The sequence below is a fragment of the Actinobacillus vicugnae genome (assembly GCF_901687125.1).
Lineage (GTDB): Bacteria > Pseudomonadota > Gammaproteobacteria > Enterobacterales > Pasteurellaceae > Actinobacillus > Actinobacillus vicugnae.
In genome coordinates this window covers 1-57,671 of the sequence record NZ_CABFJY010000033.1, presented here as the reverse complement: position 1 = coordinate 57,671, position 57,671 = coordinate 1, and the positions used below count along the sequence as shown (strand labels likewise).

56 protein-coding genes (1 of these 56 running past the window's edge) are annotated in these 57,671 nt (G+C 38.4%); 43 read left to right on the top strand and 13 right to left on the bottom strand.

Going from position 1 to position 57,671, the window contains the following annotated elements:
• Window positions 1-134 carry the final stretch of an HTH-type transcriptional activator IlvY gene (ilvY, locus tag F8M47_RS07570; RefSeq protein WP_150539515.1) on the top strand. It extends 751 nt beyond the left edge of the window, so only the last 134 of its 885 coding nucleotides appear in the window; its start codon lies off the left edge, out of view; its stop codon occupies window positions 132-134.
• 64 nt (window positions 135-198) lie between these two features.
• On the opposite strand, the gene xthA is transcribed toward ilvY, so the two are convergent.
• Both xthA and F8M47_RS07560 read right to left on the bottom strand, forming a co-directional pair.
• Complete coding sequence (gene xthA / locus F8M47_RS07565) at window positions 199-1,002, bottom strand: exodeoxyribonuclease III (protein ID WP_150539514.1); 804 nt, start codon at window positions 1,000-1,002, stop codon at window positions 199-201.
• An 87-nt stretch (window positions 1,003-1,089) separates the two neighbouring features.
• A complete protein-coding gene (locus F8M47_RS07560) occupies window positions 1,090-2,466 on the bottom strand; it encodes a Na+/H+ antiporter family protein (protein WP_150539513.1) in 1,377 nt (458 codons plus the stop codon).
• Between the two features lie 235 nt (window positions 2,467-2,701).
• Between F8M47_RS07560 and F8M47_RS07555 the strand changes: the two genes are divergently transcribed.
• Both F8M47_RS07555 and F8M47_RS07550 read left to right on the top strand, forming a co-directional pair.
• Window positions 2,702-4,771 carry an alpha-amylase gene (locus F8M47_RS07555; protein ID WP_150539512.1) on the top strand — a complete coding sequence of 690 codons (2,070 nt, stop codon included), beginning with the start codon at window positions 2,702-2,704 and terminating at the stop codon, window positions 4,769-4,771.
• Window positions 4,772-4,868: 97 nt separating this feature from the next.
• Window positions 4,869-5,177: a CBU_0592 family membrane protein gene (locus F8M47_RS07550; RefSeq protein WP_150539511.1), complete on the top strand. Its 309-nt coding sequence runs from the start codon at window positions 4,869-4,871 to the stop codon at window positions 5,175-5,177.
• A 70-nt stretch (window positions 5,178-5,247) separates the two neighbouring features.
• On the opposite strand, the gene ttcA is transcribed toward F8M47_RS07550, so the two are convergent.
• Both ttcA and yfbV read right to left on the bottom strand, forming a co-directional pair.
• On the bottom strand, window positions 5,248-6,204 hold the full coding sequence (ttcA, locus tag F8M47_RS07545; protein WP_150539510.1) for a tRNA 2-thiocytidine(32) synthetase TtcA: 957 nt from the start codon (window positions 6,202-6,204) through the stop codon (window positions 5,248-5,250).
• Window positions 6,205-6,452: 248 nt separating this feature from the next.
• Entirely contained in the window at window positions 6,453-6,887 is a 435-nt protein-coding gene (gene yfbV, locus F8M47_RS07540) for a terminus macrodomain insulation protein YfbV (protein WP_150539509.1), read from the bottom strand.
• 141 nt (window positions 6,888-7,028) lie between these two features.
• Here yfbV and F8M47_RS07535 point away from each other — a divergent pair, with 141 nt between their 5' ends.
• The 8 genes from F8M47_RS07535 to F8M47_RS07500 all read left to right on the top strand — a co-directional run bounded on the left by F8M47_RS07535 (window position 7,029) and on the right by F8M47_RS07500 (window position 14,200).
• Window positions 7,029-7,739, top strand: a complete 711-nt coding sequence (locus F8M47_RS07535; RefSeq protein ID WP_150539508.1) for a hypothetical protein — start codon at window positions 7,029-7,031, stop codon at window positions 7,737-7,739.
• 11 nt (window positions 7,740-7,750) lie between these two features.
• Entirely contained in the window at window positions 7,751-8,302 is a 552-nt protein-coding gene (locus F8M47_RS07530; protein ID WP_150539507.1) for a septation protein A, read from the top strand.
• Window positions 8,289-8,756, top strand: coding sequence for an acyl-CoA thioester hydrolase YciA (gene yciA / locus F8M47_RS07525; RefSeq protein ID WP_150539506.1), 468 nt, complete (start codon window positions 8,289-8,291; stop codon window positions 8,754-8,756). Before F8M47_RS07530 ends, yciA begins: the two co-directional genes overlap by 14 nt.
• Window positions 8,757-8,779: 23 nt before the next feature.
• Window positions 8,780-9,061, top strand: a complete 282-nt coding sequence (locus F8M47_RS07520; RefSeq protein ID WP_150539505.1) for a YciI family protein — start codon at window positions 8,780-8,782, stop codon at window positions 9,059-9,061.
• A 119-nt stretch (window positions 9,062-9,180) separates the two neighbouring features.
• The gene (locus F8M47_RS07515; RefSeq protein WP_150539504.1) at window positions 9,181-9,708 is read left to right on the top strand and encodes a PAAR domain-containing protein; all 528 of its coding nucleotides are present in this window, start codon (window positions 9,181-9,183) and stop codon (window positions 9,706-9,708) included.
• Window positions 9,709-9,713: 5 nt separating this feature from the next.
• Window positions 9,714-10,214: a hypothetical protein gene (locus tag F8M47_RS07510; protein ID WP_244298091.1), complete on the top strand. Its 501-nt coding sequence runs from the start codon at window positions 9,714-9,716 to the stop codon at window positions 10,212-10,214.
• 651 nt (window positions 10,215-10,865) lie between these two features.
• Window positions 10,866-13,727, top strand: a complete 2,862-nt coding sequence (gene glnE, locus F8M47_RS07505; protein ID WP_150539503.1) for a bifunctional [glutamate--ammonia ligase]-adenylyl-L-tyrosine phosphorylase/[glutamate--ammonia-ligase] adenylyltransferase — start codon at window positions 10,866-10,868, stop codon at window positions 13,725-13,727.
• Window positions 13,728-13,822: 95 nt separating this feature from the next.
• The gene (locus F8M47_RS07500) at window positions 13,823-14,200 is read left to right on the top strand and encodes a YacL family protein (protein WP_150539502.1); all 378 of its coding nucleotides are present in this window, start codon (window positions 13,823-13,825) and stop codon (window positions 14,198-14,200) included.
• Between the two features lie 40 nt (window positions 14,201-14,240).
• Here F8M47_RS07500 and gltS read toward each other — a convergent pair whose 3' ends face one another.
• The gene (gene gltS, locus F8M47_RS07495) at window positions 14,241-15,458 is read right to left on the bottom strand and encodes a sodium/glutamate symporter (RefSeq protein WP_150539501.1); all 1,218 of its coding nucleotides are present in this window, start codon (window positions 15,456-15,458) and stop codon (window positions 14,241-14,243) included.
• A gap of 259 nt (window positions 15,459-15,717) precedes the next feature.
• On the opposite strand from gltS, the gene F8M47_RS07490 reads away from it, so the two are divergent.
• From F8M47_RS07490 to lptD, 5 genes are all read left to right on the top strand, one after another.
• On the top strand, window positions 15,718-17,376 hold the full coding sequence (locus tag F8M47_RS07490) for a putative transporter (RefSeq protein WP_150539500.1): 1,659 nt from the start codon (window positions 15,718-15,720) through the stop codon (window positions 17,374-17,376).
• A gap of 150 nt (window positions 17,377-17,526) precedes the next feature.
• Window positions 17,527-18,105: a Der GTPase-activating protein YihI gene (gene yihI / locus F8M47_RS07485; RefSeq protein WP_150539499.1), complete on the top strand. Its 579-nt coding sequence runs from the start codon at window positions 17,527-17,529 to the stop codon at window positions 18,103-18,105.
• Between the two features lie 14 nt (window positions 18,106-18,119).
• Window positions 18,120-18,575, top strand: coding sequence for a DUF2489 domain-containing protein (locus tag F8M47_RS07480; protein ID WP_150539498.1), 456 nt, complete (start codon window positions 18,120-18,122; stop codon window positions 18,573-18,575).
• 45 nt (window positions 18,576-18,620) lie between these two features.
• Complete coding sequence (gene hemN / locus F8M47_RS07475; RefSeq protein ID WP_150539497.1) at window positions 18,621-19,988, top strand: oxygen-independent coproporphyrinogen III oxidase; 1,368 nt, start codon at window positions 18,621-18,623, stop codon at window positions 19,986-19,988.
• A 62-nt stretch (window positions 19,989-20,050) separates the two neighbouring features.
• A complete protein-coding gene (gene lptD, locus F8M47_RS07470; protein ID WP_150539496.1) occupies window positions 20,051-22,387 on the top strand; it encodes an LPS assembly protein LptD in 2,337 nt (778 codons plus the stop codon).
• A 158-nt stretch (window positions 22,388-22,545) separates the two neighbouring features.
• On the opposite strand, the gene purH is transcribed toward lptD, so the two are convergent.
• On the bottom strand, window positions 22,546-24,132 hold the full coding sequence (gene purH, locus F8M47_RS07465; RefSeq protein WP_150539495.1) for a bifunctional phosphoribosylaminoimidazolecarboxamide formyltransferase/IMP cyclohydrolase: 1,587 nt from the start codon (window positions 24,130-24,132) through the stop codon (window positions 22,546-22,548).
• 166 nt (window positions 24,133-24,298) lie between these two features.
• Here purH and F8M47_RS07460 point away from each other — a divergent pair, with 166 nt between their 5' ends.
• Window positions 24,299-24,568, top strand: a complete 270-nt coding sequence (locus F8M47_RS07460) for a GNAT family N-acetyltransferase (RefSeq protein ID WP_150539494.1) — start codon at window positions 24,299-24,301, stop codon at window positions 24,566-24,568.
• 38 nt (window positions 24,569-24,606) lie between these two features.
• Here F8M47_RS07460 and dacB read toward each other — a convergent pair whose 3' ends face one another.
• Complete coding sequence (dacB, locus tag F8M47_RS07455) at window positions 24,607-26,022, bottom strand: serine-type D-Ala-D-Ala carboxypeptidase (protein ID WP_425292574.1); 1,416 nt, start codon at window positions 26,020-26,022, stop codon at window positions 24,607-24,609.
• Between the two features lie 121 nt (window positions 26,023-26,143).
• On the opposite strand from dacB, the gene greA reads away from it, so the two are divergent.
• A complete protein-coding gene (gene greA, locus F8M47_RS07450) occupies window positions 26,144-26,620 on the top strand; it encodes a transcription elongation factor GreA (RefSeq protein WP_150539492.1) in 477 nt (158 codons plus the stop codon).
• An 84-nt stretch (window positions 26,621-26,704) separates the two neighbouring features.
• Here greA and prmB read toward each other — a convergent pair whose 3' ends face one another.
• Window positions 26,705-27,649 (bottom strand): 50S ribosomal protein L3 N(5)-glutamine methyltransferase, encoded by a 945-nt coding sequence (prmB, locus tag F8M47_RS07445; RefSeq protein ID WP_150539491.1) that lies wholly within the window; start codon window positions 27,647-27,649, stop codon window positions 26,705-26,707.
• A 92-nt stretch (window positions 27,650-27,741) separates the two neighbouring features.
• Between prmB and bioA the strand changes: the two genes are divergently transcribed.
• The 9 genes from bioA to F8M47_RS07400 all read left to right on the top strand — a co-directional run bounded on the left by bioA (window position 27,742) and on the right by F8M47_RS07400 (window position 37,476).
• Window positions 27,742-29,040, top strand: coding sequence for an adenosylmethionine--8-amino-7-oxononanoate transaminase (gene bioA / locus F8M47_RS07440; protein ID WP_150539490.1), 1,299 nt, complete (start codon window positions 27,742-27,744; stop codon window positions 29,038-29,040).
• A 20-nt stretch (window positions 29,041-29,060) separates the two neighbouring features.
• Window positions 29,061-30,224, top strand: coding sequence for an 8-amino-7-oxononanoate synthase (locus tag F8M47_RS07435; RefSeq protein WP_150539489.1), 1,164 nt, complete (start codon window positions 29,061-29,063; stop codon window positions 30,222-30,224).
• Window positions 30,225-30,233: 9 nt separating this feature from the next.
• Window positions 30,234-30,905 (top strand): DUF452 family protein, encoded by a 672-nt coding sequence (locus tag F8M47_RS07430; RefSeq protein WP_150539488.1) that lies wholly within the window; start codon window positions 30,234-30,236, stop codon window positions 30,903-30,905.
• Window positions 30,893-31,663 (top strand): malonyl-ACP O-methyltransferase BioC, encoded by a 771-nt coding sequence (bioC, locus tag F8M47_RS07425; protein WP_150539487.1) that lies wholly within the window; start codon window positions 30,893-30,895, stop codon window positions 31,661-31,663. The genes F8M47_RS07430 and bioC overlap by 13 nt, the downstream gene beginning before the upstream one ends.
• On the top strand, window positions 31,663-32,307 hold the full coding sequence (gene bioD, locus F8M47_RS07420) for a dethiobiotin synthase (protein WP_150539486.1): 645 nt from the start codon (window positions 31,663-31,665) through the stop codon (window positions 32,305-32,307). The genes bioC and bioD overlap by 1 nt, the downstream gene beginning before the upstream one ends.
• Window positions 32,301-32,843, top strand: coding sequence for an endonuclease SmrB (gene smrB / locus F8M47_RS07415; protein WP_150539485.1), 543 nt, complete (start codon window positions 32,301-32,303; stop codon window positions 32,841-32,843). Before bioD ends, smrB begins: the two co-directional genes overlap by 7 nt.
• 125 nt (window positions 32,844-32,968) lie before the next feature.
• Window positions 32,969-33,832: an EamA/RhaT family transporter gene (locus tag F8M47_RS07410; protein ID WP_150539484.1), complete on the top strand. Its 864-nt coding sequence runs from the start codon at window positions 32,969-32,971 to the stop codon at window positions 33,830-33,832.
• A 130-nt stretch (window positions 33,833-33,962) separates the two neighbouring features.
• Window positions 33,963-35,555, top strand: coding sequence for a subtype B tannase (locus F8M47_RS07405; protein WP_150539612.1), 1,593 nt, complete (start codon window positions 33,963-33,965; stop codon window positions 35,553-35,555).
• 70 nt (window positions 35,556-35,625) lie between these two features.
• Complete coding sequence (locus F8M47_RS07400) at window positions 35,626-37,476, top strand: ATP-binding protein (protein WP_150539483.1); 1,851 nt, start codon at window positions 35,626-35,628, stop codon at window positions 37,474-37,476.
• 82 nt (window positions 37,477-37,558) lie between these two features.
• Here F8M47_RS07400 and F8M47_RS07395 read toward each other — a convergent pair whose 3' ends face one another.
• Complete coding sequence (locus F8M47_RS07395) at window positions 37,559-38,116, bottom strand: methylated-DNA--[protein]-cysteine S-methyltransferase (protein ID WP_150539482.1); 558 nt, start codon at window positions 38,114-38,116, stop codon at window positions 37,559-37,561.
• An 82-nt stretch (window positions 38,117-38,198) separates the two neighbouring features.
• Window positions 38,199-39,572: an outer membrane protein transport protein gene (locus tag F8M47_RS07390; protein ID WP_150539481.1), complete on the bottom strand. Its 1,374-nt coding sequence runs from the start codon at window positions 39,570-39,572 to the stop codon at window positions 38,199-38,201.
• A gap of 456 nt (window positions 39,573-40,028) precedes the next feature.
• On the opposite strand from F8M47_RS07390, the gene F8M47_RS07385 reads away from it, so the two are divergent.
• The 9 genes from F8M47_RS07385 to iscX all read left to right on the top strand — a co-directional run bounded on the left by F8M47_RS07385 (window position 40,029) and on the right by iscX (window position 46,602).
• A complete protein-coding gene (locus F8M47_RS07385; RefSeq protein ID WP_150539480.1) occupies window positions 40,029-40,481 on the top strand; it encodes an Rrf2 family transcriptional regulator in 453 nt (150 codons plus the stop codon).
• Window positions 40,482-40,535: 54 nt separating this feature from the next.
• Complete coding sequence (locus tag F8M47_RS07380) at window positions 40,536-41,762, top strand: IscS subfamily cysteine desulfurase (RefSeq protein ID WP_150539479.1); 1,227 nt, start codon at window positions 40,536-40,538, stop codon at window positions 41,760-41,762.
• A gap of 133 nt (window positions 41,763-41,895) precedes the next feature.
• Window positions 41,896-42,279, top strand: a complete 384-nt coding sequence (gene iscU, locus F8M47_RS07375) for a Fe-S cluster assembly scaffold IscU (protein ID WP_150539478.1) — start codon at window positions 41,896-41,898, stop codon at window positions 42,277-42,279.
• 141 nt (window positions 42,280-42,420) lie between these two features.
• Entirely contained in the window at window positions 42,421-42,744 is a 324-nt protein-coding gene (gene iscA / locus F8M47_RS07370; RefSeq protein WP_005623319.1) for an iron-sulfur cluster assembly protein IscA, read from the top strand.
• A gap of 9 nt (window positions 42,745-42,753) precedes the next feature.
• On the top strand, window positions 42,754-43,275 hold the full coding sequence (hscB, locus tag F8M47_RS07365) for a Fe-S protein assembly co-chaperone HscB (protein ID WP_150539477.1): 522 nt from the start codon (window positions 42,754-42,756) through the stop codon (window positions 43,273-43,275).
• Window positions 43,276-43,326: 51 nt separating this feature from the next.
• A complete protein-coding gene (locus F8M47_RS07360) occupies window positions 43,327-43,959 on the top strand; it encodes a DUF2625 family protein (RefSeq protein ID WP_150539476.1) in 633 nt (210 codons plus the stop codon).
• A 111-nt stretch (window positions 43,960-44,070) separates the two neighbouring features.
• On the top strand, window positions 44,071-45,924 hold the full coding sequence (gene hscA, locus F8M47_RS07355; RefSeq protein ID WP_150539475.1) for a Fe-S protein assembly chaperone HscA: 1,854 nt from the start codon (window positions 44,071-44,073) through the stop codon (window positions 45,922-45,924).
• 142 nt (window positions 45,925-46,066) lie between these two features.
• Window positions 46,067-46,408, top strand: a complete 342-nt coding sequence (gene fdx, locus F8M47_RS07350; RefSeq protein ID WP_150539474.1) for an ISC system 2Fe-2S type ferredoxin — start codon at window positions 46,067-46,069, stop codon at window positions 46,406-46,408.
• Window positions 46,408-46,602, top strand: a complete 195-nt coding sequence (gene iscX, locus F8M47_RS07345) for a Fe-S cluster assembly protein IscX (protein WP_018651770.1) — start codon at window positions 46,408-46,410, stop codon at window positions 46,600-46,602. Before fdx ends, iscX begins: the two co-directional genes overlap by 1 nt.
• 62 nt (window positions 46,603-46,664) lie before the next feature.
• On the opposite strand, the gene F8M47_RS07340 is transcribed toward iscX, so the two are convergent.
• The 3 genes from F8M47_RS07340 to F8M47_RS07330 form a co-directional block, all read right to left on the bottom strand.
• Complete coding sequence (locus F8M47_RS07340; protein ID WP_150539473.1) at window positions 46,665-49,364, bottom strand: TonB-dependent receptor; 2,700 nt, start codon at window positions 49,362-49,364, stop codon at window positions 46,665-46,667.
• Between the two features lie 111 nt (window positions 49,365-49,475).
• Window positions 49,476-50,720, bottom strand: a complete 1,245-nt coding sequence (locus tag F8M47_RS07335) for a multifunctional CCA addition/repair protein (protein WP_150539472.1) — start codon at window positions 50,718-50,720, stop codon at window positions 49,476-49,478.
• A 99-nt stretch (window positions 50,721-50,819) separates the two neighbouring features.
• On the bottom strand, window positions 50,820-51,329 hold the full coding sequence (locus tag F8M47_RS07330; protein WP_150539471.1) for a peptidylprolyl isomerase: 510 nt from the start codon (window positions 51,327-51,329) through the stop codon (window positions 50,820-50,822).
• Window positions 51,330-51,473: 144 nt separating this feature from the next.
• On the opposite strand from F8M47_RS07330, the gene cysS reads away from it, so the two are divergent.
• The 7 genes from cysS to tssI all read left to right on the top strand — a co-directional run.
• On the top strand, window positions 51,474-52,853 hold the full coding sequence (cysS, locus tag F8M47_RS07325) for a cysteine--tRNA ligase (RefSeq protein ID WP_150539470.1): 1,380 nt from the start codon (window positions 51,474-51,476) through the stop codon (window positions 52,851-52,853).
• A 197-nt stretch (window positions 52,854-53,050) separates the two neighbouring features.
• Entirely contained in the window at window positions 53,051-54,085 is a 1,035-nt protein-coding gene (gene metN, locus F8M47_RS07320; RefSeq protein WP_150539469.1) for a methionine ABC transporter ATP-binding protein MetN, read from the top strand.
• A complete protein-coding gene (locus tag F8M47_RS07315) occupies window positions 54,075-54,752 on the top strand; it encodes a methionine ABC transporter permease (RefSeq protein WP_150539468.1) in 678 nt (225 codons plus the stop codon). Before metN ends, F8M47_RS07315 begins: the two co-directional genes overlap by 11 nt.
• A 26-nt stretch (window positions 54,753-54,778) precedes the next feature.
• A complete protein-coding gene (locus F8M47_RS07310; protein WP_150539467.1) occupies window positions 54,779-55,603 on the top strand; it encodes a MetQ/NlpA family lipoprotein in 825 nt (274 codons plus the stop codon).
• A gap of 113 nt (window positions 55,604-55,716) precedes the next feature.
• Entirely contained in the window at window positions 55,717-56,538 is an 822-nt protein-coding gene (locus F8M47_RS07305) for a MetQ/NlpA family ABC transporter substrate-binding protein (RefSeq protein ID WP_150539466.1), read from the top strand.
• Window positions 56,539-56,644: 106 nt separating this feature from the next.
• A complete protein-coding gene (locus F8M47_RS12285; RefSeq protein ID WP_244298089.1) occupies window positions 56,645-56,830 on the top strand; it encodes a hypothetical protein in 186 nt (61 codons plus the stop codon).
• 48 nt (window positions 56,831-56,878) lie between these two features.
• On the top strand, window positions 56,879-57,671 hold a 793-nt coding region (gene tssI, locus F8M47_RS07300), incomplete at its 3' end, for a type VI secretion system tip protein TssI/VgrG (RefSeq protein ID WP_244298087.1).

Below are 57,671 nucleotides of genomic sequence, written 5' to 3'. Positions count from 1 at the left end.
CAATGAATAATCAGATTTCCTATCTAAAATTGCCCGCACCAATATCGCCATTCGAGCTAGGCATTTGTGTGCAAGAAAAACGATTACAAGAACCCATTATCAAGGCATTTTGGGAGTTATTACCAAAAAGCTAAAAAAGCAAGCGGTCAAATTTCACGGAGAATTTGCAAAAAATCCAGTAAATTTGACCGCTTGTGGTTATTTAAATACTGCCCAAACAGGGGCATGATCAGAAGGTTTTTCCATTGCTCGGATTTCTAAATCAATTCCTGTTTCTACACAGCGCTCTGCTAATTGTTTTGAGGCAAGTACTAAGTCAATGCGTAATCCTCGATTATCATCAAATCCTTTTGAACGGTAATCAAACCACGAGAATTTATCCGATGCTTCTGGATTCATTGCACGAAAAGTATCAACTAAACCATAATGATATAAACGATCTAACCATTCACGTTCTTCAGGTAAGAAAGAGCATTTGCCATCACGCAACCAGCGTTTACGATTTGGCTCACCGATACCAATATCTAAATCAGTTGGGCTGATATTCATATCTCCCATAATCACTATAGGCTTTTCAGGTGAAAGTTCGCTGTCTAAATAGTTTTGCAAATCAGCATAGAATTTTTGTTTTGCAGGGAATTTGGTTTCATGCGCGCGATTTTCTCCTTGTGGAAAATAGCCATTTAGCACAGTCAGTACACCAAATTCTGTTTCAATATCCGCCATAATCATCCGTTTTTGAGCATCTGCACTATCTGTTGGGAAGCCTTTACGCACTGCAAGCGGTTGTTTTTTGGTTAACAGTGCCACTCCATAATGGCCTTTTTGACCGTGGTGAAACACGTGATAGCCTAAATGATTCACTAAATCCCACGGAAAATCTTCATCGGCTACTTTAATTTCTTGTAAGCCGATAATATCGGGCTGATGTTTTTCAATGAGCGCTTCTAACTGATGAGGACGAGCGCGTAACCCATTAATATTAAAAGAAATAAATTTCATAATTAAACCCAAATAGAAACCACGGATAATACAAATAAGCGGTCATTTTTCCGCAAAAATTTGCATTATCCGTGGCGTAAATAAAAATTAAAGTGTCATTGCTGCAATCCAGCCGAACATTAATAATGGAATGTTAAAGTGTAAAAAAGTAGGTACAACTGAATCCCAAATATGGTCGTGTTTGCCGTCTGCGTTTAAGCCCGATGTTGGACCTAAAGTTGAGTCTGAAGCAGGTGAACCTGCGTCGCCCAGTGCTGCTGCAACACCTACAATAGCCATGGTAGCTAACGGTGAAAAACCAAATGAAACACAAAGTGGTACATAAATTGAAGTAATAATTGGCACTGTTGAGAATGAAGAACCAATTCCCATGGTGATAAATAAACCAACCACTAACATCAATAATGCTGCCATTTCTTTGCTTTGAATTGAGTCTCTTAACGCTTCTACTAATTCAGGTACGCCACCTGTTGCATTGACAACACTTGCAAAGCCAGATGCTGCAATCATTACAAAACCAATCATTGCCATTAGACGTAAGCCGTCTTGGAATAAATCGTTAGTTTGTTTTAATTTAAACACACCGCCTAATGCAAAAATAATTAACCCTACTAGCCCTCCCATTACGGTTGAGTTTGTCGCTAATTGCACAGAACAAGTCGTAAGAATCGCAACAATACTCACGCCAATCTGGAATGGTTTTACTTTCGCTACACGAGCAGCAACTTCATCAGCGGTTGGCTCTTTCACGTTTTCTATATAAGTACGAGGCTTACGGTAGGAAACAAAAAATGCAAAAAGTAAACCTAAAATCATACCCGATACAGGGATTGCCATTGCTTTAGTCATTTCTGGTGTGGTTGCAACTAAATTAAATGCTTGTCCTGCATGGTTAATATTTTTTACCAAAACGCTTTCAATAAAAATTTGACCGAAACCCGCTGGAATTAACATATAAGTTGCGGTTAAACCGAAAGTTAAAGCGCAAGCTACCGCACGGCGGTCAATTTTTAATTGATTCATCACACTTAAAAGAGGCGGAACTACAATCGGAATAAACGCAATATGAATTGGAATTAAGTTTTGTGATGAAATTGCAAAGGCGGTTAATACAAATAAAACAATATATTTAAACCAAAAAACTGAGCGTCCAGAAGGGCGAGAACCAAATGCAGAAATCACTTTATAGGCAAGTAAATCTGTTACTCCTGATTTTGAGAGTGCAACAGCAAATGCGCCGAGTACGGCATAATTCATTGCAGTTTCAGCGCCACCGCCTAAACCGCCTGTAAATTTTTCAATGGTTTTTGTGAGCGCTTCAAATAGGCTCATTCCATCAACCCCATAAAAACCGATCACCCCACAGGTTAATGCGGCAATAATTAGCGCAATTACCACATTGATTCTGAGCAAGCTCAAACCAAGCAATACGATAATTGAGATAACAACTTCGTTAGAGAACATTGTGTTTTACCCTTTTGTAATAGAAAAATAAGCTTTTAATGTAACGGAAAAAATACAGTTGTCGAGTATTTTTTTACAGAATAAACAAAATAATGGAACTTGCCTTTAAAGCGGTTGTCTTTTGGGCATTTTTACGCCCTTTTCCTCCTACTTTAGCTTTTGGAATGGGGAGGTTTTTTGACTTAATTTTTAACATTATATTGTATCGCGTCTAATTTATTTATCGGGAGGCTTTATGCATTTAGTCAAAAATTTTTGTACTTGGGCGTTTTGTTCTGCACTGGGGTTACCGTTACCAAACGCTTTCGCCAATAATTGGCAAAGTGAATTATTTCCAGAATTAATACAAACAGAAGATTTACAATTACAAGCCACGCAAATGTTGAAGAAGGGTGTTTATCCACTCACTTTTCAGGTGGCGCAAAAGTGTTTTCAATCTCAATCAGCGATTAAGCTAAATCAAACTATTTCTTTAGTGCCTTGTAGCGCAAACATTCCACAATTTCGAGTGTTTCGTGACGGTAATTATCACGTACAAATTGATTTAAGAAGTGGCACACCAACCTTACGTTTAAGTATCGAACAAACTGCGGAAACGAAGCCGAAAATTTGTCCTGTTTGGGACGGGCAAACGGTCGAAATTGACGTAAAAAATACCTTTAAAGAAGGTGAAAACATTCGAGATGCTTATTCAGGGCAAATTGCTCAGGTGATAAATGGCAAAATTCGTTTACAACCAGCGCCAGGCTCAAACGGTTTATTACTATTAGAGAGAGCCGTGACTCGAACGAGTGTAGAATTTGATTGGCACAATGCAACGGTTTATTTTGTGCTTACCGATCGTTTTTATAATGGCGATCCAAGCAATGATCATAGTTATGGTAGACGAAATGACGGCATGCAAGAAATCGGTACATTTCATGGCGGTGATTTGAAGGGGCTTACGCAAAAACTGGATTATTTGCAGGAGCTTGGTGTGAATGTGTTATGGATTAGTTCGCCCTTAGAGCAAATTCACGGTTGGGTTGGGGGCGGAGAAAAGGGAGATTTTCCACATTATGCCTACCATGGTTATTATCATCAAGATTGGACAAAAATTGATGCCAATATGGGCTCAGAACAAGAGCTACAACATTTAATTGAACAAGCTCACCAACGAGGCATTCGGGTCATTTTTGATATTGTGATGAACCATACAGGTTATGCGACACTGGCGGATATGCAAGAGTTTGGCTTTGGTTCACTTCATTTAAAAGGCGATGAAATTCAGCAAACTTTAGGTGAAAAATGGACGAATTGGACGCCAAAATCAGGGCAAAATTGGCATTCATTTAATAACTTTATCAATTTTTCCGATAAAAATGCTTGGGCAAAATGGTGGGGCAAAGATTGGGTACGTTCGGATTTAGGCGATTATGACAGCCCTAAATTTGATGATTTGCGTATGTCATTGGCATCGTTGCCGGATTTAAAAACCGAGGCACAACAAGCGGTTAAATTACCGCAATTTTTTGCAAATAAGCATACCAATGCCATCGAGCGTGAAAATACAACGGTTGCAGATTACTTAATTGGTTGGCTTTCGGATTGGGTGAGAAAATATGGGGTGGACGGCTTTCGAGTTGATACAGCAAAGCATGTTGAAAAAAATAGTTGGCTGGCGTTAAAACAGTCGGCAGAAAAAGCGTTGCAAGAATGGCAAGCGCATAATCCACAACAGCAATTTAATGATAAATTTTGGATGGTGGGCGAGGCTTGGGGGCATACTGTGATTAAAAGCGATTATTTCCAACATGGTTTTGATGCAATGCTAAATTTTGACTTTCAAGATCAAGCGAAACAAAGTTTAGCTTGTTTTGCCAATATTGAGCCGACTTATCAGAAAATGAGTGAAAAACTCACCGATTTTAATATGTTGAGCTACCTTTCTTCACACGATACACGTTTATTTTTTCATTCAGATAGCGAGCGAGATTTTAATAAACAAAAGACCGCTGCAAATTTATTAATGCTAGCACCTGGTGCAGTGCAAATCTTTTATGGTGATGAAAGCGGACGTGAATTTGGTTCGACTGGCTCGGATCCTATTCAAGGGACACGTTCAGATATGAATTGGGATAGTTTAAAAAATAAGCAAACAAATCAAGCGCTAAAATCGCACTGGCAAATCCTTGCCAATTTCAGAAAAAATCACATTGCGGTGGGAAAAGGGGAGCAAACGATTACATCTAATGAGCGGTATTTTGCTTTCAGCCGAAGCTATCAAAATGACCAAATTATGGTGGTTTGGGCAGGGAATTTTTAATTTTACACCACGAAAAACTGGGGTATACTCCGACTCCCTCTTGCCAAAATGGAGGGGAATTTGTGCTACAAATTCAATAAGAAAACGGAGGAAAAAAATGAGTGGTATGTTGAATTTTGATGCGCTTGACGCATCACAGCTAGAGCTGGTAAATACTTCGGCGCATATTGTCGGTTTTATTGGTATGGCGTGTGTAGTATTGGCATTTTGGTTTGTCGTGAGTGAACGCTGGAAACCAACATCTTTGTCATATAATATTTTAAATGGCATTGGTGCTGTGTTATTGATTCTTAGCTTGTGTGTACATTTTAATTTAGGTTCGTTTGTGATTGAGGTTTTTTGGATTTCAATTTCTGCAATGGGCATTTATAAAAACCTTGCGAGACGTAAACTAGCCACCGCTTAAATGCAAAAAAGCAGTTAAATTTGACCGCTTGTAAACGAAAAGAGCAAACCCGAAAGTTTGCTCTTTGTTTTTATTGAACTTCTTTAAATTGAATCATACCGTTTTCGCTGTAATCAATTTGCTCGTCTTCATCTTGAATCAGAGGAGGCTGAGTTGGGAGCTCGGCTTTATCAAAAGCAATATCACCTTCTACACCCTCTAACATTTGACCTCGTTTTAGCCCTTTGAAATCAAATAATGTCGGATCGCAAAGATGCGAGAGAGTAATGTTCTGCATTGCGCTAAACATGGTTTCAATACGCCCTGGGTATTGGCGATCCCAAGTTTGAAGCATTTCTTTTACCACTTGGCGCTGTAAGTTAGGTTGTGATCCACACAGATTACAAGGGATGATCGGGAATTGCTTCGCTTGTGAATATTTTTCAATGTCCTTTTCTTTGCAATAAGCCAACGGGCGAATCACAATTTGCTTACCGTCATCTGAAATCAGTTTTGGTGGCATTGATTTTAACTTACCGCCGTAAAACATATTTAAAAAGAGTGTTTCTAACATATCATCGCGGTGATGACCCAGTGCAATTTTTGTTGCGCCAAGCTCGGTTGCAGTGCGATATAAAATCCCACGGCGTAAGCGTGAGCAGAGTGAGCAAGTGGTTTTTCCTTCAGGAATTTTTTCTTTTACGATACCGTAAGTATTTTCTTCAACGATTTTGTATTCTACCCCAATAGATGCTAAGTATTCAGGCAAAATATGTTCTGGGAAACCAGGTTGTTTTTGGTCTAAATTTACCGCCACAATATCAAAATGAATTGGTGCACTTAATTTTAGATTGAGCAGAATATCTAATAACGTGTAGCTATCTTTCCCACCAGATAAGCAAACCATTACTTTATCGCCTTCTTCAATCATGTTGAAATCAGCAATCGCATTGCCCACATTGCGACGTAAACGTTTTTGTAATTTGTTAAAATTATAGGCAAGTTTTTTTTCTTGTTGGAGAGTAGCTGATTGAGTCTCTTGGTTCATAATACTAGGTAATTAAGTAAATTTTTCGGTATTATGTAGCAGTTACACAGGCATTTTGTTGTAGGTGCGAATGCAATTTGCCTCTACATCTTTATTGAAACAAATTCGCACTTTTGTGCATTTGCTACATAATTTCGAAATTTTTGGGTGTACGAATAAAAATGAAGTCCGCCATACTAAAGATTTCCACATTTTTTGCAAGCTTTCATGCACGGACAAGCGGTCTAATTTTAGCATTTTTTTGCAAATTAGAGTTTATCAAAATATGCATCGCCCCAAGTTTGTTCGGCTAGTTGCAGTAAGTTCGCAAAATCTTGATAAGAGGGCATTGCTTGATCTTCGACTTTTTTATTTTCATTAATCAATTTTTGTTTTAATTCTTGATACCAACCCAATAACGAAAGCGGAAGTGGCGAGCTAGCACGTTTACCCAGCCAATATAAGCCTTGATATGGCAAACTTAGCGCAAATAATGCAGTGATAATGGCATTGGCAAGAATAGATTGGCTTGGATCTGCAAAAAAGTATTGCCATAAAATGGAAAAACAGGCGAAAGCAGGCATAAAACGAGAGGCTAATTTTACCAAACGAATTAACCGATAATCAGGCATAAACAGCCCGAGCTTTTTTTTATTGGGGTAGGTGTTAAGATAACGTTGCCCTGCTTGAAGAGTCATATTCATAAGTGTGATTTAGTGCAAAAAATAATAAAAACAGCATAGCATAAGTTTTCTCTAGCGAAAATGTACAGATTTTAATGCAGTAATAGCGAACAGTTGCTATACTTTGCAACAATTTTTTTACAGTTATAGAAGGAACGATAAATGCCAATTAAATTTCCAGACTTACTACAAGATAGTTGGAATTTTATCCGTAATCAAACGCAATTCTCGTTAATTGCCATCATTTTATTTAGTGCATTGCAATTTACTAATCTAGTTCTTATCCCATTAGGTGGTACAAACTCTCAAAACATAACTTTATCAGGCCTGTTTCCTTTGATGTTTATGGGTGTTGCTAATATTTTTATTACTGCTTTGTTAATTTTGAATATTAAAGCGATTAATGATGGCAGTTTTAAGCATTTCTTTCAGCATATCTCTAGTGCGGCGAGCAAATTATTCTCTGTTATTTGGTTGAATGTCATTATGGTTTTACCGATTTCGGTGGGGATTGCTTTTTTTGTGTTTGCAAGACAATCTGGAAATGGCTTAGAACTCGTTGCTTTTCCACTTATTGTGAGTGGGGCGTTTTTGTTTATTAAATTGTGTTTAGCTGTTTATGCCTATTTAGTGGAAGAGTTACCGAGCGTAAAAGAGAGTATCCGTTTTACTTGGCAATTAAGTCGAGGCAAAGGTATCGCATTAGTGCTATTTTGTATCATTGCTTATTTTGTACCACAAATTTTGATGTCATTTTTAAGTGTGTTACTAAAAGGCGAGATTGGCGTGATCATTTCAGTATTGCTGAGTTCGTTTTTCTCTTTATTTATTACTGTATTTAGCTTCCGTTTTTATCAAGCATATCGTCAATAAAAGGGCAGAACATGAAGCAATTATTAGAATTTATTCCACTGATTTTATTTTTTGCCGTGTATAAATTATATGGTGTTCAGCAAGCAGCGATCACGTTAGTGATTGCGACAATAGTGCAATTAATCGCATTGCGTGTGCTTTATCAAAAAGTTGAAAAATCGCAGTGGATTGTGGGCATTTTTGTAATTTTCTTCGGCATTTTGACCGCTTATTTTAATGATTTAAATTTCTTAAAATGGAAAGTTACCATTATTAACGGCTTATTTGCGTTGGTGTTATTAGTGAGCCAATTTGTGTTTAAAAAGCCGTTGATTCAATTACTATTAGGCAAAGAATTAAAACTCCCTGTGAATGTTTGGAATAATCTCAACTTAGGTTGGGCAGGTTTTTTTATTGTTTGTATGTTGCTTAATATTGTGATTAGCACTTATTTTTCTGATGACGTTTGGGCAACATTTAAAACCTTTGGCTTTACAGGATTGAGCTTAGCAGCCGCAATCGCAACAGGCGCATATCTCTATCCTTACCTTAAAAATTTGGAGAATACCAATGAGCAAAAATAAACCTTATGATAAAGAGCCAGAAGGCAAGCTAATTTTACGCACGCTTGCAATGCCATCCGATACCAATGCAAATGGTGATATTTTTGGTGGCTGGATTATGTCTCAAATGGATTTAGGTGGCGCAATTTTGGCAAAAGAGTTGGCAAAAGGGCGAGTGGTGACGGTAACCGTTGATAAAATGATTTTCCACCTACCAATCTCTGTAGGTGATGTGGTTTGTTGCTACGGCACTTTAGTTAAAGTTGGACGTTCTTCTATGCAAGTGAAAGTGGAAGTGTTTATCAAGCAAGTTTATGAAGGTGCACGTGAGCGTTTCCGTGTAACTGAAGCGCTGTTTACCTATGTTGCAGTAGATAAAGAGGGTAAATCTCGCGCGATTCCTCGTGAAAATAACCCCGAATTAGATGAAGCGTTGGCAATTTTGGAACAGCGCCTTATTAATGATGAAAACTAAAATAGCAATTATTGGAGAAAATTATGTACTACGTTATTTTTGCACAAGATAACCCAAACACACTTGAAAAACGTTTGGAGGTTCGCCCAGCACATTTAGCTCGTTTAGAAAAATTGCAAGCAGAAGGGCGTTTATTAATTGCAGGTCCTAATCCCACAGAAGACGGCACTGGCGTAACAGGCTCTACAGTGATTGCTGAGTTTGAGTCATTAGCAGATGCGCAAGTTTGGGCGTCGGAAGATCCGTATGTAGAAGCAGGTGTATATGGCGATGTCATTATCAAACCATTTAAAAAAGTATTTTAGGTTTCAAAAATAGAATCTAATTTTTATCTATTTTAAATGCTATGAACGTTTAAGAGAGGTATCTTCGTAGTCAAAATAATAATTCAGCATAATTTTATTAATATGTAATAGGAATAAATATGGCGAGTCGTAGAGCAATAATTGTTGGAGATAAAACTACGCACGGCGGAATCGTTATTCAAGGTTCTCATGGAATGAGTATATCGGGAAATAACATTTCTTTAGAAGGTGATTTAGTTACTTGCCCAAAATGTAACGGAAATTTTCCGATTATTGAGGGATCATCCAAAATGACAAGCAATGGCAAAGGTGTAGCCTTAGAAGGAATGAGAATTTCCTGTGGTGCGATTTTAATCGGCTCGCAGAACTTGGTTTGGGTGGATGGAGATGAGCACTATAGTATAGATTCTTTATTTGCAGAAGATATTATACTTAATAAAGAAAAAAATTATAAAATTCAATTTCATTTTATTGATGACGATGGTAATCCGTACGCAAATACAGCTTTTTCAGTATTATTGCCAGAAGGATTAAAAAAAGGAATGACGAATGAAAATGGGATGACTCCTATATTTTATACAGAGGATGAAAGCAAAGTTAAAATTCATTTGCATATTAATGAAAAAGAAGCTTTCGATTGGGAGTAATATAAATGATAGGTAATAATAAAGATATAAGTATAGGGAGAACAACAGATGATACCACTAAACAAATAGAAAGTATTACTATTTCTAGAAAAATTAAGCTATATTTTAATGGCATAGAATTAAAACTATTTATAGATAATGAGATTATTATTTTTCCAGCTGTTTCAGGAAGACCAATAGAATATACTGAAAATGGAGAAGTTCGTTTTCTTTTTGACTATTCAAAAGAACGGCAGAAATTAGCCAATATTGGTCCTATACCTGAAGGGAATTATTTTATTAAAACAACTCAAATCCAAAAAATGGCTAATTTATCGATGATAGATAAAGTTATGGTTGATCTTAGTATAGTTACCACAATAGCAGGTGTTAAGATAAGTAAATTTCCTGGTGGATATTATGCTTGGGGAAGTGCTAGAGTTAGAATATATAAGCAAGATAATCTCATTAAACGTGATAATTTCTTTATTCATGGTGGTCCAGAGGCTGGAAGTGCAGGTGCATAGATCTATGGAAAAATAATGATAGTTTCTTTGAAGTATTAGAAACAGCTCTACATAAATATCCGATGGAAAAAATATTTTTAGTTGTAAATTATAATGATATTAGTGCAACGTGTGATACTAAATATGGGATCCGTAAGGTAAAGCATCCTTTATGAGGTAATAATGCTATAGATATTTATACAACATGAATCATGTGTTAAAAAATAAATGTGGAGGTGTTATATATGAATTTCACTTTAAATTTATTTTTAGAGGGTTGGATAGTTATTAGTATTTTTTTTGTTGTTTTTTTTACTTATAGATTTTTTAGAGAGAGAAGGTTCTTTATTTCAATATCTTTATTTTTAGTTTGTTTGATTTTTATATATGATTTTGTTAGCTTTCTATTTTATCCGAATGAGTATGGGTATGGAGAAATGAACTATTATGAGATAAAGAAAGATAAAGTAACTAATTTATTTTGTGTAGTCTTGGCTTACTTTGTTGTTTATTTTTATTTTTTTTGTTACAAAAAGCTAAATAAAAATAAATAGTTATAATAAAAGTTATTGTTTTATGCTTTTGTTTATAATTGATTTTTACAGATTTTCTGAGTGATACGTTAGTTGAACTATAAAATTAAATTTATTATCTACAATAGAGATAAATATAATGTCCTTCCAAATCCCTATCTCCACATTGCAAATTTCTAACAAAAATCAACAGCTTGTTACGGCTGTTGCATTATCCAATTTTGTTAAACAAACTTTACAAAAACAACCAGAACTGTTGATCCTTTGGCAACAAACGCCACCAATGGAAGCTGATTGTGCGGAGTATCATCAGCGTTTAAAAGCTTTGCTTGAAAAGGTGAAAAACGAAGATGAATTAGCTCGTTGTATGCGCTTATTTCGTCATCGAGAAATGGCAACGCTAAGCTTTTTGCAATCAAATAAACTTACCACGGTTGAATTTGTATTTGAACGCTTATCGGATTTGGCGGAAGCCTTGATTATTGCGGCGAGAGATTGGCTATTTGTGCGTTGCTGCGAAGAGTATGGCACGCCAGTAAATTCATTAGGTGAAGAGCAAGAGTTACTTATTTTGGGAATGGGGAAATTAGGCGGACGAGAGCTGAATTTTTCTTCTGATATTGATTTAATTTTTACCTATCCTGATGCAGGTGAAACCGTAGGTGGTCGAAAGCCGATTGAAAATAGTAAATTTTTTATGCGTTTGGGGCAACGTTTGATTAAAGCATTGGATGAAATCACTTTAGACGGCTTTGTGTATCGCACTGATATGCGTTTGCGTCCATTTGGCGATAGTGGTGCATTAGTGCTGAGTTTTGCTGCAATGGAAGATTACTACCAAGAACAGGGGCGTGATTGGGAGCGCTATGCGATGATCAAAGCCAAAATTTTGGGGGAAGATCCGAATAATTTGAATCACCGTTATTTACGCCAAATGTTGCGTCCGTTTATATATCGTCGCTATTTGGATTTTAGTGCGATCCAATCACTGCGAGAAATGAAGCAAAAAATCAGCCGAGAAGTGGTGCGCCGTAATCTCACCGATAATATTAAATTAGGCGCAGGCGGTATTCGAGAAATCGAATTTATTGTGCAAACCTTCCAAATGGTGCGTGGTGGGCGAGATAAAATTTTACAAGAGCGCAGTTTATTGCGTGTATTGCCTCATCTTGCAGAATTAAAATTATTGAGTGAGCAACAAATTAAGCAATTGCGCAATGCATATTTATTTCACCGCCAAGTCGAAAATGTACTGCAAGCGATTGATGATAAACAAACCCAAACTTTGCCGACTGATGAGCAAGATCGTAAGCGGATTATATTTGCCTGCCAAACTTATTTGCAACAAGATCAGCAAAATCAACCGATTGTTATCAAGTACCAGATTGATACATGGCAAGATTTTTTGAATGTGTTGGAACAACATCAAAAAAATGTACGAGCGATATTTAATCAGATTATCGGTGAAGAAGATCAGGATGAGGATTCGCCACTCAATGAAAAATTGGCGGTTTGGCAGGATATTCTACATTATCAAATCACTGAAGAAGATTTAGCTACAGTGCTAAAAGAGTATCCAGTAGCAGAGGCTGATTATCACGAGATTTTTCACCAGCTTTCTTGTACTTTCCAAGATTGGGTAAAACGCCCAATTGGTGTGCGAGGACGCAATGTGCTACGCCGTTTAATGCCAAAAATTTTGGATATGGTATGCGAACGAAGTGACTATTTGGTGGTGTTACCTCGTTTACTGAATATTGTGGATAAAATCACAATGCGCACTACTTATCTGGAGCTTTTGCAAGAACGAGAGCAAATTCTACCGCTTCTCATTACTCTGTCTAGTCAATCAATTATGATTGCCGAGCAAATTTCGCGCTACCCAATGCTGTTAGATGAGCTGATTATTCAAAATAGCCTGACACAGGTTATTGAATTAGACCAATACAAAATCGCATTAAATGAGTATTTGATTCGTATTCCAGAACAAGATGAAGAAGCTTTAATTGATGCCTTGCGCCAGTTTAAACAAAGCCACATTCTACGCATTGCAGCCGCAGACATTTTAGGCGTATTGCCTGTAATGAAAATTAGCGATCACCTCACATATTTGGCAGAAGCGATTATTGGTGCAGTGGTAAATATGGCGTGGAAATCATTGTCGAAGCGTTTTGGTGTGCCAGAGCATTTATCCGAGGCAGAACAAGGCTTTGCAGTAATTGCGTATGGCAAATTAGGCGGAATTGAGTTGGGCTATAATTCTGATTTAGATTTAGTCTTTTTACATAATGCACCAGAAAGTGGCGAAACAACAGGGGCGAGAAAATCGATCTCCAGTCATCAGTTCTATTTAAAATTAGCTCAAAAAATCAATTCGATTTTTAACTTAAACACCAGCGCTGGCGTACTGTATGAAGTGGATATGCGTTTACGTCCGTCTGGTGAAGCGGGGCTATTGGTTAGCACGTTCAAAGCCTATGAGTATTATCAACAAAACGAAGCATGGACGTGGGAATCACAAGCGCTGGTGCGTACCCGTTGTGTATATGGATCGCCTGAATTGATGCAGGCCTTTGAGCGAATTCGCCGAGCAACCTTATCAATGCCTCGTACAAGTGGCCAATTACGCCAAGAAATTTGCGAAATGCGCTACAAAATGTATCAACATTTAAGTAAAACCGATAGCGCACATTTTGATCTAAAAAAGGATAAAGGTGGCATTACCGATATTGAATTTATTGCGCAGTGTTTGGTTTTGGAATATGCCAATCAATACCCACAAATGGCGATTTGGTCGGATAATGTACGTATTTTTGATTCGGCAGTAGCATGTCATATTCTTTCCGAACAAGATGGTGAACAGCTCAAACATTGCTATACCGTCATTCGTAACCGTATTCATCACCTGAATTTATTGCGTAGCCCAAGTGTGGTTAATGCAGCCGAATTTATTGAAGAGCGCGCCTTTGTTGCCAAAATTTGGCAACAAATTTTTGGTTAATATAACAAGTAGGCAAATATGCAAAAAATTTTGTAAATTTAACCGCTTGTTTTCCGTTATAATAGGAGCAAATTCACCCATTCAAGGAGTTTGCAATGGAATATCAATTTACCCACTCAATTCATGGCGTGGTAGCGAAGTGTTCAATGGATCACGAAGCTTTTGCTCGTTGGTTAAATACTGAAATCGCAGAGAATCCACAAGAAATTGTGAAGATTTTAACTGAGTTAGATAAATGTCGAGCAGCTTATCCGAATCATTACGAATGTGTGTTTGAGGGTAGAGAATATAGCTTAGTATTTGATTGTGATGAAGTGATGGTCAAAGCGAATAATTTAGATGATGCTGTTGATGAATCACAAATGGAAGATGGTTTTCAATTTTACGATCAAGAAAGCATTGCGTTTTGTGGTTTAGAAGATTTTGAAAATTTCTTAAAAGCCTATCAAAAATTTAGTCAAACTTACCATTAATAAAAAGGGCGCTGATAACAGCGCCCTTAGTTTTATCTGATTAACGTAATAATTCAATAAATGAAGTAATTACACCTAAGTTGAGAAGATCAACAAAGAATGCACCAACAAGCGGTACGATTAAGAAGGCTTTGTGTGAAGGACCGAAGGTTTCAGTGACAGATTGCATATTTGCCACAGCTGTTGGCGTTGCACCTAAACCAAAACCACAGTGACCCGCAGTTAAAATTGCCGCATCGTAGTCTTTGCCCATGACACGATATGTTACAAAATAGCCGTATAAAATCATCACGATAGTTTGTACGATTAGGATAATTAACATTGGGCCTGCTAAACCAGCTAATTCCCATAATTTGATACTCATTAATGCCATAGCTAAGAAGAGGCTTAATGAAGCATTGCCGAATACGTCGATAGCTCGGTCAAACATATCAAATTTAAATACTGCGGTGAGTACGTTACGTAAAATTACACCGAAGCCCAATGCCCATACGAATTGTGGTAAACCAAGATCTGGGAAGTAATTTGCCATTACTGATGAAAACGCTAAACAGGCTGCAAATAATGCCATGGTTTCAATGGTTGAGCTTGCGGTAATAAAACGTACGCTATCAGCATCTTCAAAGGTGCTATCATCGTACTGTTCCGCAGAAGCATCAACTTTTTTGCTATGTTGTTTGCGGTCTTTTTTCATTTTATTTACTAAGCGACGCGCAACAGGACCACCAATCAAACCACCAGCAACTAAACCGAAGGTTGCTGATGCCATTGCCATTTCCATAATGCCACTGATGCCATACTGTTCAGAGAATATTTTCGCCCATGCAGCACCTGTACCATGACCGCCCGTTAAAGTGATTGAACCTGTGATTAAACCAACTACTGGATCTAAGCCTAATACTGTTGCTAAACCAACGCCCACCGCATTTTGGACAATAATGAATACACCCACGATGATAAGGAAAATAACGAGTGGCATACCACCTTGTTTTAGACGAGAGAAATCAGCAGATAAGCCTACCGAAGCAAAAAAAGCTAACATAAATGCATTTTGTAAACTTTTTTCAAATTGAAAGGAAATATCAGCCCAGTGGTAGAGGCCAAAAATGATGGTTGCTGCAACTAAACCGCCAGCTACGGCTTCAGGGATATTGAAATCTTGTAGAAATTTGATTTTACCAACTAAAAAACGTCCGATTAAAAGAACGAGTGTAGCAACAATAAGTGTGTGGTAACCGTTCAGAATTATTGGTTCCATAGGTGCTCCTCTAAAATGTTAAATGAATGTTGAAAAATAGATATTACTTGATACTAGTGCAAACACTGTAATTTGTCAAAGGGAGGTATAAGAAAAATTATTTCTAAAATTAGAAAAACTTATTGGTATATCCACCTAAATTTTGAGGTGGATCAGCTTTTGGGCTAAACAAGCGGTCATTTCTTTGAATTAGTTCGCATTTTTTAATGTTCAGCTTTGCTAGAATTTTACCAGTAATTATTTTTAGTGGAGATTCAATATGAGTGATATAGCGATTATCGTCAGCTTGTTATCATTGGTGGCGGTTTTAGGCTTGTGGATAGGGCATTTAAAGATCAATGGTGTGGGACTAGGCATTGGCGGTGTATTATTTGGGGGAATTATCGTTTCGCATTTTTCCTCGCTATATGCCATTCAAATTGATGCGCATACCTTACATTTTATTCAAGAATTCGGTTTAATTTTGTTTGTATATTCAATTGGGATTCAGGTTGGTCCAGGTTTTTTTGGCTCTTTACGGCAATCTGGCTTAAAACTAAATGCTTTTGCCATTTTAATTGTGTTATTAAGCGGTATTTTAGTTGCGCTGATTCATCTACTTTTTGATGTACCATTACCTGTTATTTTAGGGATTTTTTCTGGTGCGGTAACCAATACACCATCGCTCGGGGCAGGACAACAAGTATTGGCTGAACTAGCGGGGGAGAATACCACGGCGGTAATGGGAATGAGTTATGCGATTGCTTATCCGTTTGGCATTATTGGTATTTTGTTATCCATGTGGCTTGTTCGAATTATATTCAAAATCAATATAGATAAAGAAGCGATTGATTTTGATAACAGCCAAAATCAGCAAAAAGAAGGGCTAGATAGTTTAAATGTGCGCCTGATTAATCCAAATCTCGGTGGTTTGAAATTAAAAGAAATCCCTGATTTTGAAAGCCACAAAGTAATTTACTCTCGTTTAAAACGAGGAGAAGAGCTGATTGTGCCTAAAGTGGATACGGTGCTACAACTTGGTGATGTATTGCATTTAGTCGGCGAAAAAGCAATGCTACATAAAATGCAGCTCATTTTAGGTGAACAAGCGAACATTTCGTTATCTACCAGAGGCACTTGTTACCGCTCAGAGCGAGCAGTGGTGACTAATGAAAATGTATTCGGTAAAAAGATCCGCCATTTGATGCTAAAAGGCAAATATGATGTGGTAATTTCTCGCTTAAATCGAGCAGGAGTGGAACTGATTCCGAGTGGTGAAATGTCGTTACAATTTGGGGATGTGTTGAATTTAGTTGGACGCCAAGAAGATATTGAAACAGTGCGGGCAATCATTGGTGATGCACATCAAAAATTACAACAAGTACAAATGTTACCGATTTTTATTGGGATTGGTTTAGGGGTATTGTTGGGGTCATTACCGCTTTACCTTCCTGGTTTTCCTGTGGCGCTAAAATTAGGTTTGGCAGGTGGACCACTAGTTGTAGCATTAATTCTAGCCAGAATTGGTAGTATCGGTAAACTTTATTGGTTTATGCCTCCGAGTGCGAATTTAGCGTTACGAGAAATTGGTATTGTGCTATTCCTTGCGGTGGTTGGATTAAAAGCAGGCGCGAATTTTTTAGAGACATTATTAAGCCCTGAAGGACTTGCTTGGATGGGATACGGTGCAATGATTACCTTTGTGCCACTAATGGTGACCGCATTAATTGCCCGTATTTATGGCAAACTTAATTATCTGTCATTATGTGGTTTGCTTGCAGGCTCAATGACTGACCCACCAGCATTGGCATTTGCGAATGAAATTAAAGACGGAAATGGCGCCGCAGCACTTTCTTATGCCACGGTTTATCCACTTGTGATGTTTTTACGCATTATCTTACCTCAATTATTAGCTATTCTGTTATGGGTAGCGAGTTAAAAGTTTTTAGCGATAGATAGCGGTCGAATTTACAGAATTTTTTGCAAAATTCTCAGAGAATCTGACCGCTATTTTCATTTCCTCTCTGTTCAGCAAATCAGATTCCTTGTAGAATAATCGTTTAATTTTTTATAGAAAAGAATAGATATTATGAGCCGTACAAAAAAAACTCGTCGAATTACCGACATCATGCCTGCCAGAAAAGCAGATAAAAAGCCAGAGCAACCTAAATTAGGTGGCGGTAAGAATCGTAAACCTACTCGTTATGAGCTAGATGCAAAAGCCCGTGAAGAAAAGAAAAAGCGTAAACATAAAGGTTTGCCAACAGGTTCACGCAATATTGATCCAGCAGAACAGAAAAAAGTAGCAGTAAAAGAGGTAAAAGATCCTCGTATTGGTAGCCGTAAAAAAGTGCCACTTATGGTGGAATTTGTGAATCGACCAGAGAAAGGTCAAACAATCAAACCTGTGCCATTAGAAGCATTCAAACCACATTTATCACCTGAGTTAGAGCTAGAACAATTAGAGAATAATGAGATCTTAAACCAATTACTCGATGAAATTGAAGCAGGTAAAACCTTATCGGCAAAAGATCAACAATTTGTGGATGAATGTTTAGATCGTATTGATGAGTTAATGACAGAATTAGGTATCGAAGAGGAAGACGAAGACAATGGTGATGCGTTACTTCGTCAATTCGAAACCATGGATATTAATCAATTTAGATAAGATTAGAAAAACGTATGATTCGATTTTTTCTTATTATTCTTGCCGTTTTAATTGTGCTTTCTATGGCGGGTTACGCTGCTTATTTAATGCTGAAGCTACGCAAACAAAATGCGCAACATAAAGCATTGTTGCAGCAAGCAGAACAAGCGCAGAAAACTCGCTTTACACGAATTATTGAGAGTATTGATGTTATTGCTCGAGCAATGCTTTCTGAACAATGTGATTTTTCAGAAGGTGTGCTTCGTTTAAAACCCTTACTTGAGGTATTAGGTAAATCGTTAAATCAATATCCAGCAATGTGGGAGCTGTATCAAGTGGTGGAAGATATGCCGATTTTAGACGCACGTAAGGTATTAAAACGCAATGAACGAATGAAGCAAGATCTACGGCGTGAATCGAAAGAAATTGAGCTAGAAGCTCAAATTAAAGCAGAGTGTCATCAATTACTTATTGATATTACCCATTTTTAGAACAATCGCCTTTTGTGAGTGACTCCTATCTTTGAAGGAAATCCAATGTCAGAAATTATTTGGGATTTAGCCCTTATTCAAAAATACAACCAATCAGGCCCTCGTTATACGTCTTACCCAACGGCGTTAGAGTTTAGTGAAAGCTACAATGATGATGATTTTAAAGTGGCTGCAGCACGCTATCCAAATCGTCCGTTATCACTTTATGTGCATATCCCCTTCTGCCATAAATTATGTTACTTTTGTGCGTGTAACAAAATCATTACTCGCCATCAACATAAAGTAGATATTTATTTGGATTATCTGGAAAAAGAAATCAAAACACGCGCACCATTATTTACCAACCGCACAGTAACCCAAATTCACTGGGGCGGTGGTACGCCAACGTATTTAGATGAAGCACAATCAGAGCGTTTAATGGCAATGCTACGCAAGCATTTTAATGTAAGTGATGATGCTGAAATTAGTATCGAAATGGATCCACGTGAAATTGAATTAACCATGTTGGATCATTTATGCCAAATTGGTTTTAATCGAATTAGTATGGGGATCCAAGACTTCAATAAAGAAGTGCAAAAACTAGTGAATCGTGAGCAAGATGAAGCATTTATTTTTGCCTTGATGAAACGTGCGAAAGAACTAGGTTTTGCTTCAACTAATATTGATTTGATTTACGGTTTACCAAAGCAAGATGTTGAAAGTTTTATGTACACCCTTGAACGAGTGATTGAACTCGATCCAGATCGAATGAGTGTATTTAATTATGCGCACTTACCAAGCCGTTTTGCAGCACAAATCAAAATTAAAGATGATATGTTGCCAGCGCCAGAAACTAAGCTGACTATTTTACAAAAAACAATCGAGTTTTTAGGCAGTAATGGCTATAAATTTATTGGTATGGATCACTTCGCAAAACCTAATGATGAACTTGCGATTGCACAGCAACAAGGCGTATTGCACCGCAATTTCCAAGGCTATACGACTCAAGAAGAATGTGATCTACTTGGTATGGGCGTGTCGGCAATTAGCTTACTTGGCGATACTTATGCGCAAAATCATAAAGAATTACAGCAATATTACGCTAATGTAGAAGCGCGTGGCATTGCGCTACATAAGGGCTTAGCACTCACGCAAGATGATTGTATTCGTCGTGATGTGATTAAAGCGCTGATTTGTAATTTTAAACTCGAATTTGACCGCTTGCAGGCAGAGTATCAAATTGATTTTAAACAGTATTTTTCTGAAGATTTAGCATTATTAGCACCGCTCGTCAAAGACGGTTTATTAGAAATTAATGAGCATAGTATTGTGGTTTCACCACGAGGTCGTTTGTTAATTCGTAACATTTGCTTATGTTTTGATGTGTATTCAAGACAGCTTGCGAAAAGACAGCAATTTTCTCGAATTATTTAAGTAAAAGGTGTACATCCTTTTGAAATTTACGATGGGTTAGCCCATCCATATAAGGAACTATTATGAAAACTCGTTATAGTGTTCTTTCTGTTGCAATGATGACTGCGTTTTATGCTCAGTATGCACAAGCAGATTTGAGAGAACAGTGTCTATTAGGTGTTCCTCATTTTCAAGGTGAAGAAATTCAAGGTGATCAAACCTTACTACCTGTTGAAATTGAAGCAGATAGCGCAATAATCAATCAACCTAAAGATGCAACTTATACTGGTGATGTAGCGATTAAACAGGGTAACCGTACCATTCTTGCTGATGAAGTGCGAGTAGAGCAGAACGGCGAACAACAGCGCCGTGTGTTTTTGAAAGGTAAATATCAATATCAAGATAACTTGATTCAAGCTCAAGGGCGTGATGCTGCAATGGATCTTGGTTCGGAAACGGCAGATTTACAGCATACGCAATTTCAGCTGGTGGGGCGTCAAGGACGAGGTACTGCGGAAAGCGGCTCATTTAGTAAAAATAAACGCATCTTAAAAAATGCGACTTTTACTGCTTGTTTACCAAATGACAATGCTTGGGCAATTGAAGGTAATGAGATGATTCAGCATGTTGATGAAGAATATGCTGAAATTTGGCACGCACGCTTTAAAGTACTTGGTATGCCTGTATTTTATTCGCCGTATTTGCAATTTCCGATTGGTGATCGCCGTCGCTCAGGCTTATTGATTCCAAGTTTTAGCCGTTCGAGCAAAGATGGTTTTACTTATTCACAGCCGTTTTATTGGAATATTGCACCTAATATGGATGCAACCATTACACCAACCTATTATTCACGTCGTGGCTGGCAAATTAGTCCAGAATTCCGTTATCTCACCAAATTAGGTGAAGGGATTGTGGCGGGCGAATATATGGACAAAGATCGCTTAGACGAATACAAACCAGATGATAATGATCGCAAACGCTATTTAGTACACTGGCGCCATAATATGAGTTTCCTCACAGATTGGCGTTTATATGTGGATTACACCAAAGTGAGTGATAAACGCTACTTCTCCGATTTTGATTCGGAATATGGTAGCAGTACCGATGGTTATGCGACTCAACAATTCAAGTTGGGTTATTTCCAACCTAATTACAACTTATCGATTTCAGGTAAGAAATTCCAAACCTTTGATGATTTGGAAATTGGTCCATATCGAGTGTTACCACAAATTGATTTTAACTATTACAAAGATGGCTTAGTGAAAGGCGGCGATTTCAAGCTTTTCACACAAGTAGCACGTTTTGAAAACGATAGTACATTAATGCCAAAAGCATGGCGTTTTCATGTTGAGCCTACGCTGAACTTCCCATTTGCAAACCGTTATGGCAGCTTAAACTTTGAAACAAAGTTATATGCAACGCATTATATTCAAGAAAAGGGTAGCAGTAATCAAGCAGGAGAAGTGGATAAAAACGTAACTCGTGTGATTCCACAAGTAAAAATTGATTTACAAACTGTCTTAGAGGCGGATAAACAGCTCTTTAGTGGCTTTAATCAAACCTTTGAGCCTCGAGTGCAATACATCTATCGTCCATATAAAAACCAAGCTGATATTGGCTCTAAACAACATAGCAGTGTTGGGTTAGGTTACGATTCTGCTTTATTGCAAAGTGATTATTTCTCTCTGTTTAATGATCGCCGTTATAGCGGTTTAGACCGTATTTCTTCGGCAAATTTAGTTACCGCAGGGGGAACAACACGCTTTTTTAATGAGAAAACGGGCGCAGAAATCTTTAACTTTAGTGCAGGGCAAACCTACTATTTAAGTCCATCAAAAATTGATGATTCATCTATAAATAGTACAGCAAAACGTTCTTCTTCTTGGGCGTTGGAATCAAACTGGAAATTCCACCGTAAATGGAATTGGCATGGAGCTTATCAATACGATACTCGCTTAAACCAAACCTCGTTAGCGAATACATCGTTACAATACAAGCCAAGCCAAGATAAAGTGATTCAGTTGAATTACCGCTTTGCAAGTAAAGATTACATTAATCAAAACTTGCGCAGTAACGCTTACGGGCAAGATATTAAACAAGTTGGTGCGGTAGTAGGCTGGGAATTGACCGATAAAGTGGCATTTATGGCAAGCCATTATCATGATATTGCGCTGAAAAAGCTTGTGGAAACACAATTCTCTATGAACTATAACACTTGTTGCTGGAGTGCAAATGTTTACGTGGCTCGTAAGCTGACTGCAACCCCAACGGGTGCGCCAGATAGTATTAATGATTTATACTATGACAATAAGTTTGGTGTGAATTTTGAATTACGCTTCGGCACGAACTACAGTAGTGGCGTACGTAAGATGCTGAAAAAAGGCTTGATTCCTTATACAGAACAATATGGAATCAACTAAGAGTAACAGTGAAAAAAGCGAGAGAAATCTCGCTTTTTTATGGGCATAAATTTTATATATAAAAGCGGTCTATTTTATTTGGTTTTTTTGCAATGCAATTGAAACGGAGGAGGTTTGCAAAATATTAACGAAAATAGACCGCTGGTTCGGACATATAATTAGTGGCGGAAGTGGCGCATTCCTGTTAAGACCATTGCCATACCGTGTTCGTTTGCTGCATCAATCACTTCTTGATCACGCATTGAACCACCTGGGTGAATTACACAGGTGATCCCCACTTTAGCTGCTGCATCAATACCATCACGGAATGGAAAGAAGGCATCTGAAGCCATTACACAGCCAGCAACTTGTAAACCTTCATCTTCCGCTTTAATACCAGCGATTTTCGCTGAATATACGCGACTCATTTGACCTGCACCAATCCCGATTGTTTGACCATTTTTCGCATAGACAATCGCATTTGATTTGACATATTTTGCGACTTTCCAGCAGAATAATAAGTCTTCAAGCTCCGCTTTGCTTGGTTTACGTTCGGAAACTACTTGTAAATCTTCAATTGAGATTGAACCTTGGTCAGCATCTTGTACTAATAAACCGCCGTTTACACGTTTGAAATCTAAACGTTTTTGCGCTTGAGTAAATTCACCGCATTCGAGTACACGCACATTTTTCTTTTTCGCAAGTGCTGTTTTTGCCGCTTCTGAAACAGTCGGTGCAATGATCACTTCCACGAATTGACGTTCTGCGATAGTTTGCGCTGTTTCGCCGTCTAATTCTCGGTTAAAGGCAATAATGCCACCAAATGCTGATGTTGGGTCGGTTTGATAAGCACGGTTATAAGCCTCTAAAATGTCTTTGCCTAATGCTACGCCACAAGGGTTTGCGTGTTTAACAATAACACACGCAGGCTCTGCAAATTCTTTTACGCATTCAAGTGCTGCATCGGTGTCGGCGATATTGTTATAAGAAAGTGCTTTGCCTTGTAATTGTTTTGCTGTTGCTACAGAGGTTTCTTTCACTTCTTCTACATAGAATGCCGCATTTTGATGTGAGTTTTCACCGTAACGCATGGTTTGTTTACGCACGAAATTTAGGTTTAATGTACGAGGGAATTGACCACACTCTTGGCTTAAATCTTCTTCCTCTGCGCCTTGATATGGCGGAACCAATTTACCGAAGTAGTTTGCGATCATAGAATCATATTGTGCGGTATGTTCGAATGCTTTGATAGCAAGGTTAAAACGGGTTGCGAAGGTTAATTCATTTTGGTTTTGATCCATTTCTGCAAGAATCGCATCAAAATCGTTATTATTTACTACAATCGCAACATCTTTATGATTTTTCGCTGCGGCACGCACCATAGTTGGCCCGCCAATATCAATATTTTCTACGGCATCTTCAAGAGTGCAGTCAGGTTTTGCGACCGTTGCGGCAAACGGGTAGAGATTAACCACCACCATATCAATACGCTCAATGCCGTGCTGGTTCATTACTTCATCATCTAAACCACGACGTCCCAAAATCCCACCGTGGACTTTAGGGTGAAGCGTTTTTACACGCCCGTCCATCATTTCAGGAAAACCTGTGTAATCAGATACTTCCGTTACTGCTAAGCCAGTCTCAGCCAATAATTTGGCTGTTCCACCTGTTGAAAGTAATTTTACACCACGAGCTGCCAGCCCCTGTGCAAATTCGACAATACCTGTTTTATCTGACACACTTAATAACGCCTGTTGAATCGCCATTTTTCTAAGTTCCTTAAAATGAATGTTAAACAAATACCATTTTATTATAGCGCAAACGTTTGCTTTTTTCATGGGCAAGCGGTTGAATTTGTAGAAATTTTTACAAATTGGACCGCTTGCAGAGGTTAGGAAGAAGAGTAGAATAGTGAAAGTTATAGGAGGAATAATGATTAAACACGATTTAACTCATTTTGAATTTAGCTATTATACTGAAGAAGGTGTGCAGGTAGGCAGATTGCGCTATCGCTATATTAAAGATAATGTGATCGATGCTTATACCACCAAGGTGGATGAAGCCTTTCAGGGTAAAGGCATTGCAGGAGAACTTTATTCTGCGTTAATTGAATTTGTTCAGCAAAATGAACTCAAAATCAAACCAGGCTGTAGTTATATCGAAGTAAAAATGCAGCGAAGCCATAAAGCGTTAATCGCATAACAAAAATGGCGTACCAATGTGAGGTACGCCATTTTTAGTTATTCATTATAAAGTGCCATATATAATTTGTGTTCGAAATTAGATAGTGGCGCACGTTTGGTTTTGTTTTCTAATTCGCCCGTTGAATAGCCATTAACAAACTGAACAAAGGCGATTTGTTCGCCGCGGGCATTTTTCATAAAACCAGCTAAATTATACACGCCTTTTAATGAGCCTGTTTTGGCAATCAGGTTTTTTGCTAATGGCTCAACTGCAATTGATCCTCTGCCTGAAATCGTGCCATCAACACCAGCAATCGGAAAGGTTTCAAACAGCTGTAAGTTTTCTTCATGCTTGGCTATGTATTCCAAGGTTTGTAACATGGTTTCTGCGTTTACTTGGTTATGGCGAGATAGCCCTGAGCCATCCACCACGACACTGTTATCAAATTTTATCCCTGCTTTTGTTTTTAATACATTTCGTACAGTATGACTTGCTAATGGAAATGAAGCTGGACGATTATGTTGTTGATTGGCAATCCTTCTAAATAAGCTATCTGCAATTTGGTTGTCTGATTTTTTCATCATTTTTTTCAATAATTCAGGCAAAGGAACAGACCAATGTTCAGCGAGCAATGTGCCGTTTTGTGGATTTAGAGGCTCTTGAATCTTCCCTTCAAAAGTAATACCAACACGTTTCAAATTCGCTTTAATTAAGTTTGCGCCATAACTTGCAGGATCTTGTACTGAAAAACTTAGCCCGAATGGTTCCACTTGCCGAGCCATGCAGCCTTTCACTTGATAGCGATTGTTATCATTTACCACCACATCTAATTGACAATATGGCGCTTGTGATTTTTCTACGATATAAGCGGAGCTGAATACCTGTACGGGGTAAGCTGATGGCACATTTACTTTAGCAAATTCACCGACTGTTTGGTCTGCATTCAGCGTAACGTAAAAACAGTTGTGATCGATATTAACCGCAGCGGGTGGAGCACTAAAACACATGGGTAAATCATTCCAAATCCAGCCAGAGGCTTTATCATGGCTGGCAAAAACGGCGGTATCTAAAATCAAATTACCTGTAATTTTATGAATACCTTGCTTTTTTAACTGGTTAATTAATTGATAAAGCTGACCGCTTGTTAAATCAGGATCACCTGTGAATTTCGCAATTAAATCGCCATTAAGCACGCCATTTTCTACTTTGCCATTGGTAAGCAAGGCGGTCTGAAAGCGAAAATCGGTAGGTAACGATAGTTTTGCCGCCAATGCAGTGAATACCTTTTGAGTACTGGCGGGCAACATAAAAATATCACTTTGATATTGAGCAATAATTTGATTGGTGGTTAAATTTTTTGCAATAAAACTCGCAGAGCTTCCTGCAGGAAGATGAGGGAGTAACTCTTGAGTATTGATTTCTGCGTGCGCAATGTTTGGAAGAAGTAAACTAATTAATGAGAGTTTTGGCATGAGTTTGCCAATAGATTTAAACAGCATATAAATTCGGGAGTTGATATTTTTAACAAGACGTTGAATAATAGCCCTTTCACTTATATTCGTAAACCTTAAAATTTTTCTAAAAGGATAAATAATGAAACAAATTCCAATGACGATGCGTGGCGCAGAAATGCTTCGCGAAGAATTAGAATTTTTAAAAAATGTTCGCCGCCCACAAATTATTGATGCGATTGCAGAAGCCCGCGAACATGGCGATTTAAAAGAAAATGCGGAATACCATGCAGCACGTGAACAGCAAGGTTTCTGTGAAGGCCGTATTCAAGAAATCGAAGGTAAATTAGGTAACGCACAAATTATTGACGTAACCAAAATGGCAAATAATGGCAAAGTGATTTTTGGGGCAACGGTAAGTTTAGTGAATGCAGATACTGATGAAGAAGTGACTTACCGCATTGTAGGCGATGATGAAGCGAATATCAAAGAGGGCTTAATCTCAGTAAATTCACCAATTGCTCGTGGTTTAGTCGGTAAGGAAGTGGATGATTCAGTAAGTATTGTTACCCCAGGTGGAAAAGTAGAATTCGACATTATTAATGTAGAATATATTTAAGCTAAATTAACCTCAAAAAAAACAAGCGGTCATCTTTGTTAAGATTTTGTGCAAAAAATAGAAGCAATATGACCGCTTGTTTTATTATTGAAATAATTGGTGGTGTTTTACTAATTCTTCACGAGTAAGGGTAAAGACGCCAAGACCACCATTTTTGAATTCAATCCAATGGAATGGCACAGTTGGGAATTGTTCAATTAAATGTACCATGCTATTACCTACTTCACATACTAATACACCATTCTCAGCGAGATAATTTGGAGCCTCAGCAAGAATGCGTTTGGTAATGTCTAAACCATCTACGCCAGAACCTAATGCTAATTCAGGCTCATGATGGAATTCTTCTGGCATATCGTCTAAATCTTCTTGATCAACATACGGAGGATTGGTCACAATTAAATCATATTTATCTTGTGGAATATCATTAAATAGATCTGAACTAATTGGGAATACTCGATGAGCTACTTGGTGGCGCTCAATATTAATTTGCGCAACATCTAATGCATCCATTGATAAATCAACTGCATCAATTTCTGCATTTGGGAATCGGTTTGCACAAGCAATCGCAATACATCCACTACCTGTACACATATCTAAAATACGTTTTGGTTCGGCACGTAAAATGCCTGTAAAGCCTTGTTGAATTAATTCTCCAATAGGTGAACGAGGCACAATAACACGTTCATCAACATAATATTCTGCACCGCAGAACCACGCTGAGTTAGTTAAGTAAGCAATAGGTTTACGCATACCTAAACGCTGTTCTACCATTTCAATAATGCGTGCTTTTTCTAGGCGGGTAAGATTAGATGAATACATTGCTTCAGGTACATCAATAGGTAAGTTTAAAGCACTTAATACTAATTGATGCGCTTCGTCCCAAGCATTATCTAATCCGTGACCATAGTAAAGATCTGAAGCGTTAAAATAGCTATAAGCCCAACGCATCATATCTTGAATGGTTTTTAAATCATCAGCGGTTGATGACTCCGAGATTTCTTCTAATAATTCTAAATTGTATTCGAACATAGTTGTCCCCTTTGTTAAGTAAAAATTGGCTTATTCTATACCGATATATGTTTTTACGCTAGAATTCCGAAAAAATTAAAGGAAAAATAAAAATGATAACAACTCAGATTCTTGAATTAGATCAAAAATATATCTGGCATCCCTATTCTTCTATCACTCATCCGATTCCTGTTTATCCTGTAGAACGTGCTGATGGCGTGATCATCACTTTAAAAGACGGGCGTCGATTGATTGATGGAATGTCTTCATGGTGGGCCGCTTTGCATGGCTATAATCATCCCCGTTTAAACCAAGCTGCAATAACGCAGTTAAATCAAATGAGCCATATTATGTTTGGCGGGTTCACCCATGAGCCAGCCGCAAAACTTGCGCAAAAATTATTAGAAATTCTACCGTCTGAATTAAACAAAATTTTCTTTGCGGATAGCGGATCAGTGGCGGTTGAAGTGGCGATGAAAATGGCATTGCAATATGCGCAAGCAAGCGGTGCAAAAACGGTAAAAAAACGCACTAAATTTGCCACTATTCGCGCGGGCTATCACGGTGACACGTGGCATGCAATGTCAGTTTGCGATCCTGTCACAGGCATGCATGGCTTATTCAATGCGAGTTTACCTGTACAATATTTTCTGCCACAACCGAGCGTAAAATTTGGGGAAACATGGCGTGAAGACGCCATTCAGCCATTACAAGATTTATTTGAACAGCATGCAGATGAAATTGCTGCATTAATTTTAGAGCCGATAGTGCAAGGCGCTGGCGGAATGTATTTCTATTCGCCCGTCTATTTACAAAAGGCAAGAGAGTTATGTGATCGTTTTGGTGTACTATTAATTTTTGATGAAATTGCAACAGGTTTTGGGCGCACAGGTAAATTATTTGCACTCGAATATGCACAAGTTGTGCCAGATATTATTTGCTTGGGCAAAGCACTTACTGGCGGTTATTTAACCTTATCCGCTACGATTACCACTGAAAAAGTGGCAACAACAATTTGCGAAGGCGAGGCAAAATGTTTTATGCACGGTCCGACATTTATGGCAAATCCGCTTGCCTGTGCGATTGCTTATGAATCGATCAATTTATTATTGGAACAGGACTGGCAAACAAATATTAAACGCATTGAACAACAACTAAAGGAAGAACTAGCGCCTGCTCGCCAATTTAAATCGGTGGCAGAAGTCCGTGTGTTAGGCGCAATTGGCGTGCTAGAAATGCGACAAGCGGTGGATTTGGCTTCGTTACAAAAATTATTTGTCGAACACGGCATTTGGGTTCGCCCTTTTGGCAAGTTAGTTTATTTAATGCCACCATTTATTATTAGCAATAGCGAATTAACCCAACTCACCAGTGCTTTATTAGCCGTACTAAAACAAGCCTATAACGAATAATTGAAATACATGGAGGTATTATGAATGTATTTACACAAAAATTAGAGGCACTCACTCAAGCGGGCTTAAAACGCGCGCTACCTAACATTTCACATGAAGGGAAGTGGATTATTGCAGATAAGCGTAGAATGTTAAATTTTTCTTCAAATGATTATTTGGGACTCGCTGCAGATCAACGATTACAGCGCGAATTTTTGCAAAAAATGCTTGAAAATGAACCGCTTGTTAATCCATTAACTTCATCATCATCTCGTCTGCTTACAGGGAATTTCCCTATCTATCAAGAACTTGAGCAATTGATCGCAAACCGATTTTCTCGTGAGGCAGCGTTGTTGTTCAACAGTGGCTATCACGCCAATATTGGTATTTTACCCGCACTCGCCGATAAAAATACGCTGGTTCTTGCTGATAAATTAGTTCATGCAAGTTTAATTGATGGTATTCGTTTAGCAGGCGTATCGTTTTATCGCTATCAACATAATAATCTGGAACATTTAACGCAGCTACTCACTAAATACGCTACTCAATTTGAGCGAATTATTATCGTTACAGAAAGTATTTTTAGCATGGATGGCGATATTGCGCCTTTAGCCGAATTAGTCGCACTGAAAAAAGTGTTCTCGAATCAGTGCCAAGTTATGCTATATGTGGATGAAGCACACGCTATTGGTGCTTATGGAGAGCAAGGCTTAGGAATGGCAGAAGTGTTTGATTGTATTGCAGAGATTGATTTTTTAGTCGGTACTTTTGGAAAAGCACTTGCTTCAGTCGGCGCTTATTTAGTGTGTGATCAGTTGATCAAAGATTACTTAATTAATAGTATGCGTCCATTGATTTTTTCGACCGCTTTACCGCCGCTTAATGTCGCTTGGACGGCTTTTTTATTTCAACAATTGCCTGAATTACAAGCCAAACGGACACACTTGGCTTATCTAAGTGACCGATTAAAACAAGCGGTGCAACAGAAAAATGATTATCCACTGCAAACGCAAAGTTGCATTATTCCATTTGTGGTTGGCGAGAATGAGCAAGCGGTACAAAAAGCTAAATATTTACAACAACAAGGCTTTTATTGTTTACCGATTCGTCCCCCAACAGTGCCGAAAGGTATGGCGCGTATTCGCTTATCATTAACCGCAGATTTAGCCGAAGATGAACTAAATCAACTGATCGCTTGTTTATAAGGAGAAAAAGTGAAAACCAAATTCATTTCCCATTCAAAAAATACTGATCAAGCTAATTTGATTGTATATTTTGCAGGTTGGGCAACCCCACCAAGTGTGGTAAGTCATTTAACCATACCCGCAGGCTACGATTTACTGATTTGTTATGATTATCAAGATTTAACCTTAGCTTCATTTGATTTTAACCGCTACCAAAAAATCCATTTAGTGGCGTGGTCAATGGGCATTTGGGTGGCAGAAAAAACTTTAGCTCATCTCCCCTTTCAGAGTGCTACAGCCATCAATGGTACACCGTTTCCAAAACATGATAAATGGGGCATTCCTGTGCAAATTTTTGAGGGAACCTTACAAACGCTAAATGAAGCAAACCGCCTGAAATTTGAACGCAGAATTTGTGGCGATAAACAACTGCTCAATCATTATCTAGCGTTGTCTGAACGGCGCACTTTAGCAGAGATTTCGGCGGAGCTTAAGCAATTAAATTTAGCCATAGATGCCCAAGCGGTTTCACCGAGTATTCATTGGGATCATGTGATTATTGGTGAGAAAGATAGAATTTTTCCACCACATAATCAACTTGCTTACTGGCAAACGCAAAATGCTCAGATTAGCCAAATTAGTGAGGGGGAGCATTATCTCTGGCAACATTTTTCAGCGTGGCAACAATTATGGAACAGCTAGCAAAATCTTTGATTGCCGAGCGATTTATCGCACATTCCAATGAATACGATGAGCATGCGCTGGCACAACAACAAATTAATCAACAATTGGTTCAGCTATTAGCACAAACCGATAAAGCCAGCTTTAAACGCGTGTTAGAAATTGGCTGTGGTACGGGCGATTTTACCCAAAAACTGTTAGCCATATACCCGATTGAACAATTAGTTGTGAATGATTTAAGTGCAGTTTTTCGAAAGCCACTTTTGCAAAAAATAGCCAAAAATCGACCGCTTGTTTCGTTTGAATTTATGGAGGGCGATGCTGAACATTTGGTCTTTGAAGGCAAATTTGATTTGCTTAGTTCAGCTTCAGCTATTCAATGGTTTGAGCATCCACAGGCTTTTGTGAGGCAAGCTTCGGACTTATTACAGACTGGTGGTGTTTTGTTGTTTAATAGCTTTAGTTCAGAAAATTTAACTGAAATTCGCCAGCTTACTGGCGTTGGTTTAACTTATCCTAATCAACAGGATTGGCAGGCGTGGTTAGGTAATGATTTCACTAAATTGCATATTCATCAACAGCAAATTCGCTTAGCGTTTCCCTCGCCATTAGCGGTATTACAACATTTGCGCCAAACAGGCGTTACTGCAACTTCTCGTAACATCTGGACTCGCAAAATGCTAAGTGAATTTAATCAACAATATCTTGCGCGATTTAGTTGTGAGCAGGGCGTGTATTTAACTTATACACCAATTTTTATTTTGGGAGTAAGAAAGTAATGGGCAAAATCATTTTTGTTTCAGGCATTGATACTGACATTGGTAAAACTGTGGCTACAGGTTTTTATGCACAACGCTTAATGGCGCAGGGCTATTCGGTGATTACGCAAAAGATGATTCAAACGGGTTGCCGTGGAGTTTCGAGCGATATTTTGCAACACCGCCAAATGCAAAATATGGCTTTAACCGAAGAAGATAAAGCGAGTATAACTTGTCCGTATTTATTTGAATATCCCTGTTCGCCTCATTTAGCCGCAGAACGAGAAAATAGGGTCATTGAACCAGCCAAAATTAGCCGAGCCAGCCAGTTATTAGCGGAAAAATATGATTATGTATTGCTAGAAGGCGCTGGTGGTTTGGCGGTGCCTTATGATGCGCACCAGACGACGCTTGATTACATTATCGCACAAAAGCTACCGCTGATTTTAGTGACCTCTGGACGATTAGGCTCAATCAATCATACTTTGCTAAGCTTAATGGTTTGCCAACAAAAACAGATTCCATTAGTGAGTTTGATCTATAATAGCTATCCGCCAACCGATGAAGTGATTCATCAAAGTACGTTAAACTATTTTAAAAATTATATGGAACGCTATTTCCCTCAAGCGGAATTGTTAGTGATGGGTAAACAAGAATTATGCTAGATAATGAAGATTTTGCGCTTTTCCAAGAAGCGATCAAAGGCACTAAAAAAATTAAACAAGACACATTTGTACCAAAAACGACACTGCGTAAAAAAGTGAGTGAGTTGCGAGAGCTGCAAGAACAAAAAGATACCGAATTTTTCTTTTCTGATGAATATGAGCCGTTATTACGAGAAGAAAATGAAAAAGTAAAATACCTGCGCGCAGATGTTGATCCTTATATTTTAAAACAATTGCGCCGTGGTGATTTTCAGCCTGAACTCTTTTTAGATTTACATGGCTTAACACGAGAGCAAGCTAAAAAAGAATTAGCTGCATTGATTTTGGCGTGCGAAAAAGAGCAGGTGTATTGCGCCAGTATTATGACTGGGTTTGGTACACGTACCTTAAAAGATCAAATCCCTCGTTGGCTAGTGCAACATCCTAAAGTGCTTGCATTACATCAAGCGCCAAGAGAATGGGGCGGCGATGCGGCAATTCTGATTTTAGTTGAGCAATTAGAAAATCCAGAAAGACGTTTATTTGAACGTAGATAGCTTTTACAAGCGGTCGAATCTGCACATAATTTCGAAAATTTTGCACAGATCCGACCGCTTGTGCTTTCTATCCAAATTGGAAATTTGTAGAATGCGAATCTTTATCAATAAAGGATTATTTTCTTATGTTAGAGCTTGTTATTGCTATCTTGTGTAGCGTTTCTGTGGGAGTGCTGATTAAAGTAGCTCGCCAAAAACAAATCGCTATCGATCAAAGCATTGCAGTAAACTATATTGTTACTACTTCAATGACCTACTTCTTACTCAACCCCGATTTTAAAGGACAAACAGTCGTTGAAATTGTGGCAAATAGCCCATCAGCGTATCTCTTTTTTGCATTGGGCTTTTTACTGCCAACCGTTTTCTTAATTCAAGCAAAATCGCTGGAGTTTGCGGGGATCATTCGTACTGATGCCGCGCAACGCTTATCGCTATTTTTGCCAATTTTGGCGGCATTTACCATTTTTGGTGAGCAAATTACCCAAAATAAACTGATTGCGCTGATGTTAGCCTTTGTTGCACTCGGCTGTTTGTTGTGGAAAACCCACCATGGTATGGGTAAAGGGGGCAAAATTGCAATTGTTAGTCTCGCTTGTGTATGGTTAGGTTATGGTATGACCGATACCTTATTTAAACAAATTGCTAAATCAGGTTCGGCTTTCCCTGTTACCTTATTGATTGCGTTTGTATTTGCAGGCTGTTTAATGTTCGCTTACTTATTGCTGAAACGTACGCAATGGAACGTAGCAAGCGTTATGGTTGGCTTGTTATTGGGTGTCTTAAATTTCTGTAATATTTTGTTCTATATTAAAGCACACCAAGTGATGAAAGATGATCCGACCTTGGTATTTACAGGTATGAACCTTGGGGTAATTTGTTTAGGAACTTTTATTGGTGCTTTAATCTTTAAAGAAAAAATCAATAAAATTAACTACTTAGGTGTGTTTATTGCGATTATTGCAATTATCTGTTTATTCTATTGGAAATGAATAACCTGTTATCTGAGATAGGTTGTGATTTATAATAAAAGGTGATTATTCGTAATCACCTTTTTTATTAGGATTAGGAGTCGATATGAAAATAAAACAGTTTAGCTTATGTGTATTGAGTGCAATTGTGATGAATCAAGCCTTTGCTCAATCAACAGATAAACCAGTAGAACCTGCTTTTGCTAATCAACTAGAAAATGGCTTTGATTTAAATTTTAATGATAAAAATTATCGAACGGTAGAAGCATTGGTGAATGGTTTAGAAATTAAATATCGTGCATTTGAAAATATTGTTTATGTACAAAATCCTGTTGAGCCAGATTATCAAACACTTAATTTTTATGTGCCAGAAGCCTATTTTAATGGTGGAGAAATTAATGGCTATAATGTAGAAAATGCGCCTATTTTCTTGCCTAATTCAGTTGGTGGTTATATGCCTGCGAAGGCAAAATCGCCTGATACTCGCCCAACGGGGGTAAAACCTATCGGTAATCCAACTAAAAAGCCAGCAGGTATTCCTGAATTCCCCGCAGATGATCCAACGGGTGAAAAAGTACAAGTTCCAGCTCGAGGCAATAAACCTGACACCATTTTAGTCGCACTTTCTAAAGGTTACGTAGTAGCTAGTGTGGGCGCGCGAGGAAGAACGCTAGGCACAGAGGGGAATTACACTGGTAAAGCGCCTGCTGCAATTATTGATTTGAAATCTGCTGTACGTTATTTACACGCTAACAACACTAAAATGGCTGGTGATGCGAATAAAATCATTGCAAATGGTACATCCGCAGGTGGGGCGTTATCTTCTTTATTAGGGGCTTCGGCAAATCATGCAGATTATGCGAAATATTTTAAAGCGTTGGGCGCTGCGGAAGCGAGTGACGCTATTTTTGCAGTTTCTGCATATTGCCCGATTATTAATTTAGAAAATGCAGATAGTGCTTATGAATGGGAGTTTAATGGCGTAAATGAATACAGCCGTATGGATATGAGTAAATTAAATGCACAAAGTTATAACGACCGTGCTAAAGGTATGCTACCCAAAATTGAAGGTTCGCTTAGTGAACAAGAAATTAAATTATCAGAACAGCTAAAAGCACATTTCCCAGCTTATTTAAATAGCTTGAATTTAACTGATGAGCAGGGCAATCGACTCACTTTAGATGAAAAGGGTAACGGCTCATTTAAAACTTATCTGACTAACATTATTGCCACTGCTGCAGATAAAGCTGTGCAGCAAGGTGCTGATTTATCCAAAACCACGTGGGTAAAAATGGAAAATAGTAAAGTCGTTGGCATTGATTGGGATGGCTATGTTAAAAGTGATAAGCGGATGAAATCTCCGCCAGCATTTGACAGTTTAGATCTCAGTTCTGGTGAAAATAATTTATTTGGAGATAAATTGGTAAATAATAAACATTTCACGAAGTTTTCGTTAGATCGCAGTCGTGTTGCAAATGCACAACTTGCGGATGCGGAAATAGTAAAAGTGATGAACCCAATGAATTATGTGGAAAATAGTGTAGCAGCACAACATTGGCGTATTCGTGTAGGAACGGCTGACCGAGATACTTCACATGCAGTTTCAGCTATTTTTGCGACTAAATTAAAAATGGTAGGCAAAAATGTTGATTACGCTACACCTTGGGCTGTGCCTCACTCTGGCGACTATGATTTAGATGAGCTATTCCAATGGGTTGATAGTATTGTTAAGCCTACTAAATAGCTTTGCATTTCGGCTATAATAAATCCTCTCCATAAACGAATGGAGAGGATTTTATCTTTAAGGAGGGAAAATGAAGCTAATTAAACAATGTAGCCAAAATTATGTAAATTGGGTGCTTCGTATGGGGCGAGCGAGAGCGGCGCTATTCGGTTTTTTTGTATTAGCATTTTTTGCGATTATTGTGCAAGGTGCATTAACTTATTTATTTACGGGTGAAATCCAAACCAGAGATATTTTGCGCTCTATTTCATTTGGCTTAATTTCCGCTCCTTTTGTGATCTATTTTTTTAATTTGATTGTGGTAAAACTCGAAAAATCTCGTATTCAATTAGAACAAAGTATTTATGATTTAGGGGTTTTACGTGAACAAGATGCGCATCTAAATGCTACGCTTGAAAAAAATAATCGAGATAAAAGTGTATTAATGGCAACCATTAGTCACGAGCTACGCACTCCACTCAACGGCATTATTGGCTTGAGCCGTATTTTGTTGGAAGGTGAATTAACCTCACAGCAACGAGAATATTTAAAAACGATTAATATTAGTGCAGTCTCATTAGGACATATTTTTAGCGATATTATTGATTTAGAAAAAATTGATAGCCGTCGTATTGATCTGTTCAATAAAGAAGTCGAATTTTCGCAGCTAATCAGCGATATCAGCAATTTTGCGAATCTTATGGCGGATCAGCGCAAAATTAAATTTCATATAAGCTATTCAGACAATTTACCAAATTTTATTTTGGTGGATAACGCACGTTTAAGTCAGGTATTGTGGAATCTGGTGAGTAATGCGGTTAAATTTACTCCAGCAGGTGGTGATATTTATCTCGATGTTCAGCGTGTCGATGAAAAACATTTTAGTTTTAGCTTAAAAGATACAGGGATCGGTATTCCGAAAAATGAACAGCGTAAAGTATTTGCCATGTTCTATCAGGCTGACAATTCACAAGAGAAAAAAGCGCAGGGCAGTGGTATCGGTTTAGCTATTTCAAAACGCATTGCAAAATTAATGGGCGGAGATTTAACGCTTGAAAGTGAAGAAGGCAAAGGCTCTACTTTTACGCTAACTATTTATGCTGATTCAGTTGAAGAGAAGAAAGCAGTTGAAATTAATGCTCATGCGCTAAAAGTACTATTAGTTGAAGATATTGAAGTGAATATCGTAGTTGCCCGAGCGATGTTAGAAAAATTTGGTTGCGATGTAGATGTAGCAATGACGGGTAATGAAGCTTTTGAATTGTTTGAACAGAACAGTTACGACTTAATTCTACTCGATATTCAGTTGCCAGATATGACAGGCTTTGATATTGCAAAACAATTGCGAGAACGCTACGAAAATGAAGAAGTAGATTATTTACCGCTACTTGTGGCGCTTACCGCCAATATTATGCAGACCAAACAAGAATATCAGCAACAAGGTATGGATGACGTACTACGCAAACCTCTCTCTCTAGAGGCATTGTCTGAATGTTTAAATCATTATTTCGATAATGATTTTGTGGAAAAAAATAGTGAAATTCGACCGCTTGTAGAAACGGTTGAAACGCTAAACTTACCTTATGACCGAAAAATTCTTTCTGAGTTGATTGAAGTAATGGGCGCTAAAGCGGTGTTAGCAAACTTTGCATTATTTGCGAAATTAATGCCCGAATATTTGGAAAAATTACAGTATTATCTTACTGAATGGCAGGCAACGGATTCCGCAGAAATGCGTAAAAATACCGCAGACGAAGCACATAAAATTAAAGGCGCACTCGCGTCTGTCAGCCTAAAACGTTTGCAAGAAATTGCACAATTTGCTCAAACCGATAATGGCGATGAGTGGGAAGAAAATATTGCGCATTGGGTGTTCCAAATTGCGCAACAATGGCAGGCGGATTTAGCGCTTGCAGAAAGCTGGGTAAAAATGCAAGTTTAATCCATAAATTAACAGAAAATGGGGAAATGCTTAGCATTTCTCCATTTTTATGTAATGGCAAAAGTTGTGAGGTTGTTATACATTAGTCCCATTTTTTATGTTTAGGATTTACAAACTCAATACCTTTATCTTTAAAATGAATGCCTTCTAACGCCAATAAATAACGTTTAGCAGGTAAACCACCACCAAATCCTGTTAGCGTTTGAGATTTACCTAATACTCGATGGCAAGGAATAATAATTGAAATTGGATTACGTCCAACTGCACCGCCTACCGCTCGCATTGCATTGGGGTTACCCAATTGTTGTGCAATTTCTCCATAACTAGTGGTTTTGCCATAAGGAATTTCTAATAAGATTTTCCAAACCGATTTTTGGAATGCCGTACCTTGTGGTGCAAGAAAGTCTAAATGTTGAAATTCAATTTTTTCGCCAGCAAAATAACGGTCTAAAATTACTCGCGTTTTGCAAAAAATATCGTAAATTTGACCGCTTGTTTCGTTTGCCAATTGCCAGTGTTCGGCATCTGTGGTTAATTGTTCTTGCTCGAACTCAATGCCTAATAAGCCTTGCTGATTAGCAATTAATAATAAATTTCCAACTGGTGATGAGTAATATTGGTAGTGAATAGCTGATGACATTGTAACTCCGTTCTAAATAAAAAGGCGTGTAATTAGTTTACACGCCTTTTTAGCATTCGTAATACCTATTTTAAGTTAGATATTAGAATTTATAGTTAAGATTTAAACCGTAAAGGTTTGCTTTTGAGCTAACTTGGAATACTGCAGATTGACCTTCTTTAAAGGTATTCTTTTTACCACGAAGGTGTGCAAAACCAACATCCGCTGCAAGATTTGGTGTAAAGCGATATGTTGCACCCACTGAGTACCATGTACGATCGGTATCAGGAATTGAGATTGATGGGTGATTTACACTTGCATTTTCATCATAAGCAAAACCAGTACGTACTGTTAATGCTTCGTTTACATCATAAGAGAAACCTAATGAATAACGTGATGAGTTACTAAAGCTTTCATTTTTATGGAATAAAATATTAGCCGTAGAACCATAAGCCGTTAAGCTTTTTAAGCGTTCCCATTCGGTATATTTATAGCTATATTGCACGGCTAATTTATCGGTTAATTTATGGAAGCCAGAAAATTCCCAATATGCAGGTAAGTTAAGCGTTAAACGACCTGGCACGGATGCACCACCTGTTGCTTGTGTAATTGGTAATGCTACGCCAGAGTTAGCTAATTGTGCTAATAATGCGTTGTAGGCAACAGGGAAATCGTTGGAGTAGTTACCTTTGAATTTTACATCAACCGCAGAGTGATATGCTAACCCCCAACGGTGGCTTTCATTTAATTCATAGCTTAAACCTGCATTCCAACCAAATGACCATTCATCACCTTTGATTTTTGATACCGAAGTATTCGCTGGCATATTAGCAAGTTGGCTTGCTACTGCAGATAATTGTGCTGCTTGCGCTGCTGGTGTCGATGCCGCACGGGTTGCTAGTTGTTGAGCGATTGATTTGCCACCCACACCTAAATGGCGTTGAACTTCAGCATCAGAGTGAATTGCGTTTAAACCAAGACCGAAGCTTAAACCATTACCAAAATTATAAGCACCGCTTAAATTAAAATTAAGTGCAGTTAATTCAGTTTTACCACCATATACACCTGCATTGAAGTGTTCGTTGTATTCAGATTTCAAACCGTAATTTACGTTTATCCCACCACCAAGTGCGAAACGATCATTTACAGGTGCAACAATATAGAGATTTGGCACGATTGCATTTGGAATAATGTTGCCGTGTGATGCGTCGAAATTACCACCAATTTTACCTGATACATGTACATCTGCATCAACTAATATACCACCTGCTGAAATTTCAGTGCTTTTGAATTTAGTCATTAATGCTGGGTTAGTTGCAACAACAGAAGCATTGTCTGCTACGGCTGCATTACCTGCGTAAGCCATACCTAAACCAGAGGTTGAAATTTCTGCTAATTGGAATGCTGCCGCTTGTGCGCCAGCAGCTGAAAAAGTTAAAAGTGATGCTAGAAGCGTTTTATTAAATTGGTTATTCATCTTATTATCCTTTATATATGAATAAAGTTTTATTTTTTAGCGAACAAGTGTTCGCGATTTTTTAAAGTCCGCGAATTCTAATCGTTGCAATAGTGAGCCCGCAAGCCTCTTTACTTAAAACCATCGGAGTTCCGACCAGTGAACGGCTGTTTATTAATTTTTAAGGAGAGGATCGCTTATAAGCGTGGTTTAAGCGTAAGTGAGCGGATAATCCAAACGATTTTAGTCGGGATTATTATTTGAAGTGGATCAAAAATCATTTATAATTATAGGGTTTTTGATTCCAAAATTTTTGATTGATAACTTTTAATTATCAAAATTGGGCAGTTAATGCCGATAATCATTTGTAAAACCTTTCAATGTGATAAGTGTAAAATTCTTGACTAAAACAGTCGGGTATATCACAATTTACTTAATTCGAAATCATTACTTTTGCGCTAAAGTGAGGAAATTATTATGAAATTAACGTCAAGAGGGCGTTATGCTGTTACTGCAATTTTAGATATTGCATTACACGGAAAATCTTTACCTGTAAGCCTTGCCGATATTTCAGAGCGCCAAGCGATTTCATTGTCGTATTTAGAACAACTTTTTGCTCAATTACGTCGTGAAGGTATTGTGCATAGCGTACGTGGGCCAGGTGGCGGTTATCAACTGGGTAAATCGCCTGAAGAAATCAGTGTGGGAATGATTATTGGTGCGGTAAATGAAAGCCTTGATGTCACTAAATGTAAAGGTAGTGGTAACTGTAGCAAAAACTCACAGTGCTTAACTCACCATTTATGGGAACGTTTAGAAGACCAAATCGGTATGTTTTTAAATACGATTACCTTAGCAGAGCTTGTTGAAGAACATTCTGATCACGATTGTGAAAAAGAGCATTGTCACGATCATTCACACAAACACTAATTGCAAAAAATTCAATAAAAATGGCCGCTTATTTCAAGCGTGTTAGGAGTAACAATGTCAGTTAAATTACCTATCTATTTAGATTATGCCGCAACCACTCCAATGGATGAGCGTGTTGCGCAAAAAATGATGCAATACATGACCAAAGATGGCATCTTTGGTAACCCAGCTTCTCGTTCACACAAATTTGGTTGGGAAGCAGAAGAAGCCGTAGATGTGGCACGTAACCATATCGCAGATTTAATCGGTGCAGATAGCCGTGAAATCGTATTTACTTCAGGCGCAACAGAATCTGACAACCTTGCAATCAAAGGTGCAGCACATTTTTACCAAACTAAAGGTAAACATATCATCACGGTTAAAACTGAACATAAAGCGGTATTAGATACTTGCCGTCAGTTAGAACGTGAAGGTTTTGAAGTAACTTATTTAGATCCAGAAACAGACGGTTTATTAGATTTAGCAAAATTAGAAGCAGCCATTCGCCCAGACACGATTTTAGTATCGGTAATGCACGTAAATAATGAAATGGGTGTTATCCAAGACATTAAAGCAATCGGTGAAATGTGCCGCTCACGTAAAATTATTTTCCACGTGGATGCAACCCAATCTGTAGGTAAAATTCCAGTAAACGTGCAAGAATTAAAAGTTGATTTAATGTCGTTCTCAAGCCATAAATTATACGGGCCAAAAGGTATTGGTGGCTTATATGTATGCCGTAAACCACGTGTTCGTATTGAGGCGATTATCCATGGTGGTGGCCACGAACGTGGTATGCGTTCAGGTACATTACCTGTACACCAAATCGTTGGTATGGGTGAAGCGTACCGTATCGCAAAAGAAGAAATGGCAACTGAAATGCCACGTTTACGAGCATTACGTGACCGCTTATACAATGGCTTCAAAGATATTGAAGAAGTGTATGTAAATGGCTCAATGGAAGAAGGCAAACGTGTTGATTCAAACTTAAATATTAGCTTTAACTTTGTTGAAGGTGAGTCATTGATGATGGCGTTGCGTGATATTGCGGTTTCATCGGGTTCAGCATGTACTTCAGCAAGCTTAGAGCCTTCATATGTATTACGTGCCATCGGCCGCGATGATGAATTAGCACACAGCTCAATTCGTTTTACATTAGGTCGTTGGACAACTGAAGAAGAAATCGATTACACCATCGAACTTGTTAAAAAAGCAATCGTAAAACTTCGTGAACTTTCACCGCTTTGGGAAATGTTTAAAGAGGGTGTGGATTTAAGCAAAATTGAGTGGAATCACCACTAATTAGCAGAAATATTGCAATGCATTTGCGTTGTTGAACCGCCTTGCCGTACTTATTGTACTGTCTGTGGCGGTTCGCTTAGCAACTGCAAGCGATATTTTGCTGATAGAAGAATTTTAATAGAAGGAATACAAAATGGCATACAGCGAAAAAGTAATTGACCATTACGAAAACCCACGTAACGTAGGGACATTTGACAAAGAAGCCACAGATGTTGGTACTGGTATGGTTGGTGCACCTGCGTGTGGCGATATTTTACGTTTACAAATTAAAGTGAACGATCAAGGTATTATTGAAGATGCACGTTTTAAAGCGTACGGTTGTGGTTCTGCAATCGCATCAAGCTCTTTAATTACCGAATGGGTAAAAGGTAAATCTTTAGAAGAAGCGGGTGCAATTAAAAACAGCGATATCGCAGAAGAATTAGAATTACCACCAGTAAAAGTACACTGTTCAATTCTGGCAGAAGATGCAATCAAAGCAGCGATTGCAGACTACAAAGAAAAACAAGGTAAGTAAAATCTAATCCTTAGATTACACGGAAAGCACGAAGACAAGCGGTTGTTTTTTCGCAAATTTTTGCAAAATCAATTTTTTCGTGTATTTCCGTGTTTTCCGTGGTGAAGATTGTTTTTATTTAACAGATTAAAAGGATAACTTATGGCAATTACATTAACAGAAACAGCAGCAAATCGAGTTCGTACATTCTTAGAAAACCGTGGTAAAGGTATTGGTTTACGTTTAGGAGTGAAAACATCGGGCTGCTCAGGACTGGCTTATGTACTTGAATTTGTTGATGTGTTAAATGAGGATGATCAAGTGTTTGAACAACACGGGGTAAAAGTGATTGTGGATGAAAAAAGCCTCGCTTATTTAGACGGTACAGAATTAGATTTCGTCAAAGAAGGTTTAAATGAAGGTTTTAAATACAACAATCCAAATGTAAAAGATTCTTGTGGTTGTGGCGAAAGCTTTAACGTGTAGAGGTTACAGATGAATAATCCTTTTGCGCTATTTGATCTTCCAGTTCAATTTCAATTAGATAATGCGTTGCTTTCAGAGCGTTATCTCGCATTACAGAAACAACTTCACCCAGATAATTTTGCAAAGAGTTCTGCTACAGAACAACTTGCTGCGGTACAAAAATCTGCGGATGTTAATGCCGCGTTACAAACGCTAAAAGACCCAATTTTGCGTGCTGAAGCACTGATTGAAATTCAAACGGGCGAAGTGAAAAATCTTGAAGAAAAAAGCATGAGAGATGTTGAGTTTTTAATGCAACAAATGGAGTGGCATGAAAAACTCGAAATGATTGAACATCGCCATGACGAAACAGAATTAACCGCATTTTTAAAACAGATTAAAAGCGAACAAAAATCAGTACTAGAGCAGCTAGAGAAAACGCTTGAAGCACAACAGTGGCAACAAGCAAATGCACTCACTGACCGTTTACGCTATTTTAAAAAATTAATTATTCAGATTGAAAAAGTCGAAGAAAAATTTTTTGATATGTAATCTATAGCCAAATTAGCTTCACAAGCGGTTCAATTTCTTGGGGATTTTGTAATGAAAACATTAGAAGAATTATTGGATAAAAACTCCGCTTGGTTGATCTTAAGAGATTGGTTCACCCAAGCAAAAAATCACTATGAAATTTTAGCTAGCTATCCGGAAGATGCTGGCGCGGCTTTAGTGGGAATGCAACTTTCAACCCGCTCCCCAATGGGCGCGATTGTGTACGAAACGGGCGGAATTTTTATTGATCACGGCTGGTTACGCATTTTAGGCTCGGGCAATGAAAAATTACCAAGAGGGTTATTCGATTGGAATTTTGGCAAAACTTTCAAACAATCGGGTGAGCAACCAAGTCACTTATTAGTCGCAGATGATGCCATTGGTGGTTATTTTGCCATTAACGCAGGCGGTCTGGGTGATAAACTTGGCCAGATTTACTATCACAATCCAAAAACGAAAAAATGGGAAGCGCTCAATTTAGGTTATTCAGAATTTTTAGGTTGGGCATTAGCGGGCGATTTAGCTGATTTTTATAAAGACTTACGTTGGGACAATTGGCAAGCGGATATTGTTACTTTACAAGGTCATCAAGTATTAGAATTAGCAACTAAAATCGCAGTACCAATTGAACGCCACTACCAAGGTGAATTTGCCCCAGAAAATATGGGGTATTCGGTGGCATAAGCGGTGGGATTTTGTGGAAAATTCGCAATTGAAATGTTGAATTATGTTCTTCGACAGCTTGTATTTACGAAGAAAATAAGACAACAGAAATAAAGTAGAGAGATAAATATAATGGCATTACTTCAAATTGCTGAGCCAGGCCAGACAGCTGCGCCACATCAGCATCGTTTAGCAGTCGGTATCGACCTTGGTACAACCAATTCTTTGGTGGCAAGTGTACGTAGCGGGCAAACGCAAGTGTTATTAGATGATCAGGAACGTGCCTTAGTGCCTTCGGTCGTTTATTACGGTGAACAACAAAAATTAGTCGGTGTTGAAGCTTTTGCGCAAGCAAGTATTCATCCACAAGATACCGTAATTTCGGCAAAGCGTTTAATTGGTCGATCGCTTGCAGACGTGCAAACACGTTACCCTGATTTGCCTTATCAATTTATTGCGAGCGATAACGGTTTGCCATTAATTCAAACGCAACAAGGCAATAAAAGCCCTGTTGAGGTTTCGGCGGATATTTTAACCCATTTAAATCATTTTGCAGAACAACGTTTAGGCGGGGAGTTATCAGGTGTGGTGATTACTGTGCCAGCCTATTTTGATGATGCACAGCGCCAAAGCACCAAAGATGCGGCACGTTTGGCAGGGCTAAATGTATTGCGTTTATTAAATGAGCCAACCGCTGCTGCAATCGCCTATGGCTTGGATAGCGGTCAAGAAGGTGTGATTGCGGTCTATGATTTAGGCGGTGGGACTTTCGATATTTCGATTTTACGTTTAAGCCGTGGTGTGTTTGAAGTGTTGGCAACAGGTGGCGATACAGCGTTAGGTGGTGACGATTTTGACCATTTACTTGCAGATTGGATAGCAAACCAAGCCGCTTATAAACCACAAAATGCAAATGAGCAACGTGACTTATTAACGCTTGCTACACAAACTAAAGTAGCACTTTCACAAGCGGACGAAATTGAGGTGAAATTTGCAGATTGGCAAGGTGTAGTAAGCCGTGTGCAATTTAATGAATTAATTCAACCGCTAGTAAAACGTTCATTAATGACTTGTCGTCGTGCGTTAAAAGATGCGGGTGTAGACGCTGATGAGGTGCGTGAAGTGGTGATGGTTGGCGGTTCAACCCGTGTGCCGTTTGTGCGTGAACAAGTGGGCGAATTTTTTGGCAAAACACCATTAACTTCAATTGATCCAGATAAAGTGGTCGCGTTAGGGGCGGCAATTCAGGCAGATATTTTAGTCGGTAACAAACCTGACAGCGAAATGTTGTTGCTCGACGTAGTTCCACTTTCATTAGGGATTGAAACGATGGGCGGTTTAGTTGAGAAAATTATTCCACGTAATACCACCATCCCTGTGGCTCGAGCGCAAGAATTTACCACGGCAAAAGATGGTCAAACAGCAATGAGTGTTCATGTATTACAAGGTGAGCGTGAGTTAGTTGAAGATTGTCGGTCATTAGGTCGTTTTACTTTACGTGGCATTCCACCGATGGTGGCAGGCGCAGCTACAATCCGAGTAACTTATCAAGTGGATGCAGATGGTTTACTAAGCGTAACAGCAATGGAAAAATCGACCAAAGTGCAAGCTTCAATTCAAATTAAGCCGTCTTACGGTTTAAGCGATGAAGAAGTAACGCAAATGATTAAAGCATCTATGAGTAACGCGAAAGAGGATATGGAAGCACGCCAACTTGCAGAACAACGTGTTGAAGCGGATCGAACGATTGATACCGTGATTTCAGCACTGCAGCAGGATGGTGCAGAGGTACTAAGCGTTGAAGAGTTTAAATTAATTGAAGCGGAAATCGCAAAACTGATTCAATTAAAACAAGGTACGGATCGACAAGCAATTGCCCAAGGGGTAAAAGATTTAGATCTTGCAACACAAACATTTGCTGCGAAGCGAATGAATTTATCAATCCAAAAAGCATTAGCGGGTAAAGCCGTTGATGAGATTATTTAATTAGCCTCCCGCTTTGAAAAGAGGGATTGAGGGAGATTTTTAGATCTCAATTTTGTAAAAAGTGGCTGACTTTTCACCGCTTGTAAATCTCTCTTAGTCTCTTTTTAGTAAAGAAGGGAAGAGCCAAATGAAAGAGGATATTATGCCAAAAGTTGTTTTTCTTCCGCATGAAGAATTTTGTCCGGAAGGTATGGTGATTGAAGCACAAACAGGTGATAATTTATTAGAACTAGCGCACAATGCAGGGGTTGAAATTCACCACGCTTGTGATGGTTCTTGTGCTTGCACTACTTGCCATGTGGTGATTCGTGAAGGATTTGATTCATTAAATGAAACCACCGATCAAGAAGAAGATATGCTAGATAAAGCATGGGGTTTAGAAATGGATAGCCGCTTAAGTTGTCAATGTATTGTTGGTGACGAAGATTTAGTGGTCGAGATTCCGAAATATAACTTAAATCACGCAAATGAGGCAGCACACTAATGAAATGGTCTGATACACGTATGATTGCGGAAAATCTGTATGATATGAATCCAGATTTAGACCCAACCACGGTACGCTTTACGGATATGCATAAATGGATCTGCGAAATGGAAGATTTTGATGATGATCCAGAAGCATCAAATGAGCATATTTTAGAAGCGATTTTAACGATTTGGTTAGAAGAGTACGAATAAGATAGTACGTGAATAAGAATTGAAAAGGCTATGACAATTGATGGCATAGCCTTTTTTGAATGCTAGAATTTCGCATTTACGGCAAAAGTAAAATTCCGTCCCATCTGTGGCACATAAGGCAAGAATGAGTTGTGAATATACACTTTTTCGTTAAGCAAGTTATCAGCACGAAGTGTAAAAGTATAATCAATACCTTTGATAAGGCGGTTGTAATCAATGCCTACATTAACCATATTGTAGCCTTTGGTTACGTTTTCAGTAATTTTACGAGCCTGCATTTTTTTGGGGTTCTTTTCATTGTAATAATATATCGTTTTACCATTTTCATCTTTGATTGAAGGTTTAATCGCAATGGTTGAGGTTGAAACACGATCTTGTTTGAAAATACGGCTATATTCTAGATTCACTAACCAATGTTCTCCAATAGCAGCTTGATAACGTAAACCTAATCGCATTGGCGGTAGGCGAGGGGAAATAGTTGATTTACGCTCTAACACGTCATAATCTTCTTCACCTGGGGTTGTTGTGCCATTTTTGTACACATTAATTTCGGTAGTACATTCATTATCAGTATTGATTGCAGCCCATTCGTCTGCGGTTTTATTCGCACAAGTAAACCCACCATTTGGATCATAATAACCATCACTGTCCACAGATTGACCTTTTAAATCATCTTCGATAATAAATTTTCTACCCGAATGAAGTAATTTTCCTTTTACAGGTGAAAGATTACCAATTTTTCCTCTTACGACATCACCAAACAGAGTAATTTGATGATTTTCATTCAGAGGGAGTATTATTTCTCCTTCTAACCCATAAAATCTCGCGGTAGTTTGGTTATAACGGCGAATATAGAGGTTCCCTTTTTTAACAATATTTTCATTGAAAATATAGTTATCAAATTTGCTGTAGTAAGCATTTGCCTTATAGCCAAATTTTTCACCTTGATAGGCTAAACCTAATTCCACATTATCAGATTTCTCTTTTTTCAAATCCTTATTACCATATTCAAAGGAGTTTGTGGCAAGGTGTTTACCACTGTAATAAAGCTCCATTGGCGTTGGTAAGCGTTCATTATGGGAGTAAATCAAATTCAGTTTATGATTTGGTGCAAAATCCCATAAGAATGAGCCAGAATATGAAACTGCACTTTCTTTATACGGTGTTAGATCAGGATGCTGTGGTGTACGTTCAACCGTCGCAGCTCCTTTTTTATAACGTTCTAATTTTTCAGTCAATAAGGCACGATTATAATCAACAGGTGTTTTTTGGCGTTCCCAACGAACAGCGGTTTCAAATGTAAAATTACCTATTTTGAGTTCTTCTAAACCGAACAAACTTAGGTTTTTGTTTGTATGTGGTACAAGCAAATTACGCGGGTCCGCTGCAGGTGTTGCTCCATAACTTGGCAAATAAGGTGTTAAAGCACTGGATTTTTGACGTTGGTATTGAATTCCGACTAATCCTTTTAAAGTTGAAAGCCCTAAATGAATAGGAGAGTGATGTAATTCAAATCGACTGTTAACACCTTTATTTTTAAAAATAGCAGCAGCGTGACCATAGTCATCTCGAGAGGTATAGTTTTCCGCTATTCCTGTTCTACGCTCAGGGTTACCTGGATCTCTTTCATCGTGATAATAATCGGCGTAAGTCAAACTTAATTTAACTTTTTCCAACCAGCGGATAGGGTTATGTAATTCACCACGTAAATCATAACGTGACATTTTCATATCCACCCAAGGACCACGGTGATTATGGTTATGATGGAAACCGAAAGGATTATCGTGGCTATGTCCGTGATCTTCACCATTATCGGCTACTTTACAACCATCAAAATGTGGAGCATCAACAATATCTTGATCGTCCATTAAATGTGGATAGGCATTTAGATAATAACGACCTCCAACCGCACGCTCAGGGTTATCAATCGCACTAATGAAGTGAGCAGTACAGCTATCATAGTTATGGTTATGTCCTGGAATGCCGTATTTATCGCGACGTTTGCTGTAAGATGCACCAATAAAGCCTTTTTCACCGATGTAGGATAAACCAAAAGTACCAACAGTTGATTTATTATCACTGTCAGGTAAATAATTTAATACTTTATCTGAACGAAATTCAGGCACTTTGTAGTCTTTAGCACTGCGTTTTAATCCTTCAATACGAGCCACAATATGATCGGTTAAAGCAAGACTTACGCCAGCTGTCGCCACTTTTTCACGGCTTCCCGTGTTATAACGTAATAATGCCTCACCCTCAATTTTCTCATTTAATAAACCATTTGGCATTTGAGTAGGAATTCTGCCATCAACCACATTTACTACACCAGCAGGCGATGCTGTACTGTACAGTAGTGTATTTGCTCCGCGTACTAACTCCACTTTATTGGCAAGTAGTGTATCAGTTGCGACAACGTGGTCAGGCGAAAGGGCAGACATATCAATGACATCAGTGCCATTTTGTAGAATTTTGACCCGAACCCCATCTTGTCCACGAATAATGGGTTTACTCGCTCCCCCACCAAAAGGATTAGAGTGAATACCCAATTCTCCAGATAATGCATTCCCTAAGGTTGCCGAACGTGTTTTGAGCTTTTCTTTATAGATAACGTGATCGCTGATATTCGGCGTATTATTTAAAATCTCACCCGCTGATTTGCCTTGTGCACTCACTTTAACTTCTTCAAGTTCAGCCGTTTCCTCTGCTTGAGCTGTTAAGCTTAAGACCGTAAATAAAGCTAACGTAATGGCATTTTTTCTCATTATTTTCCCCTTTTATTGTTTAAAAGGGGTGCATTATAACGAATAAACCATAAAAAAATAGTGGAAATGATAAAAAGCCATTATTTTTTTATGGTTTGTGTTTTAAGGCATTTAAATAGCGGTTATTTTTTGCTTAAAATTTGCAATTGCTCTTGATCTGCGTTTATTTAATTCTTGGCGAATAGCTTGTTTTTCAAAGCCGTCAGCAATTACTTGCTGCACATCAACTTGATTGGCGACTTCAAAATAATTTTTTGCCAATTCGGCTTGAGGGTAAGTTCTTTGGTCAAAGCCTAAACGTCCTCGAGCATCAGCTTCACAGGCGAGCAGAAAATCGAAAAAGCGTTTGGGTTTGCGCCATACATCAAGTGCATTAAATACTTTTAATACCGTTTCAGGGCGTAGTTCTGCCATTTTGTGGCAGTGAGTGTGATATTCGGCTACTAAAATGGCAAAATCTTTGATTTCTGTCGGAACTTTTAGACGATTGGCAAGATCTCGGGCGGGTTTTATGCCTTTGACTTCGTGTCCATAATGATGAGGTAAAATCTCGCTTGCGGTGAGTCCTTTACCTAAGTCGTGGCAAAGTGCCGCCCACAGTAAAGCGGTCGGATTTTCAGCTTTTTTTGCAAGCTGTTTTGCCTGTTCAATCACCAGTAAAGTATGGATACCACAATCAATTTCAGGGTGATGTTGTGCTGGTTGAGGCACACCAAATAAGTGGTCAAATTCAGGGAATAAAACAGCTAATGCACCGACTTCTCGTAATACTTCAAAATAGATTTGTGGATTATCGGTCGCAAAGGCTTTTTGGGTTTCCAGCCAAACACGTTCTGTGGTTAAGTGTGCTAACTCGCCACAAGCGGCCATTTTTTGCATTAATTTTGCCGTTTCAGGCGCAATCGTAAAGCCCAACGAATGAAAACGAGCAGCAAAGCGCGCCACTCGTAAAACACGTAGTGGATCTTCGCTAAACGCAGGCGAAATATGGCGTAAAATGCGCTTTTCCAAATCTTGCTGTCCGCCAAAAGGGTCTATAATTTGACCGCTTGCATCTTGTGCAATGGCATTAATGGTGAGATCACGGCGAATCAGATCTTGTTCAAGCGTAACCTCAGGCGAAAAATCACAAATAAAGCCGTTATAACCCACACCATTTTTACGTTCTTGGCGAGCAAGGGCATATTCTTCTTTGCTTATAGGATGTAAGAAAACAGGAAAATCGTTACCCACTTGTTGAAAGCCTTGCGCTAAAAGCTGTTCTGGTGTGGCGCCTACGACGAGGTAATCTCGATCTTTAACGGGTAAATTTAAAAGCAGATCACGGACTGCGCCACCGACGAGGTAAATTTGCATGTTGACTGTTACTTTTCGGATGAAATTTTAGGTGAAATTCTGAAAAAATTTGACCGCTTGCGCAAATACAAGCGGTCAAATTTCGAGATAATTTTGCAATTACGCAACGCTTACTGATTCAATTACAACATCTTCTACAGGAACGTCTTGGTGGAAGCCTTTATTGCTTGTTTTCACGCCTTTGATTTTATCAACTACGTCCATACCTTCAACCACTTCACCAAATACCGCATAGCCCCATTCTTGAACTACTTCACGTCCAAACATTTCTTTTGAACGATAATCTAAGAATGTGTTGTCCGCTACGTTAATAAAGAATTGTGAACTTGCTGAATGCGGATCTGAAGTACGTGCCATAGCTAATGTGCCACATTTGTTGCTTAAACGATTGTTTGCTTCGTTTTGAATTGGTGCTTTGGTTGATTTTTCGATTAAACCTGAAGTCATACCGCCACCTTGAATCATAAAACCGTCGATAACACGGTGGAAAATGGTGCCGTTATAAAAACCTTCTTTGCAGTAATCTTCAAAGTTTTTTGCAGTTACTGGCGCTTTTTCAAAATTAAGTTCGATTTTAATATCACCGAAATTGGTATGTAATGTAATCATTTGGATTTCCTTATAAAAGTAGAAAGGGAAGCTTGGGACGCTATTATTAAAAAGTTTGCAGGAAATTGCAAAAAAATCTCAAAATTAGAGCGCTTATTCGCTATACTTCTGCCATTGCAATAACAAATAAGTACAGAGGATACTATGCTCAAAATTTATAACACCCTAAAACGTGAAAAAGAAGAATTTAAACCGATCAATCCAAACCAAGTTGGTATGTATGTCTGTGGTGTAACGGTTTACGATCTCTGTCATTTTGGGCACGGTCGTACTTTTGTTTCATTTGATGTGATCGCTCGTTATTTGCGTTATTCGGGCTATAACTTACGCTATGTACGTAATATTACCGATGTGGACGATAAAATCATTAAACGAGCATTAGAAAATAACGAAACCAGTGATCAATTGGTTGAACGCATGATTGCAGAAATGCATAAAGATTTCGATGCTCTTAATATCTTACGTCCAGATGTTGAGCCTCGTGCGACAAAAAATATTCCAGAAATTATTGCGATGGTCGAAAAACTGATCGCAAAAGAACACGCTTATGTCGCAGCAGATGGCGATGTGATGTTTGATGTGGAAAGTTTTAATAAATACGGGGCATTATCTCGCCAAAACTTAGAACAATTACAAGCGGGCGCACGTGTTGAAATTAAATCGGTGAAGAAAAATCCAATGGATTTCGTGTTATGGAAAATGTCAAAAGCAGGCGAGCCAAGCTGGCAAAGTCCATGGGGGGCTGGTCGTCCAGGTTGGCATATCGAATGTTCGGCAATGAATAGCAAAGAGTTAGGCGAACATTTTGATATTCACGGGGGCGGTTCTGATTTAATGTTCCCACACCATGAAAATGAAATTGCGCAATCTTGCTGTGCACACGGTGGTGATTATGTCAATTACTGGTTACATACTGGTATGCTGACGATTGATGATGAGAAAATGTCAAAATCACTTGGTAATTTCTTTACGATTCGTACCATGCTTGAGAAATATGAAGCGGAAACTTTGCGTTATTTCTTCTTAACTGCACATTATCGTAGCTTGCTAAATTACAGTTTGGATAACCTCGATTTAGCTCGTTCAGCGTTAGAACGTTTATATACTGCTTTACGCGGTTGCGATTTATCGGTTGCGGTTGCAGGTGGTGAGCAATACATTGAAGCATTTAAAACCGCAATGGATGATGATTTCAATACTCCAGGTGCATTAGCGGTATTATTTGAATTAGCTCGTGAAGTAAACAAACTGAAAACCGAAGATATGGCGAAAGCGAATGGTTTAGCGGTACGTTTAAAAGAGCTTGCGGGCGTGTTAGGTTTGCTTTATCAAGATCCTCAAACCTTTTTACAAGGTGATGCCAACCATGATGAAGTGGCGCAAATTGAAGCGCTCATCAAACAACGCAATGAAGCAAAAGCCGCTAAAAACTGGGCAGTAGCGGACGAGATGCGTGATAAATTAAAGGCAATGAATATCGTGTTGGAAGATACCCCAAACGGCACAACATGGCGTAAAGCGTAATCTTTAAAAAATAAGAATAAGCGGTTGAATTTGTAAGAAAGTTTGCAAATTCAACCGCTTTTTTGCTTTGTTAGCATAATTGTTCGATTTTTTATTCATTTTTGATATAAAAAAAACGGTTTAGTGAATTGACATAGCATTCTAGACGTCTAAAATAATAAATTAATTTTAATGATTTATAGTGTGGATACAGAGTTATGATTCAGCTGGAAAATATCAGCAAACAGTTTGAGGTAAAAGGTAAAAAAATTACCGCCTTAGACAATGTGAACCTTGAAGTGCCAAAGGGGACAATTTACGGTGTAATTGGCGCGAGTGGTGCAGGTAAAAGTACGCTCATTCGCTGTGTGAATTTACTTGAGCGTCCAACCATAGGGCGAGTTATAGTGGACGGGCAAGATTTAACTGCAATGTCGGAAAAAGAGCTGATTTTGGCTCGTCGTAATATTGCGATGATTTTCCAACATTTCAATCTATTAGCATCGCATACGGTATATGAAAATATCGCTTTACCATTAACGTTAAGCAATACACCAAAAGATCAGATAAATAAAAAAGTAAACGAACTGATTGAATTAGTTGGATTAAGTGAACGTCGAGATGTTTATCCAAGTAATTTATCGGGTGGTCAGAAACAACGTGTAGCCATTGCTCGTGCGCTAGCAAGTGATCCGCACGTATTATTGTGCGATGAAGCAACCAGTGCATTAGATCCTGCAACCACGCAATCTATCTTACAATTATTAAAAGATATTAATAAGCGCTTAGGCTTAACCATTTTATTAATTACTCATGAAATGGAAGTTGTGAAACGTATTTGCGACCGTGTTGCTGTGATTGATAAAGGACAGTTGATTGAAAGCGGTTCGGTGAGTGAGATTTTCTCTAATCCAAAAACAGAATTGGCACAGAAATTTATTCAATCAACATTCCACTACGAATTACCTGCGGAATATACTGATCAACTTTCTGATCATCAAACACCAAATGGTAAACCTATCATCAAATTTGAGTTTACGGGTCGCTCGGTGGATGCGCCATTACTTTCGATGGCGTCGAAAAAATTCGGCATTGATTTCAGTATTTTAATGTCGCAAATTGATTATGCAGGTGGCGTGAAATTTGGTTTTGTGATTGCAGAAGTTACAGGAAATCACGATTCAATTGCAGAAGCAAAATTTTATTTAATGGATAATAACGTAAAAGTGGAGGTGCTAGGTTATGTGGGATAGTTTTATGCAGGAACTCACACCTCAAATGTGGGTGTTAGTGGGGACTTCAACACTAGAAACCCTTTATATGGGCTTTGTTGCAACTTTACTTGCGGTTGTTGTCGGTTTACCGATTGGCTTTTTAGCATTTTTAACGGGGAAAGGTGAGATTTTAGAAAATCCACGCTTGCATCAAATCTTAGATGTCGTTATTAATATTGGTCGTTCAGTGCCGTTTATTATTTTGTTAGTGGTCTTGCTACCTTTTACTCGTTTATTAGTGGGAACGACTCTTGGGACAACAGCGGCAATTGTGCCGTTAAGTGTTTCGGCAATTCCGTTTTTTGCGCGTTTGACTTCCAATGCGTTATTAGAAATTCCTGCTGGTTTGACCGAAGCGGCTAAATCAATGGGTGCAACTAATTGGCAGGTGGTTCGTAAATTCTATTTACCTGAATCACTTCCGATTTTAATCAACGGTATCACGCTAATCTTAGTGGCTTTAATCGGTTACTCGGCAATGGCGGGAGCAGTTGGTGGCGGTGGTTTAGGCAACCTTGCTATCAGTTACGGTGAACACCGTAATATGATCTATGTGAAGTGGATCTCAACAATTATTATTGTAGCGATTGTGATGATTAGCCAAAAAATTGGCGATAATCTTGCAAAACGCTACGATCATCGTTAAACACAACATTAAAAAGGAGTTTTCCTATGAATTTCAAGAAAGTATTAAGTGTCGCGTTAGTGTCAGCTTTAGCATTAACCGCTTGTAAAGAAGAGAAAAAAGCGGATGCAACTGCTGCAGAAGCAACGACAAAAATCAAAGTTGGTGTAATGTCAGGTCCTGAACACACCGTTGCGGAAAAAGCGGCTCAAGTAGCAAAAGAAAAATATGGTCTAGATGTTGAATTCGTTTTATTCAATGACTATGCATTGCCAAATACTGCGGTAAGCAAAGGTGATTTAGATGCGAATGTGTTTCAACACAAACCATATTTAGATAAAGACAGCGAAACTAAAGGCTTAAAAAATCTTGTTATCGTAGGTAATACTTTTGTTTACCCATTAGCAGGTTATTCAAAAAAAATTAAAGCGGTTTCAGAGTTAGCTGAAGGTGCGGTAATTGCAGTACCAAATGATCCGTCAAACCTTGCTCGTGCATTAATTCTTTTAGAAAAACAAGGCTTAATCAAATTAAAAGACAATACAAACTTATTCTCAACTTCATTAGATATTGTAGAAAATCCGAAAAAATTAAACATTAAAGAAGTCGATACTTCAGTTGCTGCGAAGGCACTGGATGATGTAGATTTAGCGGTAGTAAATAACACTTATGCAGGTCAAGTTGGCTTAAATTCAACCGAACATGGTGTGTTTGTTGAAGATAAAGATTCTCCGTATGTAAATATTATTGTGGCACGTGAAGACAATAAAGATTCAGATAAAGTGAAGAACTTAGTGAAAGCGTGGCAAACGGAAGAGGTTTATCAAGAAGCTCGTACTCATTATAAAGACGGCGTGGTAAAAGGTTGGTAATCATTTCTTGATATTAATCAGCTTTTAAACAAGCGGTGGAATTTCATCAAAATTTTGCAAGAAAGTGAGAAAATTTCACCGCTTATTTTTATCTATATTGAGAGGTTTATTCTATGAATTTAAAGAAATTATTAGGTTTAGCCGTTGTTTCAGCATTGGCATTAACAGGTTGTAAAGAAGATAAAGTAGCGGAAGCAGCAAAAGCAGAAGTAGCGAAACCACTAAAAATTGGGGTGATGACAGGTCCTGAAGCGCAAATGACTGAAGTAGCGGTAAAAATTGCGAAAGAAAAATATGGTTTAGATGTTCAATTAGTTCAATTTACTGAATACACACAGCCAAATGCAGCGTTACACACAAAAGATTTAGATGCAAACGCATTCCAAACTGTGCCTTATTTAGAGCAAGAAAGTAAAGATCGTGGCTATAAAATGGCGGTGATCGGCAATACCTTTATTTGGCCAATTGCGGGTTATTCGAAAAAAATTAAAAATGTAGCAGAATTAAGAGATGGTGCTATCGTTTCAATTCCAAATAACCCAAGTAATACGGGGCGAGCATTGTTATTATTACAAGCAAGCGGTTTAATTAAGTTAAAAGACCCGAAAAACTTATTTTCAACAGAACACGATATTATTGAAAATCCGAAAAATATTCAGATCAAACAAGTTGATACTGCATTATTAACCCGTTCTTTAGATGATGTAGATTTATCAATTATTAATAATACTTATGCGGGTCAAGCAGGATTAAGTCCTGAAAAAGACGGTATTATTGTTGAATCTAAAGATTCACCTTACGTGAATTTAGTGGTAAGTCGTGAAGATAATAAAGATGATGAACGCTTACAAACATTTGTAAAAGCGTTCCAAACGGAAGAAGTTTACCAAGAAGCGTTAAAATTATTTAACGGTGGCGTGGTAAAAGGCTGGTAATATAAATAAAACCACGAAGTTTAGGCTTCGTGGTTTATTTTTTTATTTTGTTTTGTTTAATTTTTGTATAATATAACAAATTATTTTTTGATTAAATAGGAACAACATGACAGTACAATCCAATTACCGCTACAGCCTCAAGGTCAATGGCGAGACGGAATTTGATGTAGTGAGTTTTGTGTTAAAAGAAGGGCTTTCACAGTTATTTCGTTTAGAATTAGAGCTGGCGAGTTTTAATCCAAGTCCTGCGTTTTCAACGATTTTGGATAACGGTGCGACCTTGACTTTTTGACAAGGTAATGAGGCGGTACGGCATGTAAATGGGATTGTCACGCAACTGGTGCAAGGTGAAACAGGGTTTGAACGCACACGTTATAAAATGGTGATAGAGCCCAGTCTTGCCCGCGCTGGTTATCAAGCCGATAATAAAATCTTCCAACAACAAACCTCAGCACAAATCATTCACACCTTATTACAAAAAAACGGTATTGCACGTCATGAATTCCACTTTTTAGAGCGTCTTTGGCAACGCGAATATTGCGTTCAGTATCGAGAAACGGATTTAGCCTTTATTGAACGGCTCGCAGCGGAAGAAGGTGCTTATTACTATTTTGCCCATACGGCTGACAGCCATACCTTACATTTCAGTAATACCACCGCCTTTTCATCAGAATTAGGACAATTACTGTATAACCCCACCCCTGCGGGTGACCGTCCGGAGCCTGCTTTATGGCGTTGGGCTTATGAAATGAAATTGGGGACAACCCAACACACCTTACGCGATTACACCTTTACCCACCCTAATTATCATCAAGAGCACCAACGCAGCAGCCAACAAAGCAATGTATTAGGTGAAAGTGTGGTCAATCTTTATGAAAAATATGATTACCCAGGTCGTTATAAGCGTGATGCGCAAGGCGAGCCGTTTAACCAATACCGATTGGAATACGAACGGCGTGAATCGGAAGTGGCACTGGCCACCGGTGATGATTTACGGGTTATCCCCGGTTATCGCTTTAGCCTTACAGGACATCCAAGAGAACACTTTAACCAAAGTTGGCTGGTGGTCGAAGTCGAACACCGTGGTTGGCAATATGGTGTGCTTGAAGAAGAAGCAGGCAACTCAGGCAATC

Bases quoted from the DNA above. Each gene is read 5' to 3' on its own strand.
- xthA (WP_150539514.1), bottom strand. From the start codon at position 1,002: ATGAAATTTATTTCTTTTAATATTAATGGGTTACGCGCTCGTCCTCAT.
- F8M47_RS07560 (WP_150539513.1), bottom strand. From the start codon at position 2,466: ATGTTCTCTAACGAAGTTGTTATCTCAATTATCGTATTGCTTGGTTTG.
- F8M47_RS07555 (WP_150539512.1), top strand. From the start codon at position 2,702: ATGCATTTAGTCAAAAATTTTTGTACTTGGGCGTTTTGTTCTGCACTG.
- F8M47_RS07550 (WP_150539511.1), top strand. From the start codon at position 4,869: ATGAGTGGTATGTTGAATTTTGATGCGCTTGACGCATCACAGCTAGAG.
- ttcA (WP_150539510.1), bottom strand. From the start codon at position 6,204: ATGAACCAAGAGACTCAATCAGCTACTCTCCAACAAGAAAAAAAACTT.
- yfbV (WP_150539509.1), bottom strand. From the start codon at position 6,887: ATGAATATGACTCTTCAAGCAGGGCAACGTTATCTTAACACCTACCCC.
- F8M47_RS07535 (WP_150539508.1), top strand. From the start codon at position 7,029: ATGCCAATTAAATTTCCAGACTTACTACAAGATAGTTGGAATTTTATC.
- F8M47_RS07530 (WP_150539507.1), top strand. From the start codon at position 7,751: ATGAAGCAATTATTAGAATTTATTCCACTGATTTTATTTTTTGCCGTG.
- yciA (WP_150539506.1), top strand. From the start codon at position 8,289: ATGAGCAAAAATAAACCTTATGATAAAGAGCCAGAAGGCAAGCTAATT.
- F8M47_RS07520 (WP_150539505.1), top strand. From the start codon at position 8,780: ATGTACTACGTTATTTTTGCACAAGATAACCCAAACACACTTGAAAAA.
- F8M47_RS07515 (WP_150539504.1), top strand. From the start codon at position 9,181: ATGGCGAGTCGTAGAGCAATAATTGTTGGAGATAAAACTACGCACGGC.
- F8M47_RS07510 (WP_244298091.1), top strand. From the start codon at position 9,714: ATGATAGGTAATAATAAAGATATAAGTATAGGGAGAACAACAGATGAT.
- glnE (WP_150539503.1), top strand. From the start codon at position 10,866: ATGTCCTTCCAAATCCCTATCTCCACATTGCAAATTTCTAACAAAAAT.
- F8M47_RS07500 (WP_150539502.1), top strand. From the start codon at position 13,823: ATGGAATATCAATTTACCCACTCAATTCATGGCGTGGTAGCGAAGTGT.
- gltS (WP_150539501.1), bottom strand. From the start codon at position 15,458: ATGGAACCAATAATTCTGAACGGTTACCACACACTTATTGTTGCTACA.
- F8M47_RS07490 (WP_150539500.1), top strand. From the start codon at position 15,718: ATGAGTGATATAGCGATTATCGTCAGCTTGTTATCATTGGTGGCGGTT.
- yihI (WP_150539499.1), top strand. From the start codon at position 17,527: ATGAGCCGTACAAAAAAAACTCGTCGAATTACCGACATCATGCCTGCC.
- F8M47_RS07480 (WP_150539498.1), top strand. From the start codon at position 18,120: ATGATTCGATTTTTTCTTATTATTCTTGCCGTTTTAATTGTGCTTTCT.
- hemN (WP_150539497.1), top strand. From the start codon at position 18,621: ATGTCAGAAATTATTTGGGATTTAGCCCTTATTCAAAAATACAACCAA.
- lptD (WP_150539496.1), top strand. From the start codon at position 20,051: ATGAAAACTCGTTATAGTGTTCTTTCTGTTGCAATGATGACTGCGTTT.
- purH (WP_150539495.1), bottom strand. From the start codon at position 24,132: ATGGCGATTCAACAGGCGTTATTAAGTGTGTCAGATAAAACAGGTATT.
- F8M47_RS07460 (WP_150539494.1), top strand. From the start codon at position 24,299: ATGATTAAACACGATTTAACTCATTTTGAATTTAGCTATTATACTGAA.
- dacB (WP_425292574.1), bottom strand. From the start codon at position 26,022: ATGCCAAAACTCTCATTAATTAGTTTACTTCTTCCAAACATTGCGCAC.
- greA (WP_150539492.1), top strand. From the start codon at position 26,144: ATGAAACAAATTCCAATGACGATGCGTGGCGCAGAAATGCTTCGCGAA.
- prmB (WP_150539491.1), bottom strand. From the start codon at position 27,649: ATGTTCGAATACAATTTAGAATTATTAGAAGAAATCTCGGAGTCATCA.
- bioA (WP_150539490.1), top strand. From the start codon at position 27,742: ATGATAACAACTCAGATTCTTGAATTAGATCAAAAATATATCTGGCAT.
- F8M47_RS07435 (WP_150539489.1), top strand. From the start codon at position 29,061: ATGAATGTATTTACACAAAAATTAGAGGCACTCACTCAAGCGGGCTTA.
- bioC (WP_150539487.1), top strand. From the start codon at position 30,893: ATGGAACAGCTAGCAAAATCTTTGATTGCCGAGCGATTTATCGCACAT.
- bioD (WP_150539486.1), top strand. From the start codon at position 31,663: ATGGGCAAAATCATTTTTGTTTCAGGCATTGATACTGACATTGGTAAA.
- smrB (WP_150539485.1), top strand. From the start codon at position 32,301: ATGCTAGATAATGAAGATTTTGCGCTTTTCCAAGAAGCGATCAAAGGC.
- F8M47_RS07410 (WP_150539484.1), top strand. From the start codon at position 32,969: ATGTTAGAGCTTGTTATTGCTATCTTGTGTAGCGTTTCTGTGGGAGTG.
- F8M47_RS07405 (WP_150539612.1), top strand. From the start codon at position 33,963: ATGAATCAAGCCTTTGCTCAATCAACAGATAAACCAGTAGAACCTGCT.
- F8M47_RS07400 (WP_150539483.1), top strand. From the start codon at position 35,626: ATGAAGCTAATTAAACAATGTAGCCAAAATTATGTAAATTGGGTGCTT.
- F8M47_RS07395 (WP_150539482.1), bottom strand. From the start codon at position 38,116: ATGTCATCAGCTATTCACTACCAATATTACTCATCACCAGTTGGAAAT.
- F8M47_RS07390 (WP_150539481.1), bottom strand. From the start codon at position 39,572: ATGAATAACCAATTTAATAAAACGCTTCTAGCATCACTTTTAACTTTT.
- F8M47_RS07385 (WP_150539480.1), top strand. From the start codon at position 40,029: ATGAAATTAACGTCAAGAGGGCGTTATGCTGTTACTGCAATTTTAGAT.
- F8M47_RS07380 (WP_150539479.1), top strand. From the start codon at position 40,536: ATGTCAGTTAAATTACCTATCTATTTAGATTATGCCGCAACCACTCCA.
- iscU (WP_150539478.1), top strand. From the start codon at position 41,896: ATGGCATACAGCGAAAAAGTAATTGACCATTACGAAAACCCACGTAAC.
- iscA (WP_005623319.1), top strand. From the start codon at position 42,421: ATGGCAATTACATTAACAGAAACAGCAGCAAATCGAGTTCGTACATTC.
- hscB (WP_150539477.1), top strand. From the start codon at position 42,754: ATGAATAATCCTTTTGCGCTATTTGATCTTCCAGTTCAATTTCAATTA.
- F8M47_RS07360 (WP_150539476.1), top strand. From the start codon at position 43,327: ATGAAAACATTAGAAGAATTATTGGATAAAAACTCCGCTTGGTTGATC.
- hscA (WP_150539475.1), top strand. From the start codon at position 44,071: ATGGCATTACTTCAAATTGCTGAGCCAGGCCAGACAGCTGCGCCACAT.
- fdx (WP_150539474.1), top strand. From the start codon at position 46,067: ATGCCAAAAGTTGTTTTTCTTCCGCATGAAGAATTTTGTCCGGAAGGT.
- iscX (WP_018651770.1), top strand. From the start codon at position 46,408: ATGAAATGGTCTGATACACGTATGATTGCGGAAAATCTGTATGATATG.
- F8M47_RS07340 (WP_150539473.1), bottom strand. From the start codon at position 49,364: ATGAGAAAAAATGCCATTACGTTAGCTTTATTTACGGTCTTAAGCTTA.
- F8M47_RS07335 (WP_150539472.1), bottom strand. From the start codon at position 50,720: ATGCAAATTTACCTCGTCGGTGGCGCAGTCCGTGATCTGCTTTTAAAT.
- F8M47_RS07330 (WP_150539471.1), bottom strand. From the start codon at position 51,329: ATGATTACATTACATACCAATTTCGGTGATATTAAAATCGAACTTAAT.
- cysS (WP_150539470.1), top strand. From the start codon at position 51,474: ATGCTCAAAATTTATAACACCCTAAAACGTGAAAAAGAAGAATTTAAA.
- metN (WP_150539469.1), top strand. From the start codon at position 53,051: ATGATTCAGCTGGAAAATATCAGCAAACAGTTTGAGGTAAAAGGTAAA.
- F8M47_RS07315 (WP_150539468.1), top strand. From the start codon at position 54,075: ATGTGGGATAGTTTTATGCAGGAACTCACACCTCAAATGTGGGTGTTA.
- F8M47_RS07310 (WP_150539467.1), top strand. From the start codon at position 54,779: ATGAATTTCAAGAAAGTATTAAGTGTCGCGTTAGTGTCAGCTTTAGCA.
- F8M47_RS07305 (WP_150539466.1), top strand. From the start codon at position 55,717: ATGAATTTAAAGAAATTATTAGGTTTAGCCGTTGTTTCAGCATTGGCA.
- F8M47_RS12285 (WP_244298089.1), top strand. From the start codon at position 56,645: ATGACAGTACAATCCAATTACCGCTACAGCCTCAAGGTCAATGGCGAG.